Annotated in this window: 59 protein-coding genes and 4 other annotated features (1 of these 63 running past the window's edge); of the genes, 16 read left to right on the forward strand and 43 right to left on the reverse strand. The window is 36.8% G+C overall.

Annotation, left to right across the window (positions count from 1 at the left end):
- Window positions 1–198 precede the first annotated feature (198 nt).
- Genes sdhB through COO03_RS17210 form a run of 3 tightly spaced genes read right to left on the reverse strand, consistent with a single transcriptional unit; the run spans window position 199 to window position 3,386 of the window.
- On the reverse strand, window positions 199–960 hold the full coding sequence (gene sdhB / locus COO03_RS17200) for a succinate dehydrogenase iron-sulfur subunit (protein WP_097898327.1): 762 nt from the start codon (window positions 958–960) through the stop codon (window positions 199–201).
- The gene (gene sdhA / locus COO03_RS17205; protein WP_097898328.1) at window positions 953–2,746 is read right to left on the reverse strand and encodes a succinate dehydrogenase flavoprotein subunit; all 1,794 of its coding nucleotides are present in this window, start codon (window positions 2,744–2,746) and stop codon (window positions 953–955) included. Before sdhA ends, sdhB begins: the two co-directional genes overlap by 8 nt.
- 13 nt (window positions 2,747–2,759) lie before the next feature.
- Window positions 2,760–3,386, reverse strand: a complete 627-nt coding sequence (locus tag COO03_RS17210; protein WP_097898329.1) for a succinate dehydrogenase cytochrome b558 subunit — start codon at window positions 3,384–3,386, stop codon at window positions 2,760–2,762.
- A 302-nt stretch (window positions 3,387–3,688) separates the two neighbouring features.
- Here COO03_RS17210 and COO03_RS17215 point away from each other — a divergent pair, with 302 nt between their 5' ends.
- Window positions 3,689–4,138, forward strand: a complete 450-nt coding sequence (locus COO03_RS17215) for a YslB family protein (protein WP_097898330.1) — start codon at window positions 3,689–3,691, stop codon at window positions 4,136–4,138.
- Between the two features lie 123 nt (window positions 4,139–4,261).
- Here COO03_RS17215 and uvrC read toward each other — a convergent pair whose 3' ends face one another.
- Entirely contained in the window at window positions 4,262–6,046 is a 1,785-nt protein-coding gene (uvrC, locus tag COO03_RS17220) for an excinuclease ABC subunit C (protein WP_097898331.1), read from the reverse strand.
- 272 nt (window positions 6,047–6,318) lie between these two features.
- Here uvrC and COO03_RS17225 point away from each other — a divergent pair, with 272 nt between their 5' ends.
- Window positions 6,319–6,567 (forward strand): cytoplasmic protein, encoded by a 249-nt coding sequence (locus COO03_RS17225; RefSeq protein WP_097898332.1) that lies wholly within the window; start codon window positions 6,319–6,321, stop codon window positions 6,565–6,567.
- Between the two features lie 132 nt (window positions 6,568–6,699).
- Here the strand turns inward: COO03_RS17225 and trxA are convergent, their stop codons facing one another.
- The 6 genes from trxA to COO03_RS17255 all read right to left on the reverse strand — a co-directional run bounded on the left by trxA (window position 6,700) and on the right by COO03_RS17255 (window position 12,263).
- Window positions 6,700–7,014, reverse strand: coding sequence for a thioredoxin (gene trxA / locus COO03_RS17230; protein ID WP_097898333.1), 315 nt, complete (start codon window positions 7,012–7,014; stop codon window positions 6,700–6,702).
- 209 nt (window positions 7,015–7,223) lie between these two features.
- On the reverse strand, window positions 7,224–8,201 hold the full coding sequence (etfA, locus tag COO03_RS17235) for an electron transfer flavoprotein subunit alpha (RefSeq protein ID WP_097898334.1): 978 nt from the start codon (window positions 8,199–8,201) through the stop codon (window positions 7,224–7,226).
- Window positions 8,202–8,237: 36 nt separating this feature from the next.
- Complete coding sequence (etfB, locus tag COO03_RS17240; RefSeq protein WP_097898335.1) at window positions 8,238–9,011, reverse strand: electron transfer flavoprotein subunit beta; 774 nt, start codon at window positions 9,009–9,011, stop codon at window positions 8,238–8,240.
- Between the two features lie 78 nt (window positions 9,012–9,089).
- Window positions 9,090–9,866, reverse strand: coding sequence for an enoyl-CoA hydratase (locus COO03_RS17245; protein ID WP_097898336.1), 777 nt, complete (start codon window positions 9,864–9,866; stop codon window positions 9,090–9,092).
- A gap of 15 nt (window positions 9,867–9,881) precedes the next feature.
- On the reverse strand, window positions 9,882–10,466 hold the full coding sequence (locus tag COO03_RS17250; RefSeq protein WP_438825161.1) for a TetR/AcrR family transcriptional regulator: 585 nt from the start codon (window positions 10,464–10,466) through the stop codon (window positions 9,882–9,884).
- 111 nt (window positions 10,467–10,577) lie between these two features.
- Complete coding sequence (locus tag COO03_RS17255) at window positions 10,578–12,263, reverse strand: long-chain-fatty-acid--CoA ligase (protein WP_097898338.1); 1,686 nt, start codon at window positions 12,261–12,263, stop codon at window positions 10,578–10,580.
- Between the two features lie 226 nt (window positions 12,264–12,489).
- Between COO03_RS17255 and COO03_RS17260 the strand changes: the two genes are divergently transcribed.
- Window positions 12,490–12,993: a DinB family protein gene (locus tag COO03_RS17260; protein WP_097898339.1), complete on the forward strand. Its 504-nt coding sequence runs from the start codon at window positions 12,490–12,492 to the stop codon at window positions 12,991–12,993.
- A 244-nt stretch (window positions 12,994–13,237) separates the two neighbouring features.
- Here COO03_RS17260 and COO03_RS17265 read toward each other — a convergent pair whose 3' ends face one another.
- The 7 genes from COO03_RS17265 to COO03_RS17300 form a co-directional block, all read right to left on the reverse strand.
- Entirely contained in the window at window positions 13,238–13,933 is a 696-nt protein-coding gene (locus COO03_RS17265; protein WP_097898340.1) for an ABC transporter permease, read from the reverse strand.
- A 660-nt stretch (window positions 13,934–14,593) separates the two neighbouring features.
- Window positions 14,594–15,466, reverse strand: a complete 873-nt coding sequence (locus tag COO03_RS17275) for a DUF4097 family beta strand repeat-containing protein (RefSeq protein ID WP_097898341.1) — start codon at window positions 15,464–15,466, stop codon at window positions 14,594–14,596.
- 55 nt (window positions 15,467–15,521) lie between these two features.
- The gene (locus tag COO03_RS17280) at window positions 15,522–16,226 is read right to left on the reverse strand and encodes an ABC transporter permease (protein WP_097898342.1); all 705 of its coding nucleotides are present in this window, start codon (window positions 16,224–16,226) and stop codon (window positions 15,522–15,524) included.
- A 294-nt stretch (window positions 16,227–16,520) separates the two neighbouring features.
- Entirely contained in the window at window positions 16,521–17,204 is a 684-nt protein-coding gene (locus COO03_RS17285; protein ID WP_170958203.1) for an ABC transporter permease, read from the reverse strand.
- Window positions 17,197–18,120, reverse strand: coding sequence for an ABC transporter ATP-binding protein (locus COO03_RS17290; RefSeq protein ID WP_097898343.1), 924 nt, complete (start codon window positions 18,118–18,120; stop codon window positions 17,197–17,199). The genes COO03_RS17285 and COO03_RS17290 overlap by 8 nt, the downstream gene beginning before the upstream one ends.
- A 126-nt stretch (window positions 18,121–18,246) precedes the next feature.
- Window positions 18,247–19,182, reverse strand: coding sequence for a sensor histidine kinase (locus COO03_RS17295; RefSeq protein ID WP_097898344.1), 936 nt, complete (start codon window positions 19,180–19,182; stop codon window positions 18,247–18,249).
- A 1-nt stretch (window position 19,183) separates the two neighbouring features.
- Window positions 19,184–19,876: a response regulator transcription factor gene (locus tag COO03_RS17300; RefSeq protein WP_097898345.1), complete on the reverse strand. Its 693-nt coding sequence runs from the start codon at window positions 19,874–19,876 to the stop codon at window positions 19,184–19,186.
- 170 nt (window positions 19,877–20,046) lie between these two features.
- Here COO03_RS17300 and COO03_RS27140 point away from each other — a divergent pair, with 170 nt between their 5' ends.
- Both COO03_RS27140 and COO03_RS17310 read left to right on the forward strand, forming a co-directional pair.
- Window positions 20,047–20,220 (forward strand): hypothetical protein, encoded by a 174-nt coding sequence (locus COO03_RS27140; protein ID WP_097898346.1) that lies wholly within the window; start codon window positions 20,047–20,049, stop codon window positions 20,218–20,220.
- The gene (locus COO03_RS17310) at window positions 20,221–20,415 is read left to right on the forward strand and encodes a YwbE family protein (RefSeq protein ID WP_097898347.1); all 195 of its coding nucleotides are present in this window, start codon (window positions 20,221–20,223) and stop codon (window positions 20,413–20,415) included. It begins immediately after the preceding gene.
- Between the two features lie 90 nt (window positions 20,416–20,505).
- Here the strand turns inward: COO03_RS17310 and COO03_RS17315 are convergent, their stop codons facing one another.
- The 6 genes from COO03_RS17315 to zapA all read right to left on the reverse strand — a co-directional run bounded on the left by COO03_RS17315 (window position 20,506) and on the right by zapA (window position 28,080).
- Entirely contained in the window at window positions 20,506–21,705 is a 1,200-nt protein-coding gene (locus COO03_RS17315) for a class I SAM-dependent rRNA methyltransferase (RefSeq protein ID WP_097898348.1), read from the reverse strand.
- Window positions 21,706–22,216: 511 nt separating this feature from the next.
- Window positions 22,217–22,906, reverse strand: coding sequence for a 23S rRNA pseudouridine(2604) synthase RluF (locus COO03_RS17320; RefSeq protein ID WP_097898425.1), 690 nt, complete (start codon window positions 22,904–22,906; stop codon window positions 22,217–22,219).
- Window positions 22,907–23,113: 207 nt separating this feature from the next.
- Window positions 23,114–25,474 (reverse strand): endonuclease MutS2, encoded by a 2,361-nt coding sequence (locus tag COO03_RS17330; protein WP_097898349.1) that lies wholly within the window; start codon window positions 25,472–25,474, stop codon window positions 23,114–23,116.
- Window positions 25,475–25,494: 20 nt separating this feature from the next.
- On the reverse strand, window positions 25,495–27,213 hold the full coding sequence (gene polX, locus COO03_RS17335) for a DNA polymerase/3'-5' exonuclease PolX (RefSeq protein WP_097898350.1): 1,719 nt from the start codon (window positions 27,211–27,213) through the stop codon (window positions 25,495–25,497).
- A 56-nt stretch (window positions 27,214–27,269) separates the two neighbouring features.
- Entirely contained in the window at window positions 27,270–27,809 is a 540-nt protein-coding gene (locus COO03_RS17340) for a CvpA family protein (RefSeq protein ID WP_097898351.1), read from the reverse strand.
- A 1-nt stretch (window position 27,810) separates the two neighbouring features.
- Entirely contained in the window at window positions 27,811–28,080 is a 270-nt protein-coding gene (gene zapA / locus COO03_RS17345) for a cell division protein ZapA (RefSeq protein ID WP_141523127.1), read from the reverse strand.
- A 123-nt stretch (window positions 28,081–28,203) separates the two neighbouring features.
- Here zapA and rnhC point away from each other — a divergent pair, with 123 nt between their 5' ends.
- Together rnhC and COO03_RS17360 are read left to right on the forward strand one after the other, a co-directional pair.
- A complete protein-coding gene (gene rnhC, locus COO03_RS17350; RefSeq protein ID WP_097898353.1) occupies window positions 28,204–29,142 on the forward strand; it encodes a ribonuclease HIII in 939 nt (312 codons plus the stop codon).
- Window positions 29,143–29,528: 386 nt separating this feature from the next.
- Window positions 29,529–29,777 (forward strand): hypothetical protein, encoded by a 249-nt coding sequence (locus tag COO03_RS17360; RefSeq protein WP_097898355.1) that lies wholly within the window; start codon window positions 29,529–29,531, stop codon window positions 29,775–29,777.
- A gap of 37 nt (window positions 29,778–29,814) precedes the next feature.
- Here COO03_RS17360 and COO03_RS17365 read toward each other — a convergent pair whose 3' ends face one another.
- From COO03_RS17365 to COO03_RS17400, 8 genes are all read right to left on the reverse strand, one after another.
- Window positions 29,815–29,949 carry a YuzL family protein gene (locus COO03_RS17365; protein ID WP_097898356.1) on the reverse strand — a complete coding sequence of 45 codons (135 nt, stop codon included), beginning with the start codon at window positions 29,947–29,949 and terminating at the stop codon, window positions 29,815–29,817.
- Window positions 29,950–30,051: 102 nt separating this feature from the next.
- On the reverse strand, window positions 30,052–31,443 hold the full coding sequence (asnS, locus tag COO03_RS17370; RefSeq protein ID WP_097898357.1) for an asparagine--tRNA ligase: 1,392 nt from the start codon (window positions 31,441–31,443) through the stop codon (window positions 30,052–30,054).
- A 52-nt stretch (window positions 31,444–31,495) separates the two neighbouring features.
- Window positions 31,496–31,747 (reverse strand) — a binding site (T-box leader).
- Between the two features lie 63 nt (window positions 31,748–31,810).
- Window positions 31,811–33,202 carry a YcdB/YcdC domain-containing protein gene (locus COO03_RS17375; RefSeq protein ID WP_141523129.1) on the reverse strand — a complete coding sequence of 464 codons (1,392 nt, stop codon included), beginning with the start codon at window positions 33,200–33,202 and terminating at the stop codon, window positions 31,811–31,813.
- An 85-nt stretch (window positions 33,203–33,287) separates the two neighbouring features.
- Complete coding sequence (locus COO03_RS17380) at window positions 33,288–34,331, reverse strand: DUF4179 domain-containing protein (RefSeq protein ID WP_230322544.1); 1,044 nt, start codon at window positions 34,329–34,331, stop codon at window positions 33,288–33,290.
- Window positions 34,321–34,851: a sigma-70 family RNA polymerase sigma factor gene (locus COO03_RS17385; protein ID WP_097898359.1), complete on the reverse strand. Its 531-nt coding sequence runs from the start codon at window positions 34,849–34,851 to the stop codon at window positions 34,321–34,323. The genes COO03_RS17380 and COO03_RS17385 overlap by 11 nt, the downstream gene beginning before the upstream one ends.
- 168 nt (window positions 34,852–35,019) lie before the next feature.
- Window positions 35,020–37,440 (reverse strand): phenylalanine--tRNA ligase subunit beta, encoded by a 2,421-nt coding sequence (gene pheT / locus COO03_RS17390; protein ID WP_097898360.1) that lies wholly within the window; start codon window positions 37,438–37,440, stop codon window positions 35,020–35,022.
- Window positions 37,441–37,458: 18 nt separating this feature from the next.
- The gene (gene pheS / locus COO03_RS17395) at window positions 37,459–38,493 is read right to left on the reverse strand and encodes a phenylalanine--tRNA ligase subunit alpha (protein WP_097898361.1); all 1,035 of its coding nucleotides are present in this window, start codon (window positions 38,491–38,493) and stop codon (window positions 37,459–37,461) included.
- A 45-nt stretch (window positions 38,494–38,538) separates the two neighbouring features.
- Window positions 38,539–38,766 (reverse strand) — a binding site (T-box leader).
- Between the two features lie 92 nt (window positions 38,767–38,858).
- Entirely contained in the window at window positions 38,859–39,656 is a 798-nt protein-coding gene (locus tag COO03_RS17400; protein ID WP_141523130.1) for a TrmH family RNA methyltransferase, read from the reverse strand.
- 82 nt (window positions 39,657–39,738) lie between these two features.
- Between COO03_RS17400 and sspI the strand changes: the two genes are divergently transcribed.
- From sspI to COO03_RS17430, 7 genes are all read left to right on the forward strand, one after another.
- Window positions 39,739–39,948, forward strand: a complete 210-nt coding sequence (sspI, locus tag COO03_RS17405) for a small acid-soluble spore protein SspI (protein ID WP_097898363.1) — start codon at window positions 39,739–39,741, stop codon at window positions 39,946–39,948.
- Between the two features lie 395 nt (window positions 39,949–40,343).
- On the forward strand, window positions 40,344–40,916 hold the full coding sequence (locus tag COO03_RS17410; protein ID WP_097898364.1) for an HD domain-containing protein: 573 nt from the start codon (window positions 40,344–40,346) through the stop codon (window positions 40,914–40,916).
- 205 nt (window positions 40,917–41,121) lie between these two features.
- Window positions 41,122–41,835 (forward strand): CPBP family intramembrane glutamic endopeptidase, encoded by a 714-nt coding sequence (locus COO03_RS17415; protein ID WP_230322545.1) that lies wholly within the window; start codon window positions 41,122–41,124, stop codon window positions 41,833–41,835.
- 116 nt (window positions 41,836–41,951) lie between these two features.
- Window positions 41,952–42,077: a hypothetical protein gene (locus COO03_RS28175; RefSeq protein WP_369095937.1), complete on the forward strand. Its 126-nt coding sequence runs from the start codon at window positions 41,952–41,954 to the stop codon at window positions 42,075–42,077.
- Window positions 42,022–42,180, forward strand: a complete 159-nt coding sequence (locus tag COO03_RS28180) for a CPBP family glutamic-type intramembrane protease (protein ID WP_369095938.1) — start codon at window positions 42,022–42,024, stop codon at window positions 42,178–42,180. The genes COO03_RS28175 and COO03_RS28180 overlap by 56 nt, the downstream gene beginning before the upstream one ends.
- Before the next feature lie 97 nt (window positions 42,181–42,277).
- Entirely contained in the window at window positions 42,278–42,985 is a 708-nt protein-coding gene (locus COO03_RS17425; protein ID WP_097898365.1) for a CPBP family intramembrane glutamic endopeptidase, read from the forward strand.
- 150 nt (window positions 42,986–43,135) lie between these two features.
- The gene (locus tag COO03_RS17430) at window positions 43,136–43,504 is read left to right on the forward strand and encodes an ammonia permease (protein WP_097898366.1); all 369 of its coding nucleotides are present in this window, start codon (window positions 43,136–43,138) and stop codon (window positions 43,502–43,504) included.
- Window positions 43,505–43,533: 29 nt separating this feature from the next.
- Here COO03_RS17430 and COO03_RS17435 read toward each other — a convergent pair whose 3' ends face one another.
- Both COO03_RS17435 and COO03_RS17440 read right to left on the reverse strand, forming a co-directional pair.
- Window positions 43,534–45,294, reverse strand: coding sequence for a DHA2 family efflux MFS transporter permease subunit (locus tag COO03_RS17435; RefSeq protein WP_097898367.1), 1,761 nt, complete (start codon window positions 45,292–45,294; stop codon window positions 43,534–43,536).
- A gap of 13 nt (window positions 45,295–45,307) precedes the next feature.
- Window positions 45,308–45,961, reverse strand: a complete 654-nt coding sequence (locus tag COO03_RS17440) for an HlyD family secretion protein (RefSeq protein WP_097898368.1) — start codon at window positions 45,959–45,961, stop codon at window positions 45,308–45,310.
- A gap of 297 nt (window positions 45,962–46,258) precedes the next feature.
- Between COO03_RS17440 and COO03_RS17445 the strand changes: the two genes are divergently transcribed.
- Window positions 46,259–46,867: a TetR/AcrR family transcriptional regulator gene (locus tag COO03_RS17445; protein WP_097898369.1), complete on the forward strand. Its 609-nt coding sequence runs from the start codon at window positions 46,259–46,261 to the stop codon at window positions 46,865–46,867.
- A gap of 50 nt (window positions 46,868–46,917) precedes the next feature.
- On the opposite strand, the gene COO03_RS17450 is transcribed toward COO03_RS17445, so the two are convergent.
- From COO03_RS17450 to ytxC, 8 genes are all read right to left on the reverse strand, one after another.
- Window positions 46,918–48,003, reverse strand: a complete 1,086-nt coding sequence (locus COO03_RS17450; protein WP_097898370.1) for a M42 family metallopeptidase — start codon at window positions 48,001–48,003, stop codon at window positions 46,918–46,920.
- Between the two features lie 70 nt (window positions 48,004–48,073).
- Window positions 48,074–48,565, reverse strand: coding sequence for a dUTP diphosphatase (locus COO03_RS17455; RefSeq protein ID WP_097898371.1), 492 nt, complete (start codon window positions 48,563–48,565; stop codon window positions 48,074–48,076).
- A 311-nt stretch (window positions 48,566–48,876) separates the two neighbouring features.
- Window positions 48,877–49,899, reverse strand: coding sequence for an alcohol dehydrogenase AdhP (gene adhP / locus COO03_RS17460; RefSeq protein ID WP_097898372.1), 1,023 nt, complete (start codon window positions 49,897–49,899; stop codon window positions 48,877–48,879).
- Between the two features lie 277 nt (window positions 49,900–50,176).
- Window positions 50,177–50,533, reverse strand: coding sequence for a 50S ribosomal protein L20 (gene rplT, locus COO03_RS17465; RefSeq protein WP_097898373.1), 357 nt, complete (start codon window positions 50,531–50,533; stop codon window positions 50,177–50,179).
- Window positions 50,534–50,571: 38 nt separating this feature from the next.
- Window positions 50,572–50,772 (reverse strand): 50S ribosomal protein L35, encoded by a 201-nt coding sequence (gene rpmI / locus COO03_RS17470; protein ID WP_012095718.1) that lies wholly within the window; start codon window positions 50,770–50,772, stop codon window positions 50,572–50,574.
- A gap of 21 nt (window positions 50,773–50,793) precedes the next feature.
- A complete protein-coding gene (gene infC, locus COO03_RS17475; RefSeq protein WP_170958120.1) occupies window positions 50,794–51,297 on the reverse strand; it encodes a translation initiation factor IF-3 in 504 nt (167 codons plus the stop codon).
- A gap of 63 nt (window positions 51,298–51,360) precedes the next feature.
- Window positions 51,361–51,481: a sequence feature (ribosomal protein L20 leader region), on the reverse strand.
- Window positions 51,482–51,676: 195 nt separating this feature from the next.
- Entirely contained in the window at window positions 51,677–53,608 is a 1,932-nt protein-coding gene (thrS, locus tag COO03_RS17480; protein ID WP_097898374.1) for a threonine--tRNA ligase, read from the reverse strand.
- A 47-nt stretch (window positions 53,609–53,655) separates the two neighbouring features.
- Window positions 53,656–53,883, reverse strand: a binding site (T-box leader).
- A gap of 31 nt (window positions 53,884–53,914) precedes the next feature.
- Entirely contained in the window at window positions 53,915–54,796 is an 882-nt protein-coding gene (gene ytxC / locus COO03_RS17485) for a putative sporulation protein YtxC (protein ID WP_097898375.1), read from the reverse strand.
- A gap of 276 nt (window positions 54,797–55,072) precedes the next feature.
- On the opposite strand from ytxC, the gene COO03_RS17490 reads away from it, so the two are divergent.
- Entirely contained in the window at window positions 55,073–55,270 is a 198-nt protein-coding gene (locus COO03_RS17490; protein WP_097898376.1) for a DUF4177 domain-containing protein, read from the forward strand.
- A gap of 27 nt (window positions 55,271–55,297) precedes the next feature.
- Here the strand turns inward: COO03_RS17490 and dnaI are convergent, their stop codons facing one another.
- Window positions 55,298–56,236, reverse strand: a complete 939-nt coding sequence (gene dnaI / locus COO03_RS17495) for a primosomal protein DnaI (RefSeq protein ID WP_097898377.1) — start codon at window positions 56,234–56,236, stop codon at window positions 55,298–55,300.
- Window positions 56,237–56,269: 33 nt separating this feature from the next.
- Window positions 56,270–57,671: the 3' portion of a replication initiation and membrane attachment family protein gene (locus tag COO03_RS17500; protein ID WP_097898378.1), read on the reverse strand. Its footprint extends 5 nt past the window's final position; the window shows 1,402 of its 1,407 coding nt (coding positions 6–1,407); the start codon falls outside the window, past its right edge; its stop codon occupies window positions 56,270–56,272.

The following is a 57,671-nucleotide window of genomic DNA, read 5'->3' on the forward strand; positions in this document are numbered from 1 at the left end:
CTCTTTTTAGGTGGGAGAGAGCATCTGGCCATGCATAGAAGCGGTCAGGGCCTTTTTCTGCCACATGCGAAGTAAAAACAGAAAGAGCAAACGAGTGTAGGTTACTTTTTATTCTGCGTAGCAGGGATTTAAAGGCCGAAAAATTAAAATGGATTTATATATAAATATTGCCTCTTCAAATCGAAGAGGCAATATTTATTAATAGTTATTGTCGCTACCAAAGAAGTCTTTGAACGATTGAATCGTTGTATCACGGTTTAATGCCGCAATTGATGTTGTTAATGGAATACCTTTTGGACATGATTGTACGCAGTTTTGTGAGTTACCACAGTTTGCAAGTCCACCATCACCCATAATTGCACGTAAGCGATCTGCTTTATGCATTTCACCAGTTGGATGTGAGTTAAATAAGCGTGCTTGTGAAAGCGGTGCTGGTCCAATGAAATCAGATTTACTATTTACGTTTGGACATGATTCTAAGCAAACACCACATGTCATACATTTTGAAAGTTCATACGCCCATTGACGCTTTTTCTCTGGCATTCTTGGTCCTGGTCCTAAATCATACGTACCATCAATTGGAATCCAAGCCTTCACACGTTTTAATGCATTGAACATGCGACTACGGTCAACTTGTAAATCACGTACAACTGGGAATGTCTTCATCGGCTTTAAGCGAACTGGTTGTTCTAACTTATCAATAAGCGCTGTACACGATTGACGTGGTTTACCGTTAATCACCATAGAACAAGCACCACATACTTCTTCTAAGCAGTTCATATCCCAAGCAACAGGAGTCGTATGAGTTCCTTTTGCATCAACAGGATTACGACGAATTTCCATAAGAGCTGAAATGATATTCATATTTGGACGATATGGAATTTCAAACTCTTGATCATACGGCTGCGCATCTGGTCCATCTTGTCTCGTAATGATAAGGCGGATTGTTTTCTCAGACATGTTGTTTATCCCCCTTCTCTTCATTCTTAGCAGCTACGTCATGTTTTGAAGAATAGTCACGTTTACGTGGTTTAATTAATGAAGTATCAACATCTTCATAATGGAATGCTGGTGCATTTCCTTCTCCCTCAAATTTCGCCATAGTAGTTTTTAAGAAGTTCGCATCATCACGATTTGGGAATTCTGGTTTATAATGCGCACCGCGGCTTTCATTACGGTTATATGCACCAATTGTAATAACACGAGCCAATTCAAACATGTTTGCAAGTTGACGTGTAAATGAAGCACCTTGGTTACTCCATTTTGCCGTATCGTTAATGTTAATGCGTTTATAACGCTCCATTAACTCTTGAATTTTATCATCTGTTTCTAGTAATTTTTTATTTTCACGAACTACTGTTACGTTATCTGTCATCCATTCTCCAAGCTCTTTATGAAGAACATACGCATTTTCATTACCATCTAACGTTAAAATATTGTTAAATTTCTCTGTTTCGATTAATTCATTTTGCTCATATACAGCAGATGAAACAGCATCAGATGATTTTGAAAGTCCTTTCATGTATTCAATTGCATTTGGTCCCGCTACCATTCCGCCATAAATCGCTGAAAGTAATGAGTTAGCACCTAGTCTGTTACCGCCATGCATTGAATAATCACACTCACCAGCTGCAAACAATCCTGGAATACTTGTCATTTGCTTATAATCAACCCATAATCCACCCATTGAGTAATGAACAGCTGGGAAGATTTTCATTGGTAGTTTACGAGGATCATCACCTGTGAACTTTTCATAGATTTCAATAATTCCACCAAGTTTAATATCTAGTTCTTTCGGATCTTTATGAGAAAGATCTAGATATACCATGTTTTCCCCGTTAATACCTAGTTTTTGCTCTACACAAACATCAAAAATTTCACGTGTTGCGATATCACGAGGTACAAGGTTTCCATATGCAGGATATTTCTCTTCTAAGAAGTACCATGGCTTACCGTCTTTATACGTCCAAACGCGTCCACCTTCACCACGTGCAGATTCACTCATAAGACGTAACTTATCGTCCCCAGGAATTGCAGTCGGATGAATTTGAATGAACTCACCATTTGCATAATATGCACCTTGTTGATATACAGCAGATGCTGCTGTACCTGTATTGATAATAGAGTTTGTCGATTTTCCAAAGATGATACCAGGGCCCCCTGTTGCCATAATTACGGCATCCGCTTGGAAACTCTTAATCTCCATAGTTTGCAAGTCTTGCGCAACGATTCCGCGGCATACGCCTTCATCATCGATAACAGCACGTAAGAAATCCCAACCTTCATATTTCGTTACAAGTCCTGCTACTTCATGACGACGTACTTGCTCATCTAATGCGTACAATAATTGTTGACCAGTTGTCGCACCAGCAAATGCTGTACGGTGATGTTGTGTTCCTCCGAAGCGACGGAAGTCAAGAAGTCCTTCTTCTGTACGGTTAAACATAACACCCATACGGTCCATTAAATGAATAATACCAGGCGCTGCTTCACACATTGCTTTAACTGGTGGTTGATTCGCTAAGAAATCGCCACCATAAATTGTATCGTCAAAGTGGATCCATGGAGAATCCCCTTCACCTTTCGTATTTACGGCCCCGTTAATACCACCCTGCGCACAAACAGAATGTGAACGTTTTACTGGTACTAAAGAAAATAGTTCTACATTTACTCCTGCTTCTGCTGCCTTAATCGTTGCCATCAAGCCGGCTAAGCCACCGCCGACTACTATAAGTTTCCCTTTCATGCTCTCCCACTCCTTACTGATTTGCTAGCTGTGGATCGATGAACGCTAATAATGCACTCACACCTACATAAGATAAACCTAAGAAAATAGCCAATGTTACATAAGTAGAGATACGTTGTGAACGTGGCGATACTGTAATTCCCCAGCTAATGCAGAATGTCCATAATCCATTAGCAAAGTGGAAAATTGTTGATACAACCCCAACTAAATAGAAGCCAAACATAGCTGGATTACTTAAAATACCTGCCATCATATCATAATTTACTTGCTGTCCCATTGCAGCTTGAATGCGTGTTTCCCAAATGTGCCAAGATAAGAAAATAAGCGTGATGACACCTGAAATTCGTTGGAATACGAACATCCAGTTACGGAAATAACTGTAAGATGCCGCATTATTCTTAGCTGTAAATGCAATATATAGTCCATATATAGCATGGTACAGTATTGGTAAAAAGATGATGAAAATTTCTAGCGCATACCGGAATGGAAGGAGCTCCATAAAATGTGCAGCTTTGTTAAAAGCCTCTGCTCCTCTTGTTGCAAAGTTGTTTACTACTAAATGTTGCGTCAAAAAGACACCAACCGGAATGACCCCCATTAATGAGTGCCACTTGCGAAACGTATACTCGCGGCCTTTCATGTCCCCATTACCCCCCTTGAGTGTTTAACTGCTGCTTTAAGTATTAGTTTATAGCAATAATATTTTTTTCACTATTGCTATAAGAAAAACTGAAAAAATTATTCAAAATATTTCAGCATAATCTGATACCAAGTTCATTTTACTCCTATTTTTGTCGAAGCGTCAAGAAAACGTATACATAAATTGCATATAATTTGCTATTTCTTTTTTTCTTCCTATATATTCAGATTTCCCTAAAGAAAGTTCTGTTTTTATAAATGAGAAATGTTATATAATAATCCCTATAGAAAGAGGGGAATATTGTGAGCAAAAATACAGTCGATATAGAATCTTTACAAGATGTTTCATTGAACGCCTTCGCTTATGAATTGCTGCGTGAAGAATTATTACCTGACTTAATTGGTAAAGACTTAGATGACATCTTATACTGGGCTGGCAGAAACTTAGCACGAAAATACCAATTAGAATCAATTGAAGAAGTCATTCACTTTTTTGAAAAAGCAGGCTGGGGCACTTTAAACATTATCGAGCATAAACGCCGCGAAATGCACTTCCAGCTAACAAGCCCGCTTATTAAAGAGCGTCAAAAACAAAAGAGACATTCGTCTTATCAATTAGAAGCCGGCTTTATTGCAGAACAAATTCAAAATCAACGAAACGTTATTGCAGAGTCATACGAAGAACAAAAGAAACGCTCGGATTCTATTACATTTCTTGTAAAATGGGACGTAAAAGATCTCGTTGAAGCGTAGAATCTACAGTAACAGTCAACTAAACATATAGGTTTAGTTGACTGTTCCATTTATGTATATTCATTCACTTATAATAATTTTTAATCTTCTGAAATTATACTAAAAAATAGAAGACATTGTAAACTACAATGTCTTCTTATCCGTTAGATAGGAATAAATGGTCTCTGCCACATTTTGCGGCATTCCGGCTTCGACAAATTCCGTCACAGAAGCTTCTTTCATTTTTTTTAACGAGCCAAAATGTTTTAACAATACTTTTTTTCGCTTTTCTCCAACTCCAGGAATATCATCTAATGCGGATTGAATCACTGATTTTCCGTGAAGCTGACGATGAAATGTAATTGCAAATCGGTGCACTTCGTCTTGAATACGCTGCAATAAGTAAAATTCTTGACTATTCCTTTCCAGCATCACTGGTTCAGGCGGATCTCCAATGATTAAATGTGATGTCCGGTGTTTATCATCTTTAACAAGTCCAGCCATTGGAATATACAACCCGAGCTCATTTTCAAGGACGTCACTTGCCGCTGCAAGGTGCCCTTTCCCGCCATCAATCACAATTAGATCCGGCAATGGTAAACTTTCTTTTAACGCGCGTGTATAACGGCGCCTTACCACTTCTCGCATCGATTCATAATCATCTGGTCCTTGAACCGTTTTTATTTTATATTTCCGATATTCCTTTTTCGCTGGTTTTCCATCAATAAATACAATCATCGCTGAAACTGGATTCGTCCCTTGAATATTTGAGTTATCAAATGCCTCAATACGATATGGTGTTTCAATATTAAGCTGCTCGCCTAAATTCTCAACAGCCTTAATTGTCCGCTCTTCATCACGTTCAATTAAATAAAACTTCTCTTGTAAAGCAATTTTCGCGTTCTTATTCGCTAACTCAACAAGTTCTTTTTTCTTGCCACGTTTTGGCTGCGTTGCCTCTACTTCTAAAAAACGCTCTACTAATTCAGAATCGATACTTCCTGGTACGACAATTTCTTTCGGCTTAAAGTGACTACTTTTTTCATAAAATTGCCCGATAAAGGTTAAAAATCCTTCTTCAGGCTCATCGTAAATCGGAAACATGGAAACATCCCGTTCAATTAACTTTCCTTTTCGAACAAAGAAAACTTGTACACACATCCATCCTTTATCAACTGCATAACCAAATACATCACGATCAACTAAGTCGCTCATAATCATCTTCTGTTTTTCCATAATCGCATCGATATGAGCAATTTGATCTCGCAGTTCTTTTGCCCGTTCAAACTCTAATTTCTCTGATGCCTCATACATTTTCTTTTCTAATTCTGAGCGAACCTCTTTCTGCCCGCCATTTAAAAACTTAATGATTTCATCAACAATTTCTTTATTTTGATCCTCTGTTACTTCTTTTACACAAGGTGCTAAGCATTGACCCATATGATAATATAAACAAACCTTGTCTGGCATATTTGTACACTTACGAAGCGGATACATGCGATCTAGCAGCTTTTTTGTTTCATAAGCTGACTGCGCATTTGGATACGGACCAAAATACTTTCCTTTATCCTTCTTTACATTTCTCGTAATAAGCAAGCGAGGCTGTGTCTCAGCTGTAATTTTAATAAATGGATATGTCTTATCATCTTTTAATTGAATATTATATTTTGGATCATATTTTTTTATTAAATTTAATTCTAAAATAAGCGCCTCTAGATTCGATGAGGTCACAATATATTCAAAATCAACAATTTCTCCAACAAGACGGAGTGTTTTTCCATCATGCGAACCGGTAAAATACGAGCGCACACGATTTTTTAACACCTTCGCCTTCCCGACATATATCACTGTCCCTTGCTTATCTTTCATTAAATAACAACCTGGTTGATCTGGTAAAATCGCTAATTTCTCTTTTAAATGCTCGTGCACTCATAACCCCCCGTTTCTACATGTTTATCATTGTTGCTTTCAAACAAAAACATACACTGTTCGAAATACCCAACATACGTTCTTTTATTGTAACGGAAAGCAGAAAAAAAGGAAAACATTATACGTATTTTCGACTTTCAAATAGATTTTCATTATCGATTTTCATGTTAAACTAACAAAATAGAATTTTTGATTTATCTTTTTAACCTTTGATTATGTATGTTATGCAAACTATTTGTACATGAAAGAAAAGCATAAAAAGGAGGTTACCAATGGAGAAATATTTTGAGAACGCACATCGTTTCTGTTCTCGTAATAAAATTTATTTAGAAAAGGACATTATATGCGGTTGTTTTTATTGCTTGAACATTTTTAACCCAAATACAATTACTGAATGGTGGGATGATAATGATACAGCAGTTTGTCCCTATTGTGGTATCGAATCTGTTATAGGAGAGGGGTCTGGATTTAAAATTACTGAAACCTTTTTAAAAGAAATGCATCAAAGATGGTTTGATTAACTAAGCTTATTCTCTCCATCTAAACAAACCCATTCACCTTCTACTCATTATTAACCCTTACCAATACGGCTTTTACAGGTATCATTATCGTCTAACAAAGACAAAAAGCTGCCCCGTGGCAGCTTTTTTATTTTAGAAGTGTTTAGAAACTAATTCTACTAACGCTTCTTTTGGTTTGTAACCTAACGCTTGATCAACCACTTTACCATCTTTTAATACGAAAAGAGATGGAATGCTCATTACTTCAAATTGACGAGCAGTTTCTTGATTTTCATCAACGTCTACTTTTACTACTTTTACTTTCTCGCCTAATTCTGCATCGATTTCCTCTAATACAGGAGCGATCATTTTACAAGGTCCACACCATGGTGCCCAGAAATCTAATAATACAATACCTTCGCTTGTTTCAGCTGCGAAGTTTTGGTCAGTTGCGTTTACAATTGCCATTTTGTTTCCTCCTTCAAGTATATTCTACCAAGAGTATATCATTATCTTATATACGTGGCGAATATTATGTATCGTTATGTATTGTAACAAAAAAATGTTTCTTTATACTATACAAAAATACAGATCACATGCTAAAAGGTGAGAGACAGGGGATCTCTCACCTTTTCTATATATAGGGGTACTTCACTTGGAACTCAAGGGTACTCAAATCATGAATGTACTTTTAACTTTTTAAACTCCTCTGTTAAAAGAGGCACAACTTCAAATAAATCACCGACAATACCATAATCAGCTACTTTGAAGATACTTGCTTCTGGGTCTTTGTTAATTGCAACGATTACTTTAGAGTTAGACATACCTGCTAAATGCTGAATCGCACCAGAAATACCACATGCAATATATAAATCTGGCGTAACAACTTTACCTGTTTGTCCAATTTGTAATGAGTAATCGCAGTATTCTGCGTCACAAGCACCACGGGATGCTCCAACAGCACCACCTAGCACATCTGCTAGTTCTTGTAACGGTTTAAATCCGTCTTCACTTTTCACTCCACGTCCGCCAGCAATAATGACTTTCGCTTCTGAAAGATCAACACCTGCTGCTGTTTTACGCACAACATCTTGAATGATTGTACGTAAATCTTTTACATCAACTGTAATAGAAGATACATCACCAGTACGGGACTCATCTTTTTCAAGCGGCGCGATGTTATTTGGACGCACTGTCGCAAACAGAATGCCATCTGTTACAATTTTCTTCTCGAATGCTTTACCAGAGTAAATTGGACGAGTGAAGACAACATTATCACCCGCAGCTTCTAATGCAGTCACGTCAGAAATAAGACCTGCTTCAAGTTTTGCAGCCAGCTTTGGTGATAAATCTTTACCAAGTGCGGTATGTCCAAATACGATACCTTCTGGCTTTTCTTCACCATACACAGCTAAAAATGCTTGTGCATAACCATCAGATGTATATGATTTTAATTTATCACTTTCAACTGTCACAACGCGATCTGCACCGTAATGAATCAATTCATTTGCAAAAGAAGCAACGCTTTCTCCAACTAGAAGGCCAACCACTTCACCGCCTTCTGCAATTGTTTTTGCTGCTGCTACCGCTTCAAATGAAACGTTACGTAGTGATCCGTCACGAACTTCACCCATTACTAATACTTTACGAGCCATAGATTTTCCCTCCTGCATATATAATTTCGTATTTTATTAGATTACTTTCGCTTCTGTATGGAGCAACGATACAAGTTCTTTTACTTGATCTTGCAGCTCGCCTTGTAACACTTTTCCTGCATCTTTCTTAGGAGGTAAATAAATTTCAATTGTTTTTGTTTTTGCCTCCACATCATCTTCCTCTAAATCTAGATCATCTAATTCTAATTCTTCAAGCGGTTTTTTCTTCGCTTTCATAATTCCTGGAAGCGATGGATAACGTGGTTCATTTAAGCCTTGCTGCGCTGTTACTAAAAGCGGTAGTGACGTTTCAATCACTTCTGTATCCCCTTCAACATCGCGCTCAATCTTCACGTTTGTACCGTCAATTTCAAGCTTTGTAATTGTTGTTACGTATGGAATATTTAACGCTTCAGCTACACGTGGTCCAACTTGTCCAGATGCGCCATCAATCGCTACGTTTCCACCTAAGATTAAATCGACTTCTTTATCTTTTAAATACTCAGCAAGCACTTTTGCTGTTGTAAATTGGTCCCCATTTTCAACATCATCTTCAATATTAATTAATACCGCTTTATCACAGCCCATCGCTAGCGCAGTGCGAAGTTCTTTTTCGCTTTCTTCACCGCCAACTGTTACAACTGTAATTTCACCGCCTTGTGCATCTCTTACTTGAATTGCTTCTTCAATCGCATATTCATCGTAAGGGTTGATGATGAATTCCGCTTCGCCATCATAAATTGCACCGTTTTTAATTACGATTTTTTCTTCTGTATCAAATGTTCGTTTCATGAGTACGTAGATGTTCATTCCATTTACCCCCTTGTTTTTCAGAAAGATTCCGTCAATTTTAATATTCTGTTAATTTATATTAAAAAAATAATTGGACTACCTACCACTAAATGAAGGTTTACGCTTTTCTAAAAAAGCTGCTACACCTTCTCTTCCATCTTCACTTGTAAACACTTCACCAAAGATTTGTGCCTCACGCTGTACACCTTCATAGTAATGAGATGATTTTGTTGTTTGCAGTAACTCTAACACAGCACGAATTGTCGCCGGACTTTTCACGGCGATTTGTTTTGCGATTTGAAGCGTATCCTCTAAAAGCGACTCTTCGGAAAATACACCATTAACAAGTCCCCACTCTAATGCCTGTATACCTGTAATCGGTGTACTTGTTAGCATCATCTCGCAAGCCTTTGCTTTACCAACATAACGAGGTAAACGCTGCGTTCCTGCAAAACCAGGAATCAATCCAAGTGTTAACTCTGGCAAACCAAGCTTTGCACTTTCAGTTACAAATCGCATGTGGCAAGACATAGCGAATTCAAGGCCACCGCCAAGTGCCGCTCCATGAATTGCCGCAATGACTGGTTTTGAGCATTTTTCTACACGCTCAAAAGTAACTTGTCCAAGCTGTGCTAACTCGGTTGCTTGCTTCGCTTCCTCAACAGAAGTAAATTCTTTAATATCTGCTCCTGCTGAGAAGAAGCGCCCTTCGCCATGAAGAACGATAACGCGGACATTATCATCCTTTTCGACTTGATCAATTAATTCAGTAACGTCGTGCATAACTTGTGAAGACATAGCGTTAGCTGGCGGATGATTTAATTTCGCCACTGCGATATGATCTTCGACTGTTACAGATAGGAACTTCAACATGATCCCTCCCCATTATTAACGATGACCACAAGCTGAAATAAGCAGCCCATGCACCGTTTTTGAAAGTGCGACCAAATCATATTTATGATCGCTCATTACCCAATTGGTCACAACTTCATCTACTGTTCCAAAGATCATTTGTCTTGCCACACGGACATTTAAATCCGTTTGAAATTCGCCTTGCCTTATACCCGTTTCTAAAATCTCATCGATGACTTGTAAGTATCCTTTTAATACTTCATTTATTTTGAGGCGTAGTTCTTGGTTGGATTGTCTGAGCTCTAGTTGTGTAACGATAGCAAGAGGATCATTTTGTGACAACAGCAAGAAGTGCGTTTCTACCAACATAAATAACTTCTCTACAGCGCTCTCAATTCCTGCTGTTTTTTGACGAATTGTTTCAATAAATTCTCCCATCTTCTCTTGGAATAAGGAAATTAATATATCTTCTTTATTTTTAAAATATAAATAAATGGTTCCATCAGCTACCCCAGCCTGCTTCGCAATTCTAGAAACTTGCGCCTGATGATATCCATTCTCTGCGATTACAATAACCGCAGCATCAATAATTTGATTATATTTTGGTCTGTTTTTTTTCACTTTACTGTCCCCTTCAAGCAGATGACTGACTGAATGAGTGGTCATTCATTATTTTAATAATACTGACTATTTCAATAATTGTCAATCCTATATTTTCAAAAAGAAAGGGCCTTAGCCCGTTTGCTCATCCTCTTTCTTTTTCTGCTCTTCTTCTATAAGGACACGGCGTAAAATCTTCCCAACAGTTGTCTTTGGTAAATCACTCCGGAACTCATATATTTTCGGAACTTTATAAGCTGCTAAATATTTACGAGCAAACTGATCCAACTCTTCTTCAGAACAAACTTCACCTTCTTTTAAAACAACGAAAGCTTTTACAGTCTCACCGCGGTACAGATCCGGAACACCAATAACAACCACTTCCTGCACCTTTTCGTGCTCATAAAGCACTTCTTCAACTTCACGCGGATATACATTAAAACCACTAGCAACAATCATATCTTTCTTACGATCTTTTACATAGAAAAATCCATCTTCATCCATATAACCAACATCGCCAGTGTGTAGCCAACCGTCTTGTAATACTGCTGCGGTTTCCTCTGGTTTATTCCAATATCCCTTCATTATTTGAGGACCTTTTACAACGATTTCACCAATTTCACCTGAAGGTAAAGCTTCTCCCGTTTCAAGCGACATAATGCATGCATCTGTGTCTGGCCACGGAACACCAATACTTCCTGGCACACGCTTTTCCCATAAAAAATTACCATGTGTGACTGGAGATGACTCTGTCAATCCATATCCTTCTACTAACTTACCACCTGTAATCTTTTCAAATTGCTCTTGCACCTCTACTGGAAGCGGTGCAGAACCACTAATACAAGCGCGAATGGAAGAAATATCATATTCCTTAAGAAGCGGGCTATTTAAAAGAGCAATATAAATTGTCGGAGCCCCTGGAAATAGTGTAACTTTATGTTTTTTAATTGCTTCAAACACCATTTTCATATCAAACTTCGGAACAAGCACCATTTTATACCCTTGCATAATGGCTAAATTCATTACAGCTGTCATCCCATACACATGGAAAAACGGAAGAACACCAAGAATGACTTCTTCTCCCTCCGTGCAGTTATATAACCAATGCACGCCCATCAACGTATTCGATACAAGATTTTTATGCGTGAGCATAACTCCTTTTGGAAAACCTGTTGTACCTCCCGTATATTGTAAGAGTGCTAAATCATTTTCATGGTCACACGGCACTTCTACCATTTCATCACTTTCTTTTCCTACCGATTTCCAAACATGAATCGTATCACTTTCCGTTACTGTTACAACAAGATTGCTTTGCTTCTTTTGTACAAATGGATAGAGCAAATTTTTTGGAAATGGCAAAAAGTCAGCAATGCGGGTTACAATAACATGCTCCACCTTTGTAACAGACTGAATATTGGTGACTTTCGGGAAAACTAGGTCAACACAAAGAATAACTTTCGCCCCAGAATCATGGAGCTGATATTCTAACTCCCTCTCTGTATAAAGGGGATTTGTTTGTACCACTATACCACCTACAAGTAACGTACCATAATATCCAATCACAGCTTGCGGGCAATTGGGTAACATAATCGCCACTCGGTCACCTTTTTTCACCCCAAGCCTTTTCAGGTAATTTGCAAATTGTCTCACCTTACGACCTAGCTCTGCAAATGTAATATCTTTCCCTAAAAAATGAAGCGCTTTCTTTTCTGGGTATCGAGAAGACATCTGCTGTAAATATACATGGAGCGGCTGCATCTCATAAGAAATTGTATGTGGAATTTCCTTTGGGTAATTTTTTAGCCAAGGTTTTTCCATCCTTATTCCTCCTTCCTGTTCTTACAAAAATAAAATGAATGTCCATTCATGATGATTGTTTTCATTATATTATAGTCATAACAGCGTTACAATCATAATATTCTGACTTTTATGCAACTATTCATTTATAAACTCACCCTATATGTACTAGCTTAAAAATTCGCGAAAGGAAAAACCTCCTCCTCTCACGAATTTACCATATGAATGTAACCATAGGGGGGATAACATGTACCAAACAATTGAGGGGTTTTTAAGAGCATGGAAATATGAGGCTGATTCTACACAAAGAGTGTTGGATGCATTAACTGATGAATCATTATCGCAAGAGATTGCACCAGGACACTGGACTTTAGGCAAAGTTGCTTGGCATATCGTCACTGCGATTCCTGTGATGCTATCAGGGACAGGCTTACAATTTGATGGGGAAACAAAAGATTCTCCTGTACCAACTTCCGCAAAGACCATTGCAGAAAATTACCGTAAAGTAAATGCATCTTTTATTGAAGCGATTCAAACGCAGTGGACTGATCAAGATTTAACAACAATTAACGATTTCTTTGGACGTCCCATGCCAAATTCTCTGTTTTTAATGACTCTCATTAACCATCAAAACCACCACCGCGGCCAAATGACCGTCTTAATGCGCCAAGCTGGCTTAAAAGTTCCGAGTATTTATGGACCTACAAAAGAAGAATGGGATGCTACTGGTATGGAAGCTCCGAAAATGTAGCAGTATGTTATGATGCTAAAAAAGACAAGGAGACTAAATACCTTGTCTTTTTCTGTAACTTGTTTCATGTGAAACTATTTTCTATACACTGATTACTTTATTAGCGAATATAAAGGACCGAACCACTTTGACATTTCTTCAGGAGTATTTAAGTCAACACTCTAAAATTACAAAGTAATAAGGCTAAAACATAGAAGTAAAAAAAGAGCTAGCATCATGCTAACTCTTTTTTTACTTCTTCTGGTCACGCTGCTAGATCCTCGTTCTCAATATTTTTAATTCCATAATAAGCAATTATAATACCAATAGCTGCAAGCGCGAATTGAAGTGGGAGAAAGGTCGCTAGTGAAAACTCTGGTTGGCTTTGACATGCAATTGCCACAACAACTAAGGAAGAGAGAATTGTTGTTGGTACAGAATATTTACGCATACCAAAGTATAACGGAATTAAACTTGTTCCTGCAGCTGCAATGGCAAAAGGAACCACTTTTATACATTCTTGAATCAACGCATCTGTCGTTATTGTATTCGGAATAACTAACATATAGCTATTTAACGTAAAGAAAACACTTACTACAAAAATGTTAGATAATACAACTGTTATAAATGTTAGCATTGCTGTAATTAATAACTTACTAGCGATGATTTTTTTTCGATTAATCGGATACGAAAACATGAGCAATATTGTTCTGTTTTTATATTCTTCAATTACTAATTTTGCAATTAATACTCCTGCAAAGACAATAAATGTTCCTCTCACCATTGTACTAGCCATTAAAAGCATCATTTGAGGATTTCTTAGTTCTAAATCCCCTTCGATTTGTGACACATAGCCTACAAAAAACAAAAGCGCAACCATCACTATATTTGCAATAATCGCACCCTTCACATACCACCCAAGCTTACATTTCTTCATTTCTAGCTTCATGAGTTGCAGCATTTCATTCCCTCCCTAGTTCATCTATATAAATTCATTTTAATTTTTCGACATCTAAATCCCTGTTATACAGAATAAAAAGTAATCTACACTCGTTTGCTCTTTCTGTTTTTACTTCGCATGTGGAAGAAAAAGGTCCTGACCGCTTCTATGCATGGCCAGATCATCTCTCCCGCCTAAAAAGAGGGGTTTTATGTCGGTTTTTTAATTGATGTATATATAGTTTATTTAACAAATCTATTCGATCTTTCTTACTGACATATAAGCAATAAGTAGGCCAATACAAACTAATATAATGGGAATAACGATAAAACTTATCAATTAATCATGTATTTTAAAAACATTCTAATTCCAGTTGTAATTACACTTACTATCCCTATCACCGTTAAAACTAAGAAAAACTTCTGCTTTGGATTTCTGTAATATACGATTCCTCCTATTAAAAGTGCTATAAACCCACCTACTAAATTAAGTACTAGTAAATCACTGGTATTTCCATACGTATTGATTCATGGATAAAAAGTAACCTACACTCATTTGCTCTTTCTGTTTTTACTTCGCATGTGGCAGAAAAAGGCCCTGACCGCTTCTATGCATGAATAGATCATCTCTCCCACCTAAATGTCGGTTTTTTAATTGATGTATATATAGATAGCAAAATCGTTATGAATTTATATTTATAGTTCCTTTTTTACTTAAGAGCTCCACTTTATTTGATGCATCACCAATCGTGCCTTCTTTTGATTTTTCCGTATTCGTTTTTTTCTTCAATCCGTTTAAATTCACTGTTATATCAGATGAATTACTGTTAGCCGTAAGCATTAATGAAGTCGGAGCTTCTTTATAAGACACTCCAATATCTCCTAATTTTGTTTCTACTAGTAATAATTTTCCTTCTTTTATATCTTTGATTGATACTTCACCATCTGTTGAGGTAACTTTCATCTTAGGAGTAGTTACATTTGTAATGTAGTTATCACCAGTAGTAGAAGATACGGATAGTTCTTTTAATGAACTATCTTTTACACTTAATTCCCCAGCTTGTGATGTAAATGTGCCTTTTTCTGCCGATAGTCCTTCAATCTTTTCAGAACCAGATACGTTTGAAAGTACAATATTTTTAGTCGTTACATCGTTCATTTTTATATCACCGGAGCGATTATGCAATGTAATCGTATCTACTTCATTCTTTGGAATAGAAATATAGATTGTACCTTTCTTTCCAAAGCTGAATCCATCAATAAATCTTCCTTTTTGATCTTGCTGATTTACTATAATTTTCTTCCCATCATTTTTAACTGTTACAGGGTCTTTCTTCTTATCTTTTTGTTTTCCTTCAGCTGCGATTGTTACTTTTTTTGATTCCGCCTTTTTGAACTCAACATTCCAATTTTCATTATTTACTTCTATTTCTTCCACACTATCTACTGCAAAAGAAGTTTCTTTTTCAAAACTCTTTCCCCTTACTTCCTTGAGACTAAAAACTACTCCAACAGTTACAATTATAAAAATAGAGGCTAATATCATTTTCTTCACTTTTTATTCCCCAGTTCATTTTAAGTCTGCGTATCATTCATAATCGTATCTTCCTTTACACTACATCTACTTTGTCAACTTTATGATAAGAAAGGTAGCCAATTGCAAGACCTAATAGACAGAACGCAATCGGTATTATAATGAAGTCAAACAAACTAATCTGTCCTCCCCCATTAGGAACAGTTGAATTAATCAATAGCCCAATTACTATAGATGAGGTAATCGTTGTAGGAGTCGATTTTTTTCTCATGCCAAAATATAAAGGAATAAGGCTTACTCCGGCCATCATAAATGCGCTCATAAAAGTAGCTGGAACTGTAGCAATGATTTGCTCCATACTAACAGGTGTTTCAAAGAATCCTATCATTGGATTTAAGAAGAAAATTAACACATTGATAATAAAAGTAGCAATGGTTATGCTGCAAAAACAAAATCCAAAGACAATTGCTAACTTCGCTTGCATGAGTTTTTTTCGTTGTAACGGATAGGTAAACAATAATTCCATCGTTTTACTCTTGTATTCATCAATTACTAAACGTGATAAAATAACAGCTGAGAAAATCATAAATGTTGTTCTAATAAAAATATTTGTTAAAGACATAAATCCCGTATAATCTGAAAACATTTGCTCACTCTCAGCTTTAGAACCCCATGCCATAAGAGCAACAGCAACGAAAATTGATACAATACTAATGGCTACTCCTTTAAAATAACGAGATAAGCAATGTTTTTTCCATTCTAGTTTCATAAGTTTGAGCATGTTGTTCTCCTCCATTCATTAGATTTTAAAAATATGTTTCTAATGAGTTATACTTTTCCGTTTCTATCTTCTATATAAATCCATTTTAATTTTTCAACATATAAGTCGCTGCTATGCAGAATAAAACATAACCTGCACTCGCATTCTCCCTCTGTTTTCACCCTTGTATGTGGCAGGAAAAGGCCCTGACCGCTTCTATACATGGCCAGATGCTCTCGTCCAGCTAAAAAGAAAGAGGTTTTTAGATTGGTTTTTCAACTTGTATTTATATATTTCCTATTCTTTAAACTCGCCTTATTTAAACAAATCTACCTGTTCAATCTTTCTTATTGCCATATAAGCGATCAACAAACCAATACAAGCTAATATAATAGGAATAGCAACAAAATCAAATAATGTACCTCCAGCCCCCCTACCTGAATTTAACAATGCTACAATCACTATCGCTGACACAATCGTTGTGCGCACAGAATATTTTTTCATTCCAAAGTATATTGGGGTTAAACTAATTCCCGTTGCTGCTAATGCATTCATGAATAGTTTTAATACATTTTGGATTAAAATTGATACGGTTAACGTCCCTGTAATGACTGGATGATACAAATTGAATATATAAACAATGCCAAAAACGATAAGATCTGAAATCATAATAAAGCAAAGAGTAAAACAAATGATAATAAACATTTTTGCAAACATCATCTTTTTACGATTGATTGGATACATAAACATCACTGTCATCGTCTTTTCTTGAAATTCTTGAATAATAAATCTCGCAATTAGACTTGCTCCGAAAATCATAAACACTCCTCGTGAAAAAGTGTCAATGATTGCAAACGTTTGATTATATCCATTTACTCCTGCTTCATCCCATAATATCAACGGAATACATATAGAAAGAATACATATTGCAATGAGTGCCCCTCTAATAACCGGCCACACCTTAAATTTCATGAGTTCAAGTCTCATTAAATTAAGCATGGATTCCCTCTCCATTCACTAGATTTAAGAAATACTCTTCTAATGAACTATGCTTTTTGTTTATACTTTCAATTTCCACATCATTCATAATCAATGCTTTGGAAATTTCTTGCTGCGTCGCTGTCATTTCATACACGCGAATCATACTTTCACTCATTATTTTGTAATTTGTTATGCTAAGTTTATTTTCTAAAATATAAGCTGCACGTTTCACATCTTGAACTTGAATTTCAATATATTCCGTTTGCTTACCATTAATACTTTTCATAGAAACTTCTTTTATCAATTTTCCATTTTGAATGACCCCAATTGTATCTGCCATTTGCTCCATTTCCCCTAAAATATGACTAGAGACTAATAGAGTAATTCCATATTCTTTACAAAGCATTTTAAATAGGTCGCGTAGTTCTCTAATACCGATTGGATCTAAACCGTTGATTGGTTCATCTAAAATTAATAGCTCCGGTTTTGTCAAAATTGCTCTGGCAATTCCTAACCTTTGCTTCATCCCCAGTGAAAAGTCTTTTACTTTTTTATTCTCCACGTTGTGTAAATTGACAAGATCTAATGCATGCTCAATCCCCTTCTTGTCGTAGTAACCCATATATTCACAATGTAAATATAAATTTTCTTTAGCTGTTAATTTGTCATAAAAGATTGGATATTCAATAATTGTTCCCATTCGTTTTAACACGTCATAAGATGTATCTGTTAATTTCTCACCGAAAATTTCAATATCCCCACTCGTTGGTTTTATTAAATTTGTAATCATTTTCATAATTGTTGTTTTACCAGCACCATTCGGTCCTAAAAAGCCGTAGATTTCTCCCTTTTTTACATGCATATTAACCCCAGAGATCACTTCTTTCCCCTCAAACACTTTGGTTAACTGATTTGTTTTTAATACATAGGACATATCATTTTCCCCTTTCGCTTCCACTTCATACTTCTATCATAGACAATGAAAGTCTCTTTTTTCTTACCCATTCCTTACAAATTCCTTACGTTCAAAAAAAGCTTGTAGAATACTCTTTTCTACAAGCTAAAACTCCATTTTTTTCAGCATAATTGTAAATACTGTCTTCTCATATGGCGTACTGGAAAGATGAATTTCTCCGCCTAAAGCTTCTACCAATCGTTTTGTAATCGTAAGCCCAAGGCCGCTTCCTTGATACAATCGGTTCCTCGAATCCTCTAGCGTATACATACGTTCAAATACTTTATCAATATGAGATTCATCAATTCCTTTCCCGCGGTCCCATACCTCAACATACACACACCTATCATCTTCTCTTAATGTAATGCCAAGCGTTTTTCCGTCATATCCATACGCAATCGCATTGGATATTAAATTATTTAACACCCTACCTAATACTTCTGCATTTCCAAATGCATATACATTTTTCTCAGGTATATCAATATGTACCTCAAACCCTTTCGTCGTTACTAAATCATAAAAGGATAAAATTTTCTCTCGGCACACTTCATTCATATTCACCTTTGTCATTTCGATTGCTTTATCTCCAGATTCTAATTTCGCTAAATCAAAAAATTTATGAATGAGTTCCATTACTTCGAGTGTTTTCAAATGTACCTTTTCTAACAATGCTTGTTGGTCCTCTTTATTCATCGTTTTATCTGTATTTAACATTTCTGTATATCCAAGAATAACAGTGAGCGGTGTTTTTAAGTCATGTGAGATGTTAGAAAGCATCTTTCGCATTGAAATTTCAACCTTCGCATGATAAGCATTCGTTTTTTGTTTCGCATCTAATAAATGATTAATCGCTACTAATAATTTCTGCAGTTCTTTATCATCTGTCACAACTAATAATTTCTCACCTGTTTGCTGTTTTACAATATCCTGTAACTTTTCATATGTATAGCGTACATTGGCACTCCTGCTTTTCTGTGTTCGATATTGAAAATAAATAATACCTAATAATATGAAGATAACGATCGTTAAAAGAGAGATCATACTACATCACTTCCAACTTATAGCCAATGCCCCATAATGTTTTAATATATTCTGGATTAGAAGGATCATCTTCAATCTTTTCACGCAACCGTCTCATGTGAACATTAATCACGTTATCATCTCCATAATATTCTTCATTCCAAATCAGGTTATAAATTTGAGCTTTTGTAAATACACGATTTTGATTCTTCACAAATAGTTTTAAAATCTCAAATTCTTTCAAAGTCAGTTTTAGCTGTTTTTCTTTTTTTTGCACAGTGAAATTGATCAGATCAATTTTCAAATTACCAATCTCAATCGTTTCTTCTTTCTGCTCCGTGGCTGAATACTTTGTAGATCTTCGAATACTTGCCTTTACCCGAGCTGCCAGTTCAATCATAGAGAATGGTTTACAGATGTAGTCATCTGCTCCGAGGCCTAAACCAATCGCCTTATCAACATCCGTATCTTTTGCGGACATCATTAAAATCGGCACAGCACTTTTTTCACGAATGATTCTCACAACTTCTAAACCATCTAATTTCGGCATCATGATATCAAGAATGATCAAATCAAATGAACCTTTTAAAAATTTCGTAACTCCTTCTTCTCCATCAGATGCGATTGTTATTTGAAAACCCTCTTTTGTTAAATATGTCTCGACCATTTCTTGAATCGAAATGTCGTCTTCTACTAATAAAATATGGTGTGACATGCTTCTATCCCCTTTTTTTACAAACATTAACAATTTAATTGTAACTGAAGTCTATAAATGTGAAAAGAATTATATGAAAATTCAATCTGACTTCATTTCTTTTCACAACAATGTTATGATGGAATTCACGACTATTGTTTATAATTAACCTAATATAAAGGAGTTTTACCATGTCAGAAAATAAAAAAGTAAGCTTAGCTGATTTAATGCGCGAACAACTTGCGAAGAAAAAGCAAGGAAATGGAAACGGATCAAATGCTGCAAATCAAAGTCAAGCAACGAAGAAATTACAAAGCCAACAAACGAAAAAAACAAACAACCAACGCAGACGTACAGGTGTGTAAATGAACGGACAAAAACGTACTAACATTTCACCAGGTCTTGAAGTTGATATTGTGTTAAAGAAAGATCAACGTACTGGTACACTCACTCGAGGAATTGTAAAAGATATTTTGACAAACTCACCGGCTCATCCGCACGGCATTAAAGTACGATTGCAAGATGGACAGGTTGGCAGAGTGCAACATATTGTGCAATAGAAAAAGGAGCTCAATTTCACATGAGCTCCTTTTTTTATGCTTTTTTTGTCCGTAAGTCGATATATTGGAAAAAACACTGATATATTGTGCTTAACCTTTGATTTTTTCAATGAACACTACTTTTAAGTAGTTACCTTCTCTGAATTGATCAATTGTACGGAAATCTTCTGGCAGTGAATGTTCTTCTAATATTTTGTATTTGCCATTCATTTCTTTAAATGCTGTGTCGATAAAGCATTTAAATTTTTTCATATCGAATGTACTACAGTTTGTGGAAGCGACGATGATACCATTGTTTTCTGTAATTGCGATTGTTTCTTTTAATAAGTTTTTGTAGTCTTTCGCCGCACTAAATGTATATTTTTTAGAACGTGCAAAGCTTGGTGGATCTAGTATAACCATGTCAAATTTCATTTGTTTCTTTGCTGCATATTTAAAGTAATGGAATACATCTTCCACAATAATATCTTGTGCTTCATAATCAATTCCGTTTACACTAAATTGCTCAATTGTTTTACTTAAACTACGGTTAGCAAGGTCAACACTTGTTGTTTTTGTCGCTCCGCCAAGTGCTGCGAATACTGAGAAAGCACCTGTATAAGAGAACATATTTAACACTGTTTTTCCTTTCGCATATGTGTCACGAATTTGTTTTCGAACATTGCGCTGATCTAAAAATACACCAACCATCGCCCCATCGTTTAAATAAACCGCAAAGTTTACACCGTTCTCTTTCACGATGATTGGGAACTCACCGCGTTCTCCTGTAACAAAGTCATCGTCTTCCATATACTTTCCTTTTGTATCAAAACGTTTCTTCTGATAGATTCCTTTGAAGTTTGCTACTTTTTGAAGAGCTCCAATAATTTCATTTTTAAAGGCATAAATCCCTTCGCTATACCAGCTTATTACATAATACCCATCATAATAATCAATGATTAAACCGCCAAGTCCATCGCCTTCACCGTTTACGACGCGGAATGCAGTCGTATCATTCGATTTATAAAAACCTTTTCTTTTATGTAGCGCCGATTTGATTTTTCTCTCAAAGAAAGATTGGTCAATGTGTTCCTGCTCTTTTCTCGTTAAAATCCAGCCGTATCCTTTATTTTGCTTTCCGTAATAGCCTTTCCCAAGAAATTGGTTCTTCTCATCAAGCAGTTTAATAATTGTACCTTCTTCACGCACATCATGTAAATTTTGAATTGCATCTTTTAAAATAAGCGGATAGCCACTTCTAATTTCTTTTATAAATTTTGGTTTTATCTTTACAGTTACTTCTGATCGCATGTAATGTCTTCCTTTCCATCTGAATGCTTTCTATCTATATAAATCCATTTAAATTTTTCAACATATAAGTTGCTGCTATGCAGAATAAAACATAACCTGCACTTACATTCTCTCTTTGTTTTCACCCTTGCATGTGGCAGAAAAAGGCCCTGACCGCTTCTATGCATGGCCAGATGCTCTCGTCCACCTAAAAAAAGGAGTTTTTATGTCAGTTTTTCAACTTGTATTTATATAATAGGAAGCATTTAAAAAACGAGGCTTAAAAGTAGCCTCGTTTCACTATACCATATTATTGCTTTTCTAGTACAACCAGCTCATCATGGATGAATAATTGGCATTTCATTCATAAGGAAGGTATACTCCTCCTCAAACGTTATTGAACGACAGTATGATATGATGTGAGTGAAACTGCATAGGTGTTATGCGTTTACATACAGATTACGTGCAAAAATTCATAAAGTACTAGCCTTCTTTCAATCAACAAGCCATTTCTCCACAACAACTTCTTCCCTTATAGTTGTTCCAGTAGTTCTTGTAATTCTTGCTCTGTGACATTTCGCCACTCTCCAGCCTCTAATCCATCAAGTTTCATATTCACAATTCTTACGCGTTTTAGTTTCGTTACTGTGTATCCAAAAGCCCGGCTCATTCGGCGAATTTGCCTATTCATTCCTTGCGTTAAAATAATTCGAAATGTAGAATGATCTACTCGCGTCACTTTACATGGCTTCGTCATTCCGTCTTTAATTTTCACGCCACGGGACATTCCGTCAATAAACCAATCTGTAAATGGCTTATCAACTGTTACAATATATTCTTTTTCGTGCTCATGATCCCCGTGTAAAATTTGATTAGCAATTGCTCCATCATTCGTTAATAAAATCAATCCTTCTGATGCTTTATCTAAACGACCAACTGGAAAAATCCTCTCCGGATGATTGATATAATCGATGATGTTTCCTTCAATATGTTCTGCTGCAGTACAAGTAATACCAACTGGCTTGTGAAAGGCAATATAGATTTTCTCCTTGTTCGCTTTTTTAATTTTTTTACCATCAATTGTTACAATATCTTTAGGTGTAACAATCGCACCATGCATACAAACTTCGCCGTTAATTACCACGCGGCCCGCTTTAATGAGGCGGTCTGTTTCTCGCCTTGAGCAAGATAATGCTTCGCTTATAAATTGGTTAATTTTCATGTCGTATTCCTTTTTCCTATAGATTATCCGAAAAGAAAAAGCGTCAATCTCAGGCGGTATAATCATGCTGAGATTGACGCTCCTTTACTTCGCAAAAACCACTAAATAAATAACCCCAATCACCAAAAATATGCCGCAACAAGCTAACAATACTTTTGCAAGTTTGTCCATAAACATACTGGTTTACCCCTTTTGTTTGGTTGTTTGCTATTTTAATTCGACAACTGTTACGCCGAGGCCTCCCTCGCCCATATCACCATAGCGGAAGTTTTTCACACCGCGATGTTTTTTCAAGTAATCTTGTACACCTTGACGAAGTGCTCCTGTTCCTTTTCCGTGAATGATAGATACACGCGGATAGTTGGCAAGCTGTGCATCGTCTAAATATTTTTCTACACGCATCATTGCATTTTCAAAGCGTTCACCGCGAAGATCAAGTTCTAAGGAAACATGGTAGTCTCTTCCTTTAACAGTTGCAACTGCTTTTTTCTCTACTGGTTGCGGTGTATTAATGTATTCCATATCAGATTCTTTCACTTTCATCTTCAGAATACCAATTTGAACATTCCACTCATTATCACTTACTTTTTTGAGAAGCTGTCCTTTTTGACCGAACGTTAATACTTTTACTTCATCGCCTGGTCGTAGCTGTTGTTTTGGCGCTGTGTTTTTCACTTTTACTTTTTGTTTTTTCACAAGCTCTGGTGCTGCCCCTTCTAGGCGGCTTTTCGCTTCAATAAGCTCATGATCTTTCACGTTTGCAAGCTGAGCTTTACGCAATTGACGAAGTTCGTGAATGATACCTTCTGCTTCTTTCTTTGCAGCTTCGACTTTTTCTTCGCCTTCTTTTTGCGCTTTTAATAATCTTTCATCGCGCTCATCGTTAAATTCAATAATTTGACGTTGTAATTCACGATGCAGTTTTTCAGATTGCTTACGATGTTCTTCTGCTTCATTCCATTCGCGCTCTGCATTTTTTTGACTTTCTTCTAGCTTCGCAATCATATTTTCGATTTTATTTGTATCCGTACTAATATGATTACGAGCACGATCTATTACACGTTCAGATAAACCAAGGCGTTTTGAAATTTCAAAGGCGTTACTGCGTCCTGGTACACCGATTAATAATTTATACGTTGGACTTAATGTATTCACATCAAACTCAACGCTCGCGTTAATGACTTGTTCACGATTGTAGCCATATGCTTTTAGTTCTGGATAATGCGTCGTTGCGACAACGCGCGCTCCACGGTTATATACTTCGTCTAAAATGGAAATCGCAAGCGCAGCCCCTTCTTGTGGGTCTGTTCCTGCACCTAATTCATCGAATAGCACTAAACTTTCAAAATCAGCTTTTCCTAAAATATCGACAATGTTCACCATATGAGAGGAGAACGTACTTAAACTTTGCTCAATCGATTGCTCATCACCGATATCAGCGAAAATATTTTTAAATACACAAATCTCTGATTCGTCTTGTACAGGGATATGAAGACCAGATTGCGCCATTAATACACAGATGCCGACTGTTTTTAATGTAACTGTCTTACCACCTGTATTCGGTCCTGTAATAACGATTGTTGTGAAGTCTTTCCCTAACATAATATCGTTTGGCACAATGACTTTTGGATCGATAAGCGGGTGACGCGCTTGTCGTAAATCCATATAGCGCTCATTATTTACAATCGGTTTCGTCGCTTTAATTCTCTTCGCATAAAATGCTTTCGCAAAAATAAAATCAAGATTTGCAATTACTTCAACATTTGCTAATACGATATCTGCTTCTAATGCTACTTCTTCTGTTAACATCATTAAGATGCGTTCTACTTCTTGTTTTTCTTTCACACGTGCTTCTTGCAATGCGTTATTTAGTTCTACAATGACTTGCGGCTCGATAAATAACGTTTGTCCAGATGCGGATTGGTCATGAACAATACCGCCATATACACCGCGGTATTCCTGCTTTACAGGAATTACATAGCGATCATTACGGATTGTTACAATTGCATCTGATAGCATCTTCTGAGCACTTGAAGAGCGTGTCATATTTTCAAGTTTCTCACGAATACGGCTTTCTGCAGTGCGGATTTGGTTACGAATACCACGCAGTTTATCACTTGCGCTATCGACTACTTCGCCGCCATCACCGATGCAGTTCGTAATTTTCTTTTCTAAATCATATAAAGACACAATTTGTGCGACATGCGTTTCTAAAATAGGTAGCTCTACGCCATTATCAACCATATCTTCAATAAATCGTTTCATTTGGCGGCTACCATACATTGTACTTGCAACATCAAGAAGCTCATGTGGGCTTAGCATACTACCGATTTTCGCACGTTTTACATTTGGGCGAATATCAAAAATCCCGCCAAGTGGTGCTTGTCCTTTTAGGCGAATCACTTTCGCTGCTTCATCCGTTGTTTCTTGCATTTCTACAATTTCTTCAAAATTTGTACTTGGCACAAGCCCCTTCACCTTATCACGACCAAGTGAAGAAGCAGTATGTTCAAGTAATTGTTCTTTTACTTTATTATATTCTAATACACGCAACGTTCGTTCTAACATAGTTGCACGTCCCCCTTGTATTACTTATTCCGTTTTATATAGTCTAATAAACGTTCAATATCCCATGTGTTAATCACAGTATCTTTTTGAATCCAGCCTTTACGTGCTGCCGCTACACCTGTTTCCATATCTTCTAACATTTCCAGTGTATGAGCATCCGTATTTATTGCTACTTTTACGCCAGCATCTTGCGCTTGTTTTAGTAACTTTGCACTTAAATCTAAGCGGTTCGGATTCGCATTTAACTCTAAAACTGTATCTGTTTCTTTCGCGAGTTCAATCAGTAAATCTGTATCTACATCATACCCTTCGCGGCGTCCAAGTAGACGGCCTGTTGGATGAGCAATCATTGTAACATGCTGATTTTCAATTGCTGTACGAAGGCGTTTCATAATCGTTTCACGGTCTTGTGAAAAGCTAGAGTGAATTGCACCAATTACATAATCAAGCTCTGCTAATACCTCATCATCAAAATCTAGCGTTGCATCTGGCAAAATGTCCATTTCAATCCCGCGCAAAATTGTAATATCCGGATATTTTTCATTAATGCGCTCAATCTCTTTTCCTTGTTCACGAAGACGCTCTTTCGTTAAACCGTTTGCTACTTTCAAATATTGTGAATGATCGGTAATTGCCATAAATTTATACCCACGCTCGCGGCATGCTTGTACCATTTCTTCAATCGAAAAAGCACCGTCGCTCCATGTTGTATGCATATGTAAATCACCTTGTACATCAGAGAACTGAATTAAATTCGGATATTCTTTAATTAACTCAATCTCTTTTCCGTCTTCACGTACTTCTGGTGGGATAAATGGCAAACCAAAATGAGCAAAGAATGCTTCTTCTGTTTCAAACGTCTTCACTTTACCTGTTTCTAAGTTTTCCACACCATACTCACTAATTTTTTCACCTTTATCTTTTGCAATTTGGCGCATTCTTACGTTATGATCTTTTGAACCTGTGAAATGATGAAGCGTTGTAATAAATTCCTCAGGTTTTACAAGACGGAAGTCGATCGAAATATCGTATTCATATTGCAGACGAACCGATACCTTTGTATCACCACTTGCAATGACTTCAATCATATTATCAAACTGCAGTAAATGTTCACGTACCGCTGCTGGCTCTGTCGTTGCAATGATGAAATCTAAATCTTTCACTGTTTCGCGAACACGGCGTAAACTACCCGCACGAGAGAATCGAACAATTCCCTGGATATTCGACAATTTCTCTTCTATTTCCCCGGCAATAGGTAAGACCATTGCAATCGGTAAACGCTCTGGACGAGAGCCAACTTGAGCGATTGCTTCTAATATTTTCTCTTCCGTTTTTTTACCGAACCCTGCAAGTGCCTGTACTTTATTTTCTTCACAAACCTTTTGTAATGATTCCATATCAATCACGCCAAGCTCTTTGTACAGCTTTGCTACTTTTTTGCCGCCAAGCCCTGGTAATTTTAATAACGGTAATAGACTGCTTGGCACTTCTTTTTCAAGTTCTTGCAATACCCCTGATGTCGCCGATTCAATATATTCTTGAATAACTGCCGCTGTTCCTTTTCCGATGCCTGGAATCTTTGTGAAATCTTCAATTTCAGAAAGACTGCGATCATCGCTTTCTAGTGCTGCTGCCGCTTTACGAAATGCGGATATTTTAAATGGATTTTCGCCCTTAAGCTCCATAAAAAGGCCGATTGTCTCCAGTAATTTAATCACTTGTTTTTTATTTACTTTCATTCTTGCCCCCGCCTTTCTTTCATAGAAAAAAACTTCTCTTTCCGAAAAAAGAGAAGTTATGCTCTGCTACCTGTCTGCCATAGTTCCTTCACCTTTTCAGAAAGAATCGGTGTATCATCTACAATTATTTTGCTAATTGATGATTTTTGTAATGGTGTTTGTACTTGTTCAATCGGAAGAATTGTTCCAATAATAATTAAGACAAACAAAATAATATACACCTCTAAAAAGCCAAGAATTGCTCCAGCAAACGCATTTACTTGCTTTAAAACCGGGATTTCTGCAAACATATTCAGCAAATTACCAAGCAATGAAAGTGCGATTTTTGTAATAATAAATAATATAATAAACGCAATTGCTTGATAGAAAACAGACTCAATATTATTCGCATCAATCCATTCTGGAACAGATACATTCTTACTGAATGGATACGGAATAATTTTCGCAAGCGCTGGCGCTAAATCTTTACAGTACCAGTATGCAACAAGGTATGCGATAATAAAACTTGCTAGCTTTACAAGTTGCAAAATAAATCCTCTTCTTAAACCGAGGAAAAACCCCATAACAAGCAGTAAAATGATAATAATATCAACCATGTTATTCCATTCCTTTGTGTGTCATACTTTCTTTCAATTTTTCATGTGCTTCTTTTAATTTTATGTAATCGTGTATGACGTTTACCGCCGTCAATACCGCTAGTCTACTCGTATCAAGCGAAGGATTCCTGGCATTGAGTTCGCGCATTTTATCATCCACAATCGCTGCTACCATGCGGATATGGCTTGTACTTTCATCGCCAACAACTGAATATTGTTGACCATAGATTTCTACATTAATTCGACTTTTATTTCCCTTTTGTTGTGACAACTCATCGGCCTCCAATCACGTACAGAATCCTAAAGTTTATCATACCATGAACCATCATAATATGGAAACAGAAAGAACAATCCGATATGATAAAAATAACTATATAAAAAAGGAGCGACCATCTTGTCAAATTCTATCGTAATACAAACAAGTTCTAAAACAATTGAAGACATGCAGCAGCAGTATAAACAAGCAATTGCCCCAAAAGTTCCGCAGGGCGGTGTCTTTATGGCAAAAGTCCCATCTTGTACCATTACTGCTTATAAATCCGGCAAAGTAATGTTTCAAGGAGGACGTGCTATAGAAGAAGCTGCACGCTGGCAAAATGTTTCTCAAGCACCGAAATCTTCTGTTAAAAAAACAGCGGATTCACATCGTTATGCCCCGCCCTCTTCTATTGGAACAATGTCTATCATTGGCTCTGATGAAGTAGGTACTGGAGATTACTTTGGACCGATGACAGTTGTTGCTGTATATGTCGATGCAAAACAAATTCCACTCTTAAAAGAACTTGGTGTAAAAGACTCTAAAAACTTAAATGATGCTCAAATTGCTGAAATTGCAAAACAACTCCTTGCCGTTGTTCCTTACAGCTCGCTCGTTTTACATAATGAAAAATATAACGAACTGTTCGAAAAAGGAAACAATCAAGGTAAACTAAAGGCACTCTTACACAATAAGGCTATTACAAACTTACTAGCAAAGATCGCGCCGACAAAACCAGAAGGCATCTTAATCGACCAATTCACGCAGCCAGATACATACTATAAATACTTGGCAAAACAAAAAGAAGTGCAGCGCGAAAACGTCTATTTCGCTACAAAAGGTGAAAGCGTCCATTTAGCAGTTGCAGCAGCCTCTATTCTAGCTCGGTACTCATTTGTAAAACAGTTTGATGAGCTAAGCAAAAAAGCTGGTATGTCACTTCCAAAAGGTGCAGGCAAACAAGTTGATATTGCCGCAGCAAAATTGATTCAAAAGCTAGGAAAAGAACGTCTTCCTGAATTTGTGAAACTTCACTTTGCAAATACAGAAAAGGCATTTCGCTTATTGAAAAAATAGTTATTTTCAGTATGGACAGGATATAAATGAACTAAACAAGGCGAAAAGAATTGTGTTCTTTTCGCCTTGTTTTTCGTTCTATATAAATACAAATTGAAGACCTACATAAAACCTTTCTTTTTAGATGGGAAAGAGCATCCAGCCATGCATAGAAACGGTCAGACCCTCTTCCTGCCCCATGCCAAGTTAAAACCAAAGAGAGAGAACGAGTGCAGGTCACTTTTTGTTCTTCATAGCCATGACTTATATGCTGGAAAATCAAAGTGGATATATTATTTATATGCATTATCAACTACATAATAAATCCCATTTATAGTATCTTTAGTGTATACCAATTATATACTGAAGCTAGCATATCTCATCTGAAATAAAAGGAGGCGCACCAAATGACTCACACCAAAATCAAAAAATCACTATACATACTCGTCCATTTAATTGGTCCTCTTACTTACTTTATTGTCTCTATTATTTGGGGAGTCCTCACTTCTAAACCTCTCATGGAAAACGTCACAGATAACCTTTGTATTATGGCAATCTATTATGTGTTCGTTAGCTTACTGTGGTTTGTCTATTTCGATCGCTTAGACAAAGACATAGATAAAGTTGTACAGGAAATTCAAGATAAAAACATATAAAGAAGAGTAATCGATATGACTACTCTTCTTTATATGTTTAGCTTTGGTTTTGTTTCTTATTTGAGGAAGGTACCTTATAAGAACCCGTTTCGTGTGTAGTCGTTCCTTGTCCTTCAACTTGTGAAGAACCAAGGCTTGCTCTAGAAGGATCTTTTTTGACTTTTTTGCCCATTTTGTTCACCCCCAACGTTACTTTTTACTTCAGGGTGAGAAACTATACAGGAGAAAAAATAACAAAAAAGCGAGAAGATCTCCTTCTCGCTTTTTTACCATCTTAAAACTCCGCAGAACCTGGAGTTCTTGGGAATGGAATTACGTCACGGATGTTTGCCATACCAGTGATATACATTAGGAAACGTTCGAAACCTAGACCGAATCCAGCGTGTTTTGTACCGCCGTATTTTCTAAGCTCTAAGTACCACCAGTAGTCTTCTTCATTCATGCCTAATTCTTTAATTCTGTCTACTAAAACATCCATTCTTTCTTCACGTTGACTTCCGCCGATTAATTCGCCGATGCCAGGAACTAGAAGGTCAGTAGCAGCTACTGTTTTACCGTCATCATTTAAGCGCATGTAGAATGCTTTAATATCTTTTGGATAGTCAGTTACGAATACAGGGCGTTTGAAGATTTCTTCTGATAAGTATCTTTCGTGCTCTGTTTGTAAGTCAATACCCCATTCTACTGGATATTTGAAGTCTGCACCTGATTCTTGAAGCACTTTAATTGCTTCTGTATATGTGATGCGACCAAAGTCAGAGTTGATTACGTTGTTCATGCGCTCAAGAACTGTTTTATCAACGAAGCTGTTGAAGAATTCCATTTCTTCTGGTGCATGCTCTAGTACATATTTCATTGCATATTTCAGCATATCTTCTGTAAGGTTCATTACATCACCTAATTCAGCAAATGCAATCTCAGGCTCAACCATCCAGAACTCAGCTGCGTGACGAGTTGTGTTTGAGTTTTCTGCACGGAATGTAGGTCCGAATGTGTACACATCACGGAACGCTAATGCATAAGCTTCAGCATTCAGCTGTCCACTTACTGTTAAGTTTGTTTCTTTACCGAAGAAGTCTTTTGATTCATCAACTTGTCCGTCTTCACCTTTTGGTACGTTGTTTAAATCTTGCGTTGTTACGCGGAACATTTCGCCAGCACCTTCTGTATCACTACCAGTAATAATTGGTGTGTGAACATGTACGAAGCCGCGCTCTTGGAAGAACTGGTGAATTGCAAATGCTGCGATAGAACGTACGCGGAACGTTGCTGAGAATGCATTTGTTCTTGGACGTAGGTGAGCAATTGTACGTAAGTATTCAAACGTGTGACGCTTCTTTTGAAGTGGGTAATCAGAATCTGATAAGCCCTCGATATCAATTTTGTCTGCTTTAATTTCAAATGGTTGCTTCGCTCCAGGTGTTGCAATTACTTTACCTTCTACTTTAACTGAAGAGCTAAGTGGAAGCTTTGCAATTTCTTTGAAGTTCTCTAATTCTGTATCGAAAACGATTTGAACGCTTTTAAAGAAGCTACCATCGTTTAATTCGATGAAACCAAATGCTTTTGAATCACGTAAGTTACGAATCCAACCTGATACTTGTACTGTTTGATCTGCGTATTTATCTGTATCTCTATACAGACTTTTTACTAATGTGTTTTCCATAATGAAATTCTCCTTTGCTGATATATTTGAATACAAAAAAACCTTTCATCCATAAAGGGACGAAAGGTTAAACTTCGCGGTACCACCCAATTTGTCATAAAGACCAACTTTAACTCGTATGTAATCCATACTTCCCGGTTTGTAACAGGCCGGATTCCCGTCTAAGTCTACTCTTGAATACAAGTTTCAATTTCGATTAGCAACTCCAAGGTGTTCTTCACATATACCGCCTCATCAGGCTCTCACCGTCCCTGACTCGCTTTGGATTATAGTATATACTACTTTTCCTTATCATCGTCTTTCATTTTGTTAAACTAAAATTAATGTACTACATTCCTTTGAAAGATGCAAGTTGTCTTTAAAAGACTTACACTTTCAAAGGAAATGCTGTCCCTGTATGCGCTTCAACCATACGAACATGTCCGTCTGTTTTTGGGAACGACGGCGCGTAGCAAAGCTCGTAATGTAATAGATTCTGTGCCTTCGTCCACACAAGTTCCATCTCTAAATCCTGAGCGTAAATAAATTTTGCTTCTTTTTCAAAGATTGTTGGTTCATCATTTAGCTCATCTAGTTCTTTATCAAAACCATTAACCGCTTGAAACTCTAAAATCTTCCCAGATTGCTGACCGACTTGAATTACTATACTGTATGTATCTACTCTTTTACCACGATGCAGAGGATGGAACCAAAACCCGTACTGCGACTCACAATTTTCATCTTCCCATACACAATGATGCGATGGATGGCTTCTCTCTATCAGGAATTGTTCGTCAGCTTTAGGATAACATGCAAATAAAAATTGAAGTGCACACTCTCTTGCTTCCTCTTCTGTTATGGCTTCTTTCTTCCCATCTTTCCGTTCATTATTAATTACACTTATACACTGAAATGTTTCTTGATGAAAACGTACTTGAATGGTATGAAACGGCGCTCCTTCTTCCACTTCAACATCATTAGCGTAATCATGCTTCGTCCAAAGTTCCGTTACTTGATCCTCTGCATGATTCGTATCAATTTTTACATATGTATCATCTAACCCAATTAATTTTAAAATCTCTCCATTTTGTACAGTGCGTTTCTCTATGTTATGAAACTGCTGAACGAATCCATTATAATTCTCATATGTATGTAGTTCTCCGCTTACACCTATATCCATAACGTGATCTTTCGGTGCATAAACAAGGTGGTATGCATCATCTCCATTTGCAAACACTTCCGTATCGGCCTTCGCAAATAGCAATTCAAATCGAAGCGCTGCAATGTATTTTTCTTTCGCTTCTTCTTTTGTAATAACCTCTTTCGGATACCGTACTTCACACGCTTCTCCTTCAAAAAGGAAATATTGAAAACGCCCATCCTTTGCAATCTCAAGCATGACACTAGAATCCGGAAAAGATAAGTGGTAGCGTTCATCTCGCAGTTCATAGGAAAGTTGGAATATGTTATCCATTTCAACCATTTTTATAAAATAAATAGATTTAACGATATTATGAGCAAATACTTGTAAAAAAGATTGTGCAATCTCATAAACTTCATCATGCGATAATTGTACGCATCGGACTTCCTCTAAATCTCGGCACGCTTGAAAATGCTTTAATCCACCTTTTCCATCAGTTTCATAACATGCTACTAATTCTCCTGTTCGCTGCTCAAACACATTAAACTCATTCGCACTCTCTTCTGAGGTGACTGCAAATAATTGTATGTTCTCATTCATTTTTAAAAATAATTTTATTTGTTCAAGTATATTCGTCATTTGAAATCCACACACCCTTTCTCCTATAACTTTATTATAAATAAAAGAAAACCTTTCATCCACGATAGAATGAAAGGTTTTCACTTTATTTCTTTTTTAGTTTTATCTCTCCGAAATTTCTAGTTTTTAGAGTTACATTTTCCATTTTATCGTAAGAAGTGACTGGGAAATTCGCATAAATAACCATTTTTCCCTCTTTAACATCTGTACTATATCCATCTGAAGACGTATACTTATTTCCTTTATTACCAACCACTTTCATGTCAATAAACTCATTTTCATCTTCTATAATTTCGTCTATAGAAAATGCGATATTTAATGATGTTGGATTTGCTTTTGCTGAAACAAGTTCTAAATGAGGCGAAGTTTTTACTGCTTCATACTCAAACTTTACCTTCTTTTCTTCTTTCGTCTTGTCGCTAATCGGCAAATTCCATGTTCCATCAATTTCTTTCCGTTCATCATTCTCATAAAAAACCTTAACACTCTCTATTTCTAACACAGCATCTGTCAGTTTAGGAATAGCGCCTTGGTTCGATTCAAATACTACATCATATTGCACTTTTCCGTTCTTTCCATCTATAGATGGATTTTTATCTTCCACTTTAGACATATACATGTTTTTGCTTTTCAAAGGCTTTGTATCTGGAATAGACTCCATAATATATTCGCCATCACCATTTTTTAATCGATAATCAAAAGACACTTCTTTTACTTTCTTCTTGAATATACTTGTATCCTCAAATACCAATTGAAAACTAAATCCTAATTTATTCGTATCAGCAAAATAATGATCAAGTGCCACTGTAATCCCTTTGTCAGTAGCGGTACTGTTGCTTTTTTGTGTAAATCCCTCATCGACTGCCCGCTCGATTCCTTTGTCATTAAAATTAAATAATTTGTTTATATTAGCTCGCACATGTTTATTTGTAAAGACACCACCAGCTATCACAAAACAACAAGCCGCTACCGCCAATTTTCTCCATATCACATTTCTTTTCTTTTTCTTTGTTTTCATACGTATCACATCATAGGAATGATCTAAAGACTTTCTAACAATACTAGGCATTTCTTTTTCCTCATGTAGCAACTGCTGAAATTCTTTTTCGAAGTTACTTTTACTTTTCATTTACACGCACTCCTTCACCACTGTAATAATGATTACGCAATATCGACTTGGCTCTGGAAAGTCTTGATTTAATCGTGCCTTCTGGTTCCTTTAAAAACACGCTCATTTCTTTTATACTAAGTCCAACAATGTAATATAAAACAATCGCCATTTTATAATCTTTGTTTAAGCTATTTAACGCATCTTCTAGTTCTATTTTCAGAAATTCATTTTTGTCTTGTTTTTGCTCAAGGTTTCCCTCTACTAACATGATTTTTTGTCTTTTGTTTAATATGCCGTTACATGTATTGATTAATATTTTACAAATCCATGTATTAAAGTACTCCTCATTTTTAAGTGTATGTATTTTCTCATAAGCCACCATAATGGCTTCTTGCATCGCATCTGCGACATCCTCATCTTTTTGTAACAATCTACTTGCGACTTTGTACAACACATCTTCATACCGCTGTACAAGAGAAACAAAAGCTTCCCCATCTCCCTTTTTTGCCTTTTTCACCAAGGCTTCTAGCTTCCCCATATCAGAGCCCCCTTGCTCACTCATTTCAATATACGATTGTTTTCATGTTCGTTACACCCTATTAGATACAGAAAAACAGTATTTGGTTGCATTCATTTTTTCTTTTCATAAAAAAAGAGGACCATCACTCTTATCATGAGTGACGATCCTCTCTTTCACATATAAAAATTATTTACGTAACTCCGCACCAAATTTCTCTTCTACCGCTGCTAATACACGGCCGTGTGCTTCTGTTACTTCTTCGTCTGTTAATGTACGTTCTGGGTCGAAGTAGTTCATAGAGAATGCAAGTGATTTCTTGCCTTCTTCCATTTTTTCACCTTCGTATAAGTCGAATAGTGTTACTTCTTTTAGAAGTTCTCCACCTGCTTCAGCAATCACTTGCTTCATTTCGCCAGCTTTTACTTCCTTAGCCACCACAACCGCCATATCACGTGTCATAGATGGAAAACGTGGAATTGCTGAGTAGTACGTATCTTCTGCATCAGCAGTAAATACTTTTACTAGAGACAATTCGAATACAAATGTATCTTTCACATCTAATTGTTTTTGCGCTTCTGGGTGTAATTGACCGATGAAACCAATTACTTCTCCGTCGAGTAAGATGTCCGCTGTACGTCCTGGATGCATGCCTTCACGTTTTGCAGGAGCATATGTGATATTACTTGCAACACCAAGTACATCGAATAATCCTTCTAACACACCTTTTGCAACGAAGAAGTCTACAACTTTCTTCTCACCTTGCCATGCGTGGTGAAGAGCAAGACCTGTCATAACACCAGCAAGATGCTGCTCTTCTTTCGGAAGCTCGCCTTCTGCTGTCGGTAAGAAGATAGAACCTACTTCATATAAAGCAACGCTGTCGTTTTTACGAGCAACATTGTAAGAAACTGCTTCTAACAATTGTGGTACTAAACTTAAACGAAGCTGACTGCGCTCTTCACTCATTGGAAGTGCAAGATTCACAGGAGCTTTTTCGTTTAACTCAACCATGTATTGTTTCGCTTTTTCAGCACTTGTTAATGAATACGTAATTGCTTCATATAAGCCAGCGCCTTCTAAGTAACGACGTACTTTACGACGTTTCGCTTGTGCTACTGTTAATTTACCACGCGTCATTGTGCCAGTTGGTAATGTAACTGGAATATGATCGTAGCCATACAGACGACCTACTTCTTCTACTAAGTCTTCTGCAATTGTAATATCAGGACGACGTACTGGTACGTTCACATGGAATGTTCCTTCTACTTCTGTGAATGGGAATTTCAAGTTTGTGAAGATTGTACTCATTTCACTTGCAGAGATTTCTGTACCTAATACACGGTTTACTTTTTCAGCTGTAACAGATACTGTACGCTCTTGTACTTGTAAGTTATCAAGTTCTACTACACCTTCAAGCGCTTCTCCACCAGCGTATTTTGCCATTAAAGCCGCTGCATGTTGAATAGCTTCGAATGTACGTGTTGGGTCGATTCCTTTTTCAAAGCGTGCACTTGATTCACTGCGAAGACCTAAGTCTTTTGATGTGCGGCGCACTGTTTGACCTTCGAAGTATGCAGATTCGATTAGAACGTTTACTGTATCGTTATCAACTTCAGATTCAGCTCCGCCCATTACACCAGCAACAGCTAATGCTTTTGTGCCGTTTGTAATCACAAGGTGATGCGCTTGTAACGTACGCTCTTGATCGTCTAATGTTTGAATTTTTTCGCCTTCTTTTGCAAGACGAACAACGATTTCTTTTGAACCTAATTTATCATAATCGAATGCATGTAATGGTTGACCGTATTCAATTAGAATGTAGTTTGTAATATCTACTACGTTGCTAATTGGACGAATACCAGCTGCCATAAGACGCGTTTGCATCCAGATTGGTGATGGACCAACTTTTACGTTTTTCACCATTTTCGCGATGTATAATGGGTTTTGCTCCGTTGCTTCTACACTTACAGAAATGTGGTCAGAAGTTTTTTCTGCTGTTTCTTGTAAGTCAGCAACTGGAAGTTTTACTTCACGGCCGTAAATAGCTGCCACTTCGTATGCAACACCTAACATATTTAAGCAATCTGCACGGTTTGGTGTTAAACCAAGCTCAAGTACTTCGTCGTTTAAATTTAAGATTTCAAGTGCATCTGCACCAACTTCTGCATCACTTGGGAAGATGAAGATACCGTCTGCATATTCTTTCGCAACTAGTTTTCCGTCAATACCAAGCTCTTGCAGGGCACAAACCATACCGTGAGAAGCTTCGCCACGTAATTTTGCTTTTTTAATTTTGAAGTTACCAGGTAAAACAGCGCCAACTTTTGCAACTGGTACTTTTAAACCTTTTGCAATGTTAGGAGCACCGCAAATAATTTGTACTGGCTCTTCTTCACCGATGTCGATAAGACATTTACTTAATTTATCAGCTTCTGGGTGTTTTTCACATTCTAATACGTGACCAACGACAACACCTTTTACACCTTTATTTAATACTTCAACGCCCTCTACTTCAATACCACTTTTCGTAATTTTGTCTGCCAATTCTTGTGCCGTTACATCTTTAATATCTACATATTCTTGTAACCAACGATATGATACGAACATATTTATCCTCTCCTTCCCTTACGCTCGTTTGAATTGTTGTAAGAAACGTACGTCATTTGTATAGAAATGACGTATGTCATCAACGCCGTATTTCAACATTGCGATACGCTCTGCACCGATACCGAATGCGAAACCTTGATATTCTTTTGAATCATAACCAGCCATTTCAAGTACGTTTGGATGAACCATACCCGCACCTAAAATTTCAATCCAGCCTGTTCCTTTACATGTTCCGCAACCTTTGCCGTGACACATCATACAAGAAATATCCATCTCAACAGATGGTTCTGTGAATGGGAAGAAACTTGGACGAAGACGGATTTCACGATCTTCACCAAACATCTTTTTCACGAATACTTGTAGTGTGCCTTTTAAGTCACTCATACGAATGTTTTTATCAATTACAAGGCCTTCAATTTGCATGAACTGGTGTGAATGTGTCGCATCGTCATCATCGCGGCGATATACTTTACCAGGGCAAATAATTTTAATTGGACCTTTTTCTGTATTCTTTTCCATCATGCGTGCTTGCACAGCTGACGTATGTGTACGAAGCAATGTTTCTTCTGTAATGTAGAAAGTGTCTTGCATATCACGGGCTGGGTGATCTTTCGGTAAGTTTAATGCTTCGAAGTTGTAGTAATCTTGCTCTACTTCTGTTCCTTCAGCCACTTCATACCCCATACCAATAAATACATCTTCAACTTGCTCAAGTACTGCTGTTAAAGGATGGTGGCAACCTGTTTCTACAGGACGACCTGGTAATGTAACATCAATTGTTTCAGAAGCTAATTTCGCTTCAATTACTGCTTTTTCTAAGTGGTTAATTTTGTCTTCTAAACGCGTTTGAATTGCTTCACGTACTTCATTTACTAATGCTCCCATACGTGGACGCTCTTCGGCTGATAATTTCCCCATGCCGCGTAATACTTCTGTAATTGGACCTTTTTTTCCTAAATACGCCACGCGTACATCGTTTAAGCCCTTTAGCTCTTTCGCTTTTTCAATCAGCTCTAACGCTTCTTGCTTTAGCTCTTTTAAACGTGCTTCCATTTGGAACCCTCCTAATTTTAAAAATAAAAAAAACCTCGCTCCCTAAAAAGGGACGAGGTAAATTCGCGGTACCACCCTAAATTGACAGAACAAGTCTGCCCACTCAATTCGTTATAACGGTTTGTTAAACCGGAACGCCTTTACATACAATGGTCCTGGCGTCAACTCCAGAGGTGAATTCACTTCCGTCTACCATAAGAGTACTTTCAGTCTATGGCACTCTCTCCCTATATGGCGATTTTGTAAGCTACTCTTCTCTATCAACGTTTTTCATTATTTTACTTTTATTATATGTTCTAAAAAGTTGACTACGCATGTAACCACTTCTTTATGAACATGTACTTCAATTTATTATAAGAAGTTTTTTATCGATTCGCAACTGGACTTTGTAAATAATACGTTAAAATTCCAGCAGCAACCGCAACATTTAATGATTCTGCCCCGCCGTAAATTGGAATATATAAGTTTTGATCACATTTTGCAAGAATTTCTTGGCGTACACCGTTTCCTTCGTTTCCTACAATTAATGCAAAACTTCCTGCTGGTGTTACTTCACCATATGGAACTCCGTTTTCAAGAGCTGTTCCGTATACAGGAACGTTTTTTTCTTTTAACTTGTCTACCCATTCCTCTAAGTTTCCTTTTACAATCGGTAAATGGAAAATAGAACCTTGTGTAGAGCGAAGTACCTTACTGTTGTAAGCATCCACGCATCCTTCTCCAAGTACAACGGCATGAATACCAGCTGCATCGGCTGTACGAATGATTGTCCCTAAATTACCTGGGTCTTGCAAACCATCTAATAACAGAAACTTACCATCTGTAAGAGCTATTTCTTTCTCATGCCTCTCACAAACAGCAAATACTCCTTGTGTTGTTTCTGTTTCACGAAGTACCTTTACAATTACTTCAGGCACAATATACATTTCAACATCAGCAACCGTCCAATCTTTCGGGAGATCTGTTTGATCTGAAACGATAAGTTCTGTTACAACTCCTGCCTTTAAAGCTTCCTCCACTAAATGGAATCCTTCTACAAAGAATAAACCTTTTTTATCGCGCTCTTTTTTCGTTTGCAGCTTTTTCCACTGCTTTACACGCGGATTTTGTACTGAATCAATGTTTTTCATAATATGTATTTCCCTCTCTTCTTGTCTTCTCATTATAGCCTATTTTTCATACATATTTACATGAAAAAGAACAAAAACTAACGTCAGTTTCAATTCAGAAAAAGAGGTGAAAGTGATGAACTTTAATTTGCGCGGGGCTGTATTAGCAAATGTATCTGGAAACACCCAAGACCAATTACAAGAAACAATTGTCGATGCGATTCAAAGCGGTGAGGAAAAAATGCTTCCGGGGCTTGGCGTGTTATTTGAAGTCATTTGGAAAAATGCTGATGAAAATGAAAAGCATGAGATGTTAGAAACACTTGAGCAAGGATTAAAAAAATAAGCAGTAGGAAGTCACCTTGGCATGAGCTAGGGTGATTTTTACGTTATAAAAAAGACATAAAAAACCCTTTCTTTTTAGCAGAGAGAGCACCTTGCCATGCATAGAAACGGTCAGGGCCTTTTCCTGCCACATGCAAGGTTTAAAACAAAGGGAGCAAGTGAGAGCAGGTCACGTTTTGTTTGCATAGCAGCGACTTATTTGTTGAAAAATTCAAGTGGATTTATATAGCAATGAAAAGGAATCCCCATTCTTAGAAACTGTTACTTCCTTAACCGCCTCTTCTCCTAAACATTTCTACTTTACTAACACAGCTCGATGGAGTAAAATGTTCAAAATATACCTAAATCTATTGATTTCCATCATATACATCAATGAATAAAAGGAGTGAATGTTTTATGCGCCGTATTACGCTTGAACAAATTTTTCAACACCACATTACACAAAAATATGTAAACCGTTCTGGAATGGTCCATGCGATCGCTGTCGCTTACCATGCGTTTCACTTAGCTAAAAAGCATCACGCCTCAGTCGATGCGGCAACAAAGGCTGGTTTCCTTCATGATATAGGGCATCACACATGGTACACAGGCGGAGAATGGGACTATGAATTGTATAAAAAGAATGATATACATGCGATTAAAGGAGCGGAAAGAGCACATAAATTGCTCATCCGATTAGGAGAACACCCTGATCAAGCAAAGGAAATTTCTGTTGCAATTCTCCTGCATACGGATTCCTTTTTACTAGAACAAACACTTGAAAGAACGACTCTACAAAATATTATTAAGTGGGCAGACGAAGCGGACGAAGAGCCAGGAGGAGCACATCACTACCGAACAATTTCTTATGAAAAAGCACTGAAAGCAATTAGGCAATTAGACCGAATGGTAGAACGTGAATTAGAAACACAACAATCGACATCCTCTGCTCATATTTCTGTAAATAAAAAAACGGAGCAAATTTGTTAATCAGTAACATATTTTCAGTATCCTAGATTAGAAACACTTGAGCAAGGATTAAAGAAATAGGTAATAAAAATCACCTTAGCTTGGGTTAAGGTGATTTTTTATCGTGCAAGTTATGTAAGATTACATAATGACTTTCTCTTTTTAATATTTTATAATTTATATATTGTATTTAAGTGCAAAATACTAAAAAGATAGGTGATTCATTATGCAACAAGCTACACAACTAACTTACGATCAAAGGCGAACGATGTCATTATCACAATTTCTATTTTCTATTGTTTTTGCAATGTGGGGAACAAGATTTCTAGCCGATCTTTTCATAAGCCTCCCTGCTGTTATTTATACAGAAGGTCTTACAGATCAAAAGCAAATCGCCTTCGCTACATCCCTTACAACTTCCGGGAGAGAATTATTTGTATTATCTATTTTATTAATTTTAATCTATACATACAAACCATTAAGAGATTTAGTTGTCCCAACACTAAACTTTACACCACTGAAAAAATTAAGTACGTATATATACTTATTCCTTTTCTATGGATTATATATTATTATTAGTGCATTTATACTTGCTCATCTATTTCCTGATGCGACAAAAGAACAGTCTTCTGCTTTAAACTTAGAAATGTTAAAACAATATAAACCTTTATTACTGCTAGGCAGCGCTGTCTTTGTACCCATTTTCGAAGAACTTATCGTTCGCGGTATTATTCTTCACTTCTTACAACAACGTTTTTCATTTTGGATCGCAGCACTTGGATCTAGTTTCCTCTTTGGGATAGCTCATACGTATTCAGCTGGCGTCATGGTTTCTATGTTCATCCTGGGGCTATTTATGGCTATATTATGTAAAAAAACAAATTCTATTGTCCCGGCTATTTTACTTCATATGATGAACAACACAATTGCACTGATATGAAGTGAAACTTTCATTAGCCTTCACTTATCTGATTTTCAGAAGACATCGAAAGTTACTTTTCTAACTATTACGCAATATCCGCACCTATCTTTGAAGAAATTATTTTCCGCGGCATCATCCTTCGCTTCTTCCCAGAGCGTTTTCCATTTTGGATTGCAGCAATTGGAACGAGCTTAATCTTTGGAGTTGCTCATACATACATACATACATACATACATACTCACTCGGCGTTATGGTTGTAACTTTCCTTATGGGCTATTGATGGCTGTGTTGTGCAAAAGAACAAATTCTATTATTCCAACAATGTTATTTCATATTATGAATAATACACTTGCGTTTTTATAAAACGAAACATCCATCGGAGTTGGGTGAAGTCCTACCTCCTACAAATAGCCAGGAGAGGTTAAGAATTAAATCTATGAAATGAAAAAGGAGCATTACTTTGCAAATACATACTCAGTTAGATTATCGTAAGAAAACATCATGGCTTCAATTTCTTGGAATTTTATTAGTTCTCTTTTTCTGTTTTCCACTCATAAACTCTGCTTTTACCATGCTCCCAGTTTGGTTGTATGAGCAGGCTAATCCAAATACAAATATACCTTTACTTGAATCGCTAGAAAATATTAGCTATGAATTCGTAGCACTACTTCTTTTAATACTATACACGATGAAGTATATGCCACTTAGACAACTAGTTTTACCGGCTATTGATTTTCAATGTTTAAAAACGTTTCGCATGTACATCTATGTACTAATTTATTATGCACTTGGCACTTTTATCGATTTCTTTATATTAAATAAATTATTCCCTGAATCCTTACAAGAACAGCTAGATGCACTAGACTTTGCTACTTTAGAGCACTATAAATTCTTATTAATTCTCGCGGTTGGAATCATTGCACCTATTTATGAAGAACTTGTATGCAGAGGACTTCTTTTACGTTTCTTTGAAGAGAAGTTTACATTTTGGCCAGCTGCACTGTTATCTAGTCTATTATTTGGGATCGCTCATACATATTCAGTTGGCGTTATGGCGAGCGCATTCATTACTGGATTATTCGCCGCATTATTATATAAACAAACAAAATCTATCCTTCCAGCTATGTTACTTCATATCATTATCAATACTTCTTCTTTCTTTTATTAAACAAACTGCCATTATGACTATATAATGGCGGTTTGTTTTTCTCATCTCTTAAACCAATCATTTCTATCAAAATCCATATAAATAATTAATAATATCCAAAATAAACCTCCTATCGTAAAATATAACTTACCAAGTAGGAGGTATGTTGATATGGAAACAGTGGGAATCTTTCTTTGGATTTTCTTTATACCTGTTCTAGTATTATCTGGAATTATTGGAGGCATATTTTTAATAATCGCAGGAGTGAAGCATCGCAAGGTAATTGTTATTGTCACGGGACTTGTTTGTTTCTCACTTGTAACTATACCTTTTATTCTCTGGGGAATGGGGATTGATATGGAACGACTTATTCCTATCCCAACTACTATGTACTGGAGCATCTTTCCTTTAGCTGGCGCGTTAGCTAGCATAAGCGGAATGCGTAATAAAATTATGAGCATCCTTATTATGGGGATTATCATGATTTCTGTTGGCGTCCTTGGGGTAACTTTCTATCAAATCATGTCTAGTCCTCTTTAAGTTGAATCTCAAACAAAAAAGCAGAGAAATTAATTCTCTGCTTTTTTATTTGGCTTATTGCCTGATGGTAAGAATAATGATAATACCCAAGCAATACCCGCTAATATTGTTGCAATTAAGAAAGCGTCATTAATACCGTTAATCGCAGACAGCTTCGAAATTTGTCCGAATAATAGTTGCGAGCTCATCGCATCTCCAGCTTGTGCTGATCCGGCAACTCCCGCTAAACTTTGCCCCATTCCATGTACTTTATCAACTAAAATTGGGTTTGTTTTTGTTAGCATATTTCCGTAATCTGCTACGTGATTAGTTGTTTGCTGCGTCATAATTGTAATTAAGATCGCTGTACCAATTGAACCAGCTACTTGTCTTGATGTATTTTGCGTCGCTGTACCGTGAGAAATTAATTTCATCGGCAAAGCGTTCATACCAGCTGTCATAATTGGCATCATAATAAATGACATACCAAATGAACGTATAATGTAATCCGTCATAATGACGCTATATGGTGTATCCATTGTTAACTTAGTAAATTCATATGTTGCAAATGTTGTAATAGCCAATCCAAATACCGCTAACGGACGAATGCCATACTTATCAAATAACTTCCCTGCAATTGGTCCCATGATCCCCATAATTAATGATCCTGGAAGGAGCAATAAACCTGATTCAATTGGCGTAAAGCCGCGAATATTTTGCAGATATACAGGAAGTAATAACATACCTCCAAAAAGTGCCATCGTTACAATTGCGTTAATTAATAATGTGAAAGTAAACGTTGGATATTTAAATACTTGTAAATCAAGCATCTTATTATTCGTCGTCATCTCTCTCCAAATAAATAACGCTATACCAATTACACCAATGATAAGTGAAATCACAACTTCTGCACTGCTCCAGCCCTTATTTCCGGCTTCACTAAATCCATACAGTAAGCTGCCAAGCCCGATACTTGAACTAATAACGCCAAATATATCTAACTTTGTTTTAGAAACTGGCTGAGCTATTGTAAAGAATTTTACAGATAACAATGTAACCAGTAAACCAATGACAAACATCGCATAGAAAATTAAGTTCCAATTGTAATTTTCAATAACCCAACCTGTTACAGTGGGCCCGATAGCTGGTGCTAAAATCATTGCCACCCCAAGTAATCCCATCGCAGCTCCGCGCTTATGAGGCGGGAATAAAGTCATGAAAATATTCATACCAACTGGCATTAAAATCCCTGCGCCAACTGCTTGAATTACGCGTCCTGTCATCATCATAGTGAAGCTTCCAGATATAGCACAAATGATAGAACCTACTGTGAAGAACAACATTGCTGCTACGAATAGTTTACGGTACGTAAACCGAGAAACTAAGAACGCACTAATCGGTACTAAAATACCATTTACAAGCATAAATCCTGTTGTTAACCATTGTGCCGTTGAAGTGGATACGTTAAATTCATTCATTAATGACGGCAAAGCAACATTAATGACTGTTTGGTTTAAAATCGACACGAACATACCGAGAATTAATACCGCTACAACTGCTTTTACATTTACATTCTCTACTGGTAGCTGTTGTTTTGCTTTTACTTTTTCAATCTTCACTGATTCTTGTTTTGTTTTTTCTAATTCTACGACATTTGAAGATTCTTGTTCTGGCTGCTTTGTTTCTATATTACTTACCGCTGGGACCCGTTCTTCTCCCACGTTCGTTTTTTTCTTTCGAAAAAGACGATTTACAAGGAAGAAGACGATAATACAAAATAGTGCATATCCTACAATTAAAGCTGAGGACATTTTATCTCCCCCCTTACTTATGAATACGAACTGTCACATTCATTCCAGGAACAATATTTACTGATTTGCTATGATCTAAAGAAACTTTAACTGGTACAACTTGTGTTACTTTTGTATAGTTTGCTGTTGCATTGCTTGATGGTAGCATAGAGAACGTATTTGCTGTTGTTAAACCAACTTGTTCTACTTTTCCTGTTAACGTTGTATCAGGATATGCATCTACATACACGTCTACTTCTTGACCTTTGTGTACACTATCAATATCTGTTTCTTCAATATTTGCTGTTACCCATAAATCATTCAGATCATATGCATACGCAATTGGACTACCTGCTCCAACAAAAGCATTTGTTGTTGCATTTGATTGAACAACTGTCGCACTTTTCGGAATTGTTACATCCACCGTTTGCTCACCATTTGGGCCTAATGCAGAAACAGCACCCAATTTATCGCTTTCATTGTAATTCTTACCTATTTCAGCTTTCCATTCTGTTAACTTCCCTGCTACTGGTGATGCAATTGGGATTACTTTCCCATCAATTTTTGCATTATCCGTTTTTAAATAATTTGCAGATTGGTTGTAGTAGTAATAACCGCCAATACCGCCGCCAACTAATACAATTAATGTGATAATGTTGATAATTACCATTCTTCGAAACTGATTCATTGCTTTCCTCTCCTTATATCGCATATAATTTTTTTCTAAACTATTTATATTCCTTTTGTTTATATTCGTTAATTGTTAATTATATTAACCATTAACCAAAAAAAGCACACCTTTTGCATGACAAAACAGTTTTTTTGTCTGTATGCGAGTGGTGCTGTTTTCTAAAGGAATATCGTTTATAATTATAAATAATTATTTTAAATCTACAACCGACAATTTAGACATATATGTTGGTTATCCAACATTACACTATATATCTGTTGTTTAAGGGAATAAAATTCAGCAAGGAGAGCGAAAATGTCTATTAAAAATTCAAACGATCCACGCGTAAAACGAACGAGACAAGCAATACGTGATGCCCTTATATCTTTAATACACGAAAAAAGTTTCGATAGCATTACAGTTCAGGATATTGCTGAAAAGGCAACTGTAAACCGTGCAACCTTTTATAGCCATTATTATGACAAATATGATCTACTAGATAAAAGCATCCAAGAAATATTAACAACATTAGCAGACATTCTTAAACCGAAAAATTTAGATAAGAGTGAGTTTAAACTTACCCTTGATACTCCTCATCCTGTCTTTCTATCTTTGTTTAGTCATATTGCTGAGAATGCTTTCTTTTATCAAGTGATGCTTGGAGAGAATGGGATTCCGAAGTTTTCCTCTCAAATGATGAAAGCAATTCAAACGAATTTACTTCTTAGCCTTTCAATTTCACAACCAAATGAAGAGAAGTTAGTTGTACCGCGTGATATCCTCATTAGTTATGTAACAGGTGCACATTTAGGAATGGTCATTTCTTGGCTAAAGCAAAATATGCCATATACGCCTCATTATATGGCCTTGCAGCTATCTCGTTTAATTATTTTAGGTCCATATACAGCAGCTGGACTAAATTAGTCATTTAAATGAAAAAGAGCGAAAGGAATGCCCTCTCGCTCTTTCTTATATCAATCAAATGTAATGTTATGTACAGTCTCTTTATCAAGACGTTTAATAACTTCTACAATTAGCTTCACTGCATTTTCATAATCATCACGGTGTAACATTGCCGCATGAGAGTGAATGTAACGAGTTGCAATCGTAATCGCCATAGACGGAATACCATTTACAGAAACATGGATTGCGCCTGCGTCTGTTCCGCCGCCAGCTACAGAATCATATTGATATGGAATCCCTAATTCATCCGCAACATCAACTACAAAATTACGAAGACCTGTATGCCCAATGACAGACGCATCATATAAAATGATTTGTGGTCCATCGCCCATTTTACTCTGCGCTTCTTTTTCTGTTACTCCTGGTGTATCACCAGCAATACCAACATCTACTGCAAATGCAATATCTGGTTTAATGTAATTTGCAGATGTTTTCGCACCGCGAAGACCTACTTCTTCTTGTACAGTTCCAACGCCGTATACAACGTTTGGATGTTGTTCATCTTTTAATTGTTTTAATACATCAATTGCAATTGCACAACCAATACGATTATCCCATGCTTTTGCAAGTAACATCTTTTCATTATTCATGACTTGGAATTCAAAGTATGGTACAACTTGATCCCCTGGCCTTACGCCCCATTCCATTGCTTCTTCTTTACTAGAAGCACCAATATCAATGAACATGTCCTTAATTTCTACTGGTTTTTTACGAGCTTCTGCTGGTAAAATGTGCGGTGGTTTTGAACCGATTATACCAGTTACATCCCCCTTACGCGTTACAATTGTTACGCGCTGTGCCAGCATAACTTGTGACCACCAGCCACCAACCGTTTGAAAACGAAGGAAACCTTTGTCATCGATTTGTGTAATCATGAAGCCAACTTCATCTAAATGACCAGCTACCATAATCTTCGGACCATTTTCTTCCCCAACTTTTTTCGCAACTAAGCTTCCTAAATTGTCTGTAGAAAGTTCATCTGCAAACGGTTCGATATACTTCTTCATCACTTCACGTGGTTCGCGCTCGTTACCCGCAATCCCGCGTGCATCTGTTAACTCTTTTAGCATTGTCAATGTCGCGTCTAATTTTGTCATTGCCAACACCCTCCTTTTTCTTCAGTCAATTTATTATACAATAAATAAATTGAAATATTCAAAAACTAAATTAGTATCCTTGTGTTTGACGTTGATGATTTACTTGATTTTTATCTAAATATGCTTTTTCAATTTCTTCTTGATCAAATTCAAGAGCCTGTCCAAGGCGAAGATAGCTTGTAAATAGTTCAATATAATTTGTAATAGATGGTTGATCCGTAAAACGAATGACTTTCGCATACGTGTCTAAAAATATTTCAACTTGTGTTTTATTTGTTTGGGCACATTTATAAAACAAGAAGTTTTTATCAATACCTAAATCGATTCCAATTGATAAAATGAAATGTAACCCATCTACATATTCTTCAAGTATAACTTCACGCTCAGATGCTGGTTTTGTACTCCAATACTTAAAACAACGTGTTTCATTTGCAAGCTCTCCAATTTCAACAAGAAGTGCTAGCATTTTTTCTTTTAATAATTTCTTCGGTTGTAAATCATGCTCTTTTGCAATACGATCATCTAATTCTTTTTGTAATTTAAATAGTTGTAGTAAATCCATTCTATTGTCCTCCTTCAACATTGCATCAAATTTTCAACAATGCTGTTTCATCTCAAAATGAATTGTCATCTTTGTTAACAAGTCAGCTCCCTATTCCTTTAATGGGTAGCTTGTCCTTAAATCCTGAATGCGTTTCAATCATCGCCAAACAGATTATTTATATGATGAAAGCTGCATATCATCTTTCCATTATAGCAGTGTCGTTTATACTAGGAAAGATACCTTTCTTCATGTTTAAAACGACAGTAAAAAAGTCAGAGGAATTTCCTCCGACTTTTTTTACTGTATATTCTTCTATATCAGTACAACTTTTATACCGTTTTTGTCATATCAAGTACAACACGTCCGTTAATCTTTCCTTCTTCCATTTCCGTGAAAATATCATTAATTTCATCCAGGTGACGTGTTTCGATAATTGCTTTTACTTTTCCTTCTGCGCCAAATTGGAGCGCTTCTTGTAAATCTTTACGTGTTCCAACGATAGAACCAACAATTTTTACCGCATTCAATACTGTATCAAAGATTGGCACTTCCATCATTTCTGGCGGCAATCCTACCGCTACACATGCGCCGCCACGACGAACTGCGCGATATGCTTGGTCAAATGCTGGCTTTGAAACTGCCGTACAAATAGAAGCATGTACACCATTTACCTTTTCATGAATCCAAAGTGGAGCATCCTCCTTTAATGGATTTACAACTAAATCTGCACCGAGTTCTTTTGCGAGTTCAAGCTTTTCATCAACTGTATCAACTGCCACTACGTGTAATCCCATTGCTTTTGCATACTGCATTGCTAAATGTCCTAAACCACCGATTCCAAAAACAGCTACCCATTGTCCAGGCTTTGCCTCTGATACTTTTAAGGCTTTATATGTTGTTACACCTGCGCAAAACAAAGGCGCTGCTTCAACTGAGCTTAAGTTTTCTGGTACTTTCACTACATAATCAGCTGCTGCTATACAATATTCTGCATAACCTCCATCAACTGAGTACCCTGCATTATGCTGATCTAGGCAAAGAGTTTCACGGCCAGATAAACAGTATTCACAATGACCACATGCTGAATATAACCACGGAATTCCAACGCGGTCTCCAACTTTAAGATGGGTAACACCCTCTCCTACTTCTTCTATAATCCCAACACCTTCATGGCCTGGAATCAGTGGTAGTTTTGGTTTTACTGGCCAGTCACCATGCGCGGCATGTAAATCTGTATGGCAAACGCCGCATGCTTGAATATGTACAAGCACCTCGTTCGTTCCTGCCTTTGGTTTTGGGACATCTTTTACCTCTAATTGCTCTTTAAATTGGTTCACAACAGCTGCTTTCAAATGAATTCCTCCCTCACTCGGTTTTTGAAAAGGTTTTCATTTACATATTAGTACAAGACCAACCCTAAATCTACCATTTATTTTAAAATTTTCAAAATAATACATGTAACATTATATCGAAAAAGCTAGAAGATTCTCCCCTAGCTTTTTGCATATTATATTAAGATTCTTTTTTCATATCGATCACAACACGTCTGTTAATCTTTCCCGCTTCCTAACTCTTACTCTCAAACAAATAAAAAAACCTTAGAAGAAAATCTTCTAAGGTTTTAATCAATTATTTTAAGTTGCTTTTTGCAACTGCTGCTAATTCAGCGAAAGCTTTTTCGTCATGAACAGCTACGTCAGCAAGCATCTTGCGGTTAACTTCGATACCAGCAAGTTTTAAACCGTGCATTAAACGGCTGTAAGAAAGACCATTCATGCGAGCTGCTGCGTTAATACGAGTGATCCATAATTTACGGAAGTCACGTTTCTTTTGACGACGGTCACGGAACGCATATAATAAAGACTTCATTACTTGTTGGTTAGCAACTTTGAATAAAGTATTTTTAGAACCGTAGTAACCTTTCGCTAGTTTAATCATTTTTTTACGACGTTTACGAGTAACTGTACCACCTTTTACTCTTGGCATAATATTACCTCCTAATGTGTTCTATATATCAACCGAACTTATTTTAAGTTGTCAAGCATTTGGCGAATACGTTTGTAGTCACCAGCACTTACTAAACCAGCTTTACGTAGTTTACGTTTAGCTTTTGTAGATTTGTTAGCGAATAAATGGCTAGTATAAGCGTGATCACGCTTAAGTTTACCAGATCCAGTTTTTTTGAAACGCTTTGCAGCGCCGCGATGAGTTTTTTGTTTAGGCATAGGTATTTCCTCCTCTATCTATTACTTATCGTTTTTCGGTGCTAAAACTAAGAACATGCTGCGTCCTTCCATTTTAGGCTTAGATTCGATTGTACTAACTTCAGCACAAGCTTCTGAGAAGCGATCTAAAACACGTTGACCGATTTCTTTATGAGTAATGGCACGTCCTTTAAAGCGAATTGACGCTTTAACCTTGTCGCCTTTCTCTAAAAACTTGATAGCATTACGAAGTTTTGTATTGAAGTCGTGTTCATCAATTGTTGGACTTAAACGAACTTCTTTCATGCTAATTATTTTTTGATTTTTACGCTGCTCTTTTTCTTTCTTTTGTTGCTCAAAGCGGAATTTACCGTAGTCCATAATGCGGCATACTGGCGGTTTCGCATTTGGAGCAACCAATACTAAATCAAGATTAAGATTTGCAGCTAAGTCTAAAGCGTCATTACGAGACTTGATGCCAAGTTGATCACCATTCGCACCAACTAAACGTACTTCACGTGCACGAATTTGCTCGTTAATCATCATATCCTTGCTAATAGTAAGCCACCTCCAAGGTTTTCTCAGAATATGTTTTGTAATCATAGAACCCGAACAAAAAAAGTGCGGGCACACGGCACCCACACTTGTAATCTCTTTAGTAAGAAATACATTTACCTGCTAACTGCGAATGCGTCAATCAGGTGAGAAGCGGGTGCTTCTACTTGTTCTACAAAACAATATTCTATTATCCTTGATGAGTTTACCATAGGATATAACGTCTGTCAAGAAGACGCGTTTTACTAACAACAAGAAATATTGTAACAAACAACACGAATACATGCAATACTTTTTTATGATAAGTATTGTTTGGTTATTTTTTCTAACTTCAATTACTCGTAAAATACAAGAAAGCCGCGGCTCTTTCTTAGCGTTTTCCTTCTACTTTAATCATATCAACAAAAGCATCTAATGCGATTGTTTCTGATTTTTGTTCACCATATTTACGTACATTTACGCCGTTTTCAGCAACTTCATTGTCACCTACTACAAGCATGTACGGGATTTTTTGCATTTGTGCTTCACGGATTTTATAACCGATTTTCTCTTCACGAGTATCTACTTCTACACGGATACCAGCACGTTGTAAATCTTCCTGTACTTTCTTCGCATAGTCTAAGTGTACTTGCGGAGAAACTGGAATTACTTGTACTTGAACTGGTGCTAACCATGTTGGGAATGCACCTTTGTACTCTTCGATTAAGAAGGCAACAAAACGTTCCATAGTTGATACAACACCGCGGTGAATTACAACTGGACGATGAGGTTTACCATCTTCACCAACATAAGTTAATTCAAAGCGTTCTGGAAGTAAGAAGTCCAATTGTACAGTTGAAAGTGTTTCGTCTTTTCCAAGTGCAGTACGAACTTGAACGTCAAGTTTTGGACCGTAGAATGCTGCTTCACCTTCAGCTTCATAGTACTCAAGACCCATTTCATCCATAGCTTCTTTTAACATACCTTGTGCTTTTTCCCACATTTCATCGTCAGCATAGTATTTTTCAGTATCTTCTGGATCACGGTAAGATAAACGGAATGAATAGTTTTCTAAACCGAAGTCTTTATATACTTCTAGTACTAAGTTTACAACTCGTTTTAACTCTTCTTTAATTTGATCTGGACGAACGAAAATATGTGCATCATTTAAAGTCATTCCGCGTACACGTTGTAATCCAGATAATGCACCAGACATTTCATAACGGTGCATTGTTCCAAGCTCCGCAATACGGATTGGTAATTCACGATAGCTGTGGATATCGTGTCTATAAACCATCATATGGTGAGGGCAGTTCATCGGACGAAGTACTAATTCCTCATTATCCATTTCCATTGATGGGAACATGCCATCTCGGTAGTGATTCCAGTGACCAGAAGTTTCATAAAGCTCTCGGCTTCCTAGTACTGGAGTATATACGTGGTCATATCCTAAGCTTGCTTCTTTATCAACAATGTAACGCTCGATAATACGGCGAATTGTTGCACCTTTTGGTAACCAAAGCGGTAAGCCTTGTCCTACTTTTTGACTATTTGTAAATAGTTTCAACTCTTTACCTAATTTACGGTGATCACGCTCTTTCGCTTCTTCAAGCATACGCAGGTGCTCATCTAATTCTGCTTTTTTCACGAATGCAGTACCGTAAATACGTTGTAACATTTTATTGTTGCTATCGCCGCGCCAGTAAGCACCTGCAACGCTTAACAATTTAAATACTTTAATTTTCCCTGTAGATGGAAGGTGAACACCACGGCAAAGGTCGAAGAATTCGCCTTGTTCATAAATTGAAATAACTGCTTCTTCTGGAAGATCGTTAATCAATTCTAATTTCAGCTCATCGCCGATTTCTTCGTAACGACGAAGCGCTTCAGCACGTGGTACTTCATGACGAGCGATTTCTAAGTTCTCGTTCACAATCTTTTGCATTTCTTTTTCAATTTTTGAGAAGTCCTCAACTGTAATTGCTTCTTCCATATCGATATCGTAGTAGAAGCCGTTTTCAATTACTGGACCAATACCAAGCTTCACATCTTTATATAAACGTTTTAACGCTTGTGCTAAAAGATGGGCTGTTGAGTGGCGTAAAATGTGTAAGCCATCTTCAGAATCTAATGTAATGATTGAAACTGCACCATCTTCTTCAATTGGTGTACGAAGATCAATCATCTCATCATTTAATTTTCCAGCCACAGCTTTTTTCTTTAAGCCTGGGCTAATGGAAGCTGCGATTTCTTCAGTTGTTGTTCCTTTAGGAAACTCCTTCACAGCTCCATCAGGGAAAGTAATTTTAACTACATCTGCCATCACTGGTCACTCCTCTTTTTTTCAAAATAAAAAACACTCATCCCATAAAAAGGGACGAGTGTTGAATTCGTGGTTCCACCCTTGTTCCAATTAACCAAATCGTTAATTGCTCAAGTTCAACATAACGGTGTTGGCCGCTAGCAATTACTAGAAAAACGTTCACTGCTAAAGTTTAGAGGTGGTAAGTAATAAACCCGTACTAGGAAGCTCACACCCTAAGGCTTCCCTCTCTGAGAATCGTAGCAAATTACTCATGTCCTCATCATGACATTTCAATATATTTCATTTATGTAGGTAATTATATGCTCAAAAACTTAGAAAATCAAGGGCGTTCCTTTTATTTTTTAAATTTTTAACGTTGTGTTCAAATTCATGCAGTGCATATAATTGAACTCGTTCTTGAAATACATTTTGAAGGGTAACAATCATATTATGATCTTGTTCTTTCGTATACAAATAAATCACTTTTGGCGCAATAGAAAGAAGTGGTGCAATCACTTTCGTATCAATGTATACATCTTTTTGCTTAAATAATCCTTCATCTATATATTTCACCAATCTTTCTTGCTTTAAGCGCGCCCCTTTCTCATCATAAAAAATAAAACTGTCATCAAATACAAGATGTAGACAAGATAAGCGTGCCTTCCTGCTGCTTACTTGCTGTCGAAGCATCTCGATAAACATTTGATATTCCTGTTCCATTTTATATTCATCAATCGCCACTTCAGCAAGCCGAGCCACCATCTCCCGGTATGTACGAAGGCGAAAACGAACATACGATGAAAATGAAAATGACAACGGGTCACTTAGCCAACCTTTTAAAGAAGACACAATACGAGACTCAATTTTGTTACGTGTTAAATCACGAGCAATTCCTTTTCGCTTCCCCTTTAAAATCTCGTGTGCCATATGTAAAATTTGATGGCATTCTTCTTGTTCCTCATAAAAAAACTTCTCTTTCAAAATGGCACGAAGCCACTCATTTTGTTTTATATTTACAATAAAATAAAGAAGTACTGGTATTAGGACCTTCTCAATATAATATGACTCACATATCGGGATATGGATAACGACCTTCTGTTCATATAAATAAACACTCGTTTCTTTATACAATTCTTTCGTTCTCCCCATTAGTTGTTGATATACATACCCAGCATCATTTTTTTCTTCGAAGCAAATTTCAATCACTTTTATCCCCCCTTTTATCCCTGCTCTAAAGGAAAGTAATCTCCCAACTTAAAAATAAGTGAGACACAAATCCCATAAGAGTCCGATTCGTGAAGTCTCACTCTAGGCAGAAACAAGTTCCCTATCGCTGAAGGCCTTCACTCGATATTTCTTGCTAATTTTATATATATTAAGGGTGGGAGAAAAAAATGATACAAGCTCGTATGAATTTTCAGAGTAATAACAAGTTTTTATTGTATAATTTAACTATTAAAATATTAAAAGGTAGGATTATACATGTATGAATACAAATTTATTAAAGTAGAATTAAAATCTGGTTTAGTGGAATATAAACCAAAAGAAGACTATCAACAAATTATTACCGAGCATGCCAAAGATGGATGGCGCTTCGTACAAATTTTCGCTCCTGGGACAAAGGGATATGGGCACGCTGGATATTTCGAGCTTATTTTTGAAAAAAAAGCAACACTATAAAAAAAGAGCAAGCATAGCGCTTGCTCTTTACATATGACGACGATTCTTCCCGCCAATCGCAACTGGTTTCGCCAAATATTTAATGCGTTCCATAATACGGGCCGCTTTCATTTCTTCTGCTTCTCCGCGCTGCGTATATGTTAGATGATGTTCTAACTCTTTAAAATCAAAGTTTGATGTAAAGAATGTCGGTAAGTTTTCCAACATGCGAAATTGTAAGATGGCACCGAGGACATCATCACGTACAAAGCTGGACATTGCTTCCGCCCCAATATCATCTAACATTAAGACTTGTACACGCTTCACAGCATCAATCTTTTCACCTATCGTGTTATTTTGCAGTGAACTTTTAATTTCCCGTAAAAATTCTGGTAAGTATACAATCATTGAACTTACCTTTTTTAAGGCCAATTCATTCGCGATTGCTCCTAAGAGATACGTTTTTCCTACACCAAATTTACCGTAGAGATATAAACCCTGTACTTTTTTCCCTGGTTCATACGCACTTAAAAATTCATTTGCTGCACCAATCGCATCAATACGCGCATCTAAATCCGATGGGTCTAAATTTTCCATAGAAGCCTTCAAAATATCACTTGGCATATAGACACTCTGCACTAACTTTTCATATTTCTTTCTCTCATCATAAGCTACTTTTCTCACACAACGATCATACTGAATATCAATCATCTTACCTTGAATAATCAATTTTGGCTCGTATCCTTGAATCATATTTTTACATGATTCTAAGTTCGGACAATCTGCGCATCCAACGCTTTGCCCAATATATTCATACAATTTCACTAGACTTCGTTCTATCATAGAAGTTGTTACTTCACCTTTATGTTCTTCAATAAACTCTTTCACACGCGGATGTGCCATAACTTCTGCTTTTAACACTTCATATCTATTTTTAAAATTTTCGTTTTTCATCAACTTTGTAAATGAATTTTGAATATGCTCCATTTTTTCACCTCAAAGAGCGTTCATTCTCTTCTACTAATCACGCTTATATTTTTTTAGTACTTCTTCTAGTCTCTTTCGTTCTTCTTCTAGCTTGCTTGGATTTTCTTTTGAACTTGCACGATCTTGCGATTGTTCTTTGGATTCTTCTTTCGCTTCTTCCTTAAGCCAATCCGGCACCATTTCTTTCCGTACTGGTTTCTTCAATGCACGGCCTTTTTTCTTCGTCTCAGCCCATTCTTGATATTGGCGATTCTCTTCTTTTGCTAAAGCCATCGCTTCTGACACTGTGCCCACCTTCTTCCTTGCCCAGTGTCCTGCAATCTTCTCAACATATGTTTTAGCAAGTTTCATATCAGAACGCAACATTACATAATAAATAAGTACGTTGACAACGCCTGGCGTCAACTTTTGATTCATCATTACTTCTTCGACAATTTGCAAATCCGCTTTTGTCGCTTCTGCTCCGCCCGAAATCTCTTTTAACAATTGTTTCGGTGAAATTTCTTCTAGCTGTTTTATGAGCATCTCTTCTTGCGTAGAGGGCTCTTTCTCTTTCATCGTACGTGCAGCGTGAGGTTGTACTCGTTCACTTAATACAGGAAGCGCTTGACCATTTTCAAATTGATACCAATCGCGTGCCCCTTTCCGAAGCCGTTCCATATCAATCGTTTGCATTTCTGTCATTGCGCCAAGGACAATATTTTGCATCGATAACACATCAACACCATACACATAAGCCAGTGTGACAACACATTCACGTACTTGATCCGTAATCGATTTTCTTGGGACGAGTGTTGATAATCCTTCTACAAATAAAGAAAAATCAAAGAAATCATTCCAAAGCTTTGGAGCATTCCCCTTTGTATTGCCAGGCATGACCGTTGTATTTGGAATTCGAAGTTCTTCTTGCGCATACTCAAATTGTCCTGGGTTAAACGAATCAAATACGTCATTAAAAGAGTGCGTAACATTTTCATATACAGTAAAATCAAACGCTTCTTCTAAGAAATATTGCTTTACCTGATTGTATTTCGTTCTGCTTAACCTGTTGTATAAGAAGATACTTAAGACGATATCATCAAAAAATTGTTTTGGAGACAATGGTGGCTGGAGTTCATATATAAACATTCTAATATCTTTTTCTTTTTTTATATATACGTTTAAAAGACCAATTGCTTCTAATTTCACTCGCTCCTCATACACTTCAGGAAGCTGCATTTGCATTGTGACCATAAGAGAGTGATGCGTATTCTCTTTTCCAAACACACGATCTTGTTCTAGCTCTCCCCACAGCGTCATGTATAAGCTAAAAGCTCTGCTACCTACTAACGGCTGGTATAACATCGTTAATACTTTCCGATCGTAGCTATGCAGCAATCCCTTTGCACTTACTTTATAACGATCAATTGGCAATAGCTCCATCCATGACTGTTTT

Origin of the sequence: Bacillus sp. AFS098217 (assembly GCF_002551815.1) — a bacterium.
Lineage (GTDB): Bacteria > Bacillota > Bacilli > Bacillales > Bacillaceae_G > Bacillus_A.

Bases quoted from the DNA above. Each gene is read 5' to 3' on its own strand.
- sdhB (WP_097898327.1), bottom strand. From the start codon at position 960: ATGTCTGAGAAAACAATCCGCCTTATCATTACGAGACAAGATGGACCA.
- sdhA (WP_097898328.1), bottom strand. From the start codon at position 2,746: ATGAAAGGGAAACTTATAGTAGTCGGCGGTGGCTTAGCCGGCTTGATG.
- COO03_RS17210 (WP_097898329.1), bottom strand. From the start codon at position 3,386: ATGAAAGGCCGCGAGTATACGTTTCGCAAGTGGCACTCATTAATGGGG.
- COO03_RS17225 (WP_097898332.1), top strand. From the start codon at position 6,319: ATGGAGAAATATTTTGAGAACGCACATCGTTTCTGTTCTCGTAATAAA.
- trxA (WP_097898333.1), bottom strand. From the start codon at position 7,014: ATGGCAATTGTAAACGCAACTGACCAAAACTTCGCAGCTGAAACAAGC.
- etfA (WP_097898334.1), bottom strand. From the start codon at position 8,201: ATGGCTCGTAAAGTATTAGTAATGGGTGAAGTTCGTGACGGATCACTA.
- etfB (WP_097898335.1), bottom strand. From the start codon at position 9,011: ATGAACATCTACGTACTCATGAAACGAACATTTGATACAGAAGAAAAA.
- COO03_RS17245 (WP_097898336.1), bottom strand. From the start codon at position 9,866: ATGTTGAAGTTCCTATCTGTAACAGTCGAAGATCATATCGCAGTGGCG.
- COO03_RS17255 (WP_097898338.1), bottom strand. From the start codon at position 12,263: ATGGAAAAACCTTGGCTAAAAAATTACCCAAAGGAAATTCCACATACA.
- COO03_RS17260 (WP_097898339.1), top strand. From the start codon at position 12,490: ATGTACCAAACAATTGAGGGGTTTTTAAGAGCATGGAAATATGAGGCT.
- COO03_RS17265 (WP_097898340.1), bottom strand. From the start codon at position 13,933: ATGCTGCAACTCATGAAGCTAGAAATGAAGAAATGTAAGCTTGGGTGG.
- COO03_RS17280 (WP_097898342.1), bottom strand. From the start codon at position 16,226: ATGCTCAAACTTATGAAACTAGAATGGAAAAAACATTGCTTATCTCGT.
- COO03_RS17285 (WP_170958203.1), bottom strand. From the start codon at position 17,204: ATGCTTAATTTAATGAGACTTGAACTCATGAAATTTAAGGTGTGGCCG.
- COO03_RS17290 (WP_097898343.1), bottom strand. From the start codon at position 18,120: ATGTCCTATGTATTAAAAACAAATCAGTTAACCAAAGTGTTTGAGGGG.
- COO03_RS17295 (WP_097898344.1), bottom strand. From the start codon at position 19,182: ATGATCTCTCTTTTAACGATCGTTATCTTCATATTATTAGGTATTATT.
- COO03_RS17300 (WP_097898345.1), bottom strand. From the start codon at position 19,876: ATGTCACACCATATTTTATTAGTAGAAGACGACATTTCGATTCAAGAA.
- COO03_RS27140 (WP_097898346.1), top strand. From the start codon at position 20,047: ATGTCAGAAAATAAAAAAGTAAGCTTAGCTGATTTAATGCGCGAACAA.
- COO03_RS17310 (WP_097898347.1), top strand. From the start codon at position 20,221: ATGAACGGACAAAAACGTACTAACATTTCACCAGGTCTTGAAGTTGAT.
- COO03_RS17315 (WP_097898348.1), bottom strand. From the start codon at position 21,705: ATGCGATCAGAAGTAACTGTAAAGATAAAACCAAAATTTATAAAAGAA.
- COO03_RS17320 (WP_097898425.1), bottom strand. From the start codon at position 22,906: ATGAAAATTAACCAATTTATAAGCGAAGCATTATCTTGCTCAAGGCGA.
- COO03_RS17330 (WP_097898349.1), bottom strand. From the start codon at position 25,474: ATGTTAGAACGAACGTTGCGTGTATTAGAATATAATAAAGTAAAAGAA.
- polX (WP_097898350.1), bottom strand. From the start codon at position 27,213: ATGAAAGTAAATAAAAAACAAGTGATTAAATTACTGGAGACAATCGGC.
- COO03_RS17340 (WP_097898351.1), bottom strand. From the start codon at position 27,809: ATGGTTGATATTATTATCATTTTACTGCTTGTTATGGGGTTTTTCCTC.
- COO03_RS17360 (WP_097898355.1), top strand. From the start codon at position 29,529: ATGACTCACACCAAAATCAAAAAATCACTATACATACTCGTCCATTTA.
- COO03_RS17365 (WP_097898356.1), bottom strand. From the start codon at position 29,949: ATGGGCAAAAAAGTCAAAAAAGATCCTTCTAGAGCAAGCCTTGGTTCT.
- asnS (WP_097898357.1), bottom strand. From the start codon at position 31,443: ATGGAAAACACATTAGTAAAAAGTCTGTATAGAGATACAGATAAATAC.
- COO03_RS17375 (WP_141523129.1), bottom strand. From the start codon at position 33,202: ATGACGAATATACTTGAACAAATAAAATTATTTTTAAAAATGAATGAG.
- COO03_RS17380 (WP_230322544.1), bottom strand. From the start codon at position 34,331: ATGAAAAGTAAAAGTAACTTCGAAAAAGAATTTCAGCAGTTGCTACAT.
- COO03_RS17385 (WP_097898359.1), bottom strand. From the start codon at position 34,851: ATGGGGAAGCTAGAAGCCTTGGTGAAAAAGGCAAAAAAGGGAGATGGG.
- pheT (WP_097898360.1), bottom strand. From the start codon at position 37,440: ATGTTCGTATCATATCGTTGGTTACAAGAATATGTAGATATTAAAGAT.
- pheS (WP_097898361.1), bottom strand. From the start codon at position 38,493: ATGGAAGCACGTTTAAAAGAGCTAAAGCAAGAAGCGTTAGAGCTGATT.
- COO03_RS17400 (WP_141523130.1), bottom strand. From the start codon at position 39,656: ATGAGAAGACAAGAAGAGAGGGAAATACATATTATGAAAAACATTGAT.
- sspI (WP_097898363.1), top strand. From the start codon at position 39,739: ATGAACTTTAATTTGCGCGGGGCTGTATTAGCAAATGTATCTGGAAAC.
- COO03_RS17410 (WP_097898364.1), top strand. From the start codon at position 40,344: ATGCGCCGTATTACGCTTGAACAAATTTTTCAACACCACATTACACAA.
- COO03_RS17415 (WP_230322545.1), top strand. From the start codon at position 41,122: ATGCAACAAGCTACACAACTAACTTACGATCAAAGGCGAACGATGTCA.
- COO03_RS17430 (WP_097898366.1), top strand. From the start codon at position 43,136: ATGGAAACAGTGGGAATCTTTCTTTGGATTTTCTTTATACCTGTTCTA.
- COO03_RS17435 (WP_097898367.1), bottom strand. From the start codon at position 45,294: ATGTCCTCAGCTTTAATTGTAGGATATGCACTATTTTGTATTATCGTC.
- COO03_RS17440 (WP_097898368.1), bottom strand. From the start codon at position 45,961: ATGAATCAGTTTCGAAGAATGGTAATTATCAACATTATCACATTAATT.
- COO03_RS17445 (WP_097898369.1), top strand. From the start codon at position 46,259: ATGTCTATTAAAAATTCAAACGATCCACGCGTAAAACGAACGAGACAA.
- COO03_RS17450 (WP_097898370.1), bottom strand. From the start codon at position 48,003: ATGACAAAATTAGACGCGACATTGACAATGCTAAAAGAGTTAACAGAT.
- COO03_RS17455 (WP_097898371.1), bottom strand. From the start codon at position 48,565: ATGGATTTACTACAACTATTTAAATTACAAAAAGAATTAGATGATCGT.
- rplT (WP_097898373.1), bottom strand. From the start codon at position 50,533: ATGCCAAGAGTAAAAGGTGGTACAGTTACTCGTAAACGTCGTAAAAAA.
- rpmI (WP_012095718.1), bottom strand. From the start codon at position 50,772: ATGCCTAAACAAAAAACTCATCGCGGCGCTGCAAAGCGTTTCAAAAAA.
- infC (WP_170958120.1), bottom strand. From the start codon at position 51,297: ATGATGATTAACGAGCAAATTCGTGCACGTGAAGTACGTTTAGTTGGT.
- thrS (WP_097898374.1), bottom strand. From the start codon at position 53,608: ATGGCAGATGTAGTTAAAATTACTTTCCCTGATGGAGCTGTGAAGGAG.
- COO03_RS17490 (WP_097898376.1), top strand. From the start codon at position 55,073: ATGTATGAATACAAATTTATTAAAGTAGAATTAAAATCTGGTTTAGTG.
- dnaI (WP_097898377.1), bottom strand. From the start codon at position 56,236: ATGGAGCATATTCAAAATTCATTTACAAAGTTGATGAAAAACGAAAAT.